General features: G+C 41.4%; 50 protein-coding genes, 3 tRNA genes and 1 riboswitch (1 of these 54 running past the window's edge). Of the genes, 34 read left to right on the top strand and 19 right to left on the bottom strand.

All coding sequences use genetic code 11. From position 1 onward, the window contains the following. Positions 1 to 392: 392 nt before the first annotated feature. A complete protein-coding gene (gene galE / locus J7338_RS02515; protein WP_210795324.1) occupies positions 393 to 1,406 on the bottom strand; it encodes a UDP-glucose 4-epimerase GalE in 1,014 nt (337 codons plus the stop codon). Positions 1,407 to 1,654: 248 nt separating this feature from the next. Between galE and J7338_RS02510 the strand changes: the two genes are divergently transcribed. Next, positions 1,655 to 2,152 (top strand): DUF3016 domain-containing protein, encoded by a 498-nt coding sequence (locus J7338_RS02510; RefSeq protein WP_210795322.1) that lies wholly within the window; start codon positions 1,655 to 1,657, stop codon positions 2,150 to 2,152. Between the two features lie 45 nt (positions 2,153 to 2,197). Here J7338_RS02510 and J7338_RS02505 read toward each other — a convergent pair whose 3' ends face one another. Continuing rightward, positions 2,198 to 2,488 (bottom strand): prephenate dehydrogenase, encoded by a 291-nt coding sequence (locus J7338_RS02505; protein ID WP_145234613.1) that lies wholly within the window; start codon positions 2,486 to 2,488, stop codon positions 2,198 to 2,200. Positions 2,489 to 2,559: 71 nt separating this feature from the next. On the opposite strand from J7338_RS02505, the gene J7338_RS02500 reads away from it, so the two are divergent. After that, positions 2,560 to 2,769 (top strand): hypothetical protein, encoded by a 210-nt coding sequence (locus J7338_RS02500; RefSeq protein WP_210795320.1) that lies wholly within the window; start codon positions 2,560 to 2,562, stop codon positions 2,767 to 2,769. Between the two features lie 9 nt (positions 2,770 to 2,778). Here J7338_RS02500 and epmB read toward each other — a convergent pair whose 3' ends face one another. After that, positions 2,779 to 3,792, bottom strand: a complete 1,014-nt coding sequence (gene epmB / locus J7338_RS02495) for an EF-P beta-lysylation protein EpmB (protein ID WP_210795318.1) — start codon at positions 3,790 to 3,792, stop codon at positions 2,779 to 2,781. A 40-nt stretch (positions 3,793 to 3,832) separates the two neighbouring features. Between epmB and efp the strand changes: the two genes are divergently transcribed. Next, entirely contained in the window at positions 3,833 to 4,399 is a 567-nt protein-coding gene (gene efp, locus J7338_RS02490) for an elongation factor P (RefSeq protein WP_145234620.1), read from the top strand. A 55-nt stretch (positions 4,400 to 4,454) separates the two neighbouring features. Further along, on the top strand, positions 4,455 to 5,429 hold the full coding sequence (gene epmA, locus J7338_RS02485; protein WP_210795317.1) for an elongation factor P--(R)-beta-lysine ligase: 975 nt from the start codon (positions 4,455 to 4,457) through the stop codon (positions 5,427 to 5,429). A 62-nt stretch (positions 5,430 to 5,491) separates the two neighbouring features. On the opposite strand, the gene J7338_RS02480 is transcribed toward epmA, so the two are convergent. After that, positions 5,492 to 7,600, bottom strand: a complete 2,109-nt coding sequence (locus J7338_RS02480) for a TonB-dependent receptor (RefSeq protein WP_210795315.1) — start codon at positions 7,598 to 7,600, stop codon at positions 5,492 to 5,494. Between the two features lie 120 nt (positions 7,601 to 7,720). On the opposite strand from J7338_RS02480, the gene J7338_RS02475 reads away from it, so the two are divergent. From J7338_RS02475 to J7338_RS02440, 8 genes are all read left to right on the top strand, one after another. After that, on the top strand, positions 7,721 to 8,116 hold the full coding sequence (locus J7338_RS02475) for an acyl-CoA thioesterase (RefSeq protein WP_210795312.1): 396 nt from the start codon (positions 7,721 to 7,723) through the stop codon (positions 8,114 to 8,116). 133 nt (positions 8,117 to 8,249) lie between these two features. Further along, positions 8,250 to 8,651 (top strand): META domain-containing protein, encoded by a 402-nt coding sequence (locus J7338_RS02470; RefSeq protein WP_228732899.1) that lies wholly within the window; start codon positions 8,250 to 8,252, stop codon positions 8,649 to 8,651. 55 nt (positions 8,652 to 8,706) lie between these two features. Further along, positions 8,707 to 8,818: riboswitch (TPP riboswitch) on the top strand. A 331-nt stretch (positions 8,819 to 9,149) separates the two neighbouring features. Beyond that, positions 9,150 to 11,102 (top strand): phosphomethylpyrimidine synthase ThiC, encoded by a 1,953-nt coding sequence (gene thiC / locus J7338_RS02465; RefSeq protein ID WP_215908986.1) that lies wholly within the window; start codon positions 9,150 to 9,152, stop codon positions 11,100 to 11,102. An 85-nt stretch (positions 11,103 to 11,187) separates the two neighbouring features. Beyond that, positions 11,188 to 12,189, top strand: coding sequence for an FAD-dependent oxidoreductase (locus tag J7338_RS02460; RefSeq protein WP_210795309.1), 1,002 nt, complete (start codon positions 11,188 to 11,190; stop codon positions 12,187 to 12,189). Positions 12,190 to 12,209: 20 nt separating this feature from the next. Next, entirely contained in the window at positions 12,210 to 12,407 is a 198-nt protein-coding gene (thiS, locus tag J7338_RS02455; protein ID WP_182732524.1) for a sulfur carrier protein ThiS, read from the top strand. 1 nt (position 12,408) lies between these two features. Next, the gene (locus J7338_RS02450; RefSeq protein ID WP_210795307.1) at positions 12,409 to 13,206 is read left to right on the top strand and encodes a thiazole synthase; all 798 of its coding nucleotides are present in this window, start codon (positions 12,409 to 12,411) and stop codon (positions 13,204 to 13,206) included. A 33-nt stretch (positions 13,207 to 13,239) separates the two neighbouring features. Further along, positions 13,240 to 14,769, top strand: a complete 1,530-nt coding sequence (thiE, locus tag J7338_RS02445; RefSeq protein ID WP_210795305.1) for a thiamine phosphate synthase — start codon at positions 13,240 to 13,242, stop codon at positions 14,767 to 14,769. Between the two features lie 3 nt (positions 14,770 to 14,772). Then, complete coding sequence (locus tag J7338_RS02440; protein WP_210795303.1) at positions 14,773 to 15,531, top strand: HesA/MoeB/ThiF family protein; 759 nt, start codon at positions 14,773 to 14,775, stop codon at positions 15,529 to 15,531. Between the two features lie 51 nt (positions 15,532 to 15,582). Here the strand turns inward: J7338_RS02440 and asd are convergent, their stop codons facing one another. Both asd and rsgA read right to left on the bottom strand, forming a co-directional pair. Next, positions 15,583 to 16,449 (bottom strand): archaetidylserine decarboxylase, encoded by an 867-nt coding sequence (gene asd, locus J7338_RS02435; RefSeq protein WP_210795301.1) that lies wholly within the window; start codon positions 16,447 to 16,449, stop codon positions 15,583 to 15,585. 15 nt (positions 16,450 to 16,464) lie between these two features. After that, complete coding sequence (rsgA, locus tag J7338_RS02430; protein ID WP_210795299.1) at positions 16,465 to 17,523, bottom strand: small ribosomal subunit biogenesis GTPase RsgA; 1,059 nt, start codon at positions 17,521 to 17,523, stop codon at positions 16,465 to 16,467. A gap of 122 nt (positions 17,524 to 17,645) precedes the next feature. Between rsgA and orn the strand changes: the two genes are divergently transcribed. From orn to J7338_RS02410, 4 genes are all read left to right on the top strand, one after another. Continuing rightward, positions 17,646 to 18,191 (top strand): oligoribonuclease, encoded by a 546-nt coding sequence (orn, locus tag J7338_RS02425; RefSeq protein WP_210795296.1) that lies wholly within the window; start codon positions 17,646 to 17,648, stop codon positions 18,189 to 18,191. Between the two features lie 171 nt (positions 18,192 to 18,362). Continuing rightward, positions 18,363 to 18,438, top strand: a tRNA-Gly gene (locus J7338_RS02420). Positions 18,439 to 18,485: 47 nt separating this feature from the next. Beyond that, positions 18,486 to 18,561: transfer RNA gene (locus J7338_RS02415), tRNA-Gly, on the top strand. Positions 18,562 to 18,608: 47 nt separating this feature from the next. Next, a tRNA-Gly gene (locus tag J7338_RS02410) sits at positions 18,609 to 18,684 on the top strand. Between the two features lie 263 nt (positions 18,685 to 18,947). Here J7338_RS02410 and J7338_RS02405 read toward each other — a convergent pair. From J7338_RS02405 to J7338_RS02395, 3 genes are all read right to left on the bottom strand, one after another. After that, the gene (locus J7338_RS02405; protein ID WP_210795294.1) at positions 18,948 to 19,373 is read right to left on the bottom strand and encodes a secondary thiamine-phosphate synthase enzyme YjbQ; all 426 of its coding nucleotides are present in this window, start codon (positions 19,371 to 19,373) and stop codon (positions 18,948 to 18,950) included. Continuing rightward, the gene (locus J7338_RS02400; protein ID WP_210795292.1) at positions 19,370 to 19,837 is read right to left on the bottom strand and encodes a chemotaxis protein CheX; all 468 of its coding nucleotides are present in this window, start codon (positions 19,835 to 19,837) and stop codon (positions 19,370 to 19,372) included. Before J7338_RS02400 ends, J7338_RS02405 begins: the two co-directional genes overlap by 4 nt. An 80-nt stretch (positions 19,838 to 19,917) precedes the next feature. Continuing rightward, a complete protein-coding gene (locus J7338_RS02395; RefSeq protein WP_145234655.1) occupies positions 19,918 to 20,352 on the bottom strand; it encodes a transcriptional repressor in 435 nt (144 codons plus the stop codon). Positions 20,353 to 20,445: 93 nt separating this feature from the next. Here J7338_RS02395 and J7338_RS02390 point away from each other — a divergent pair, with 93 nt between their 5' ends. Further along, positions 20,446 to 21,066 (top strand): MarC family protein, encoded by a 621-nt coding sequence (locus J7338_RS02390; protein WP_210795290.1) that lies wholly within the window; start codon positions 20,446 to 20,448, stop codon positions 21,064 to 21,066. 310 nt (positions 21,067 to 21,376) lie between these two features. After that, positions 21,377 to 22,300, top strand: coding sequence for a glutaminase B (gene glsB / locus J7338_RS02385; RefSeq protein ID WP_210795288.1), 924 nt, complete (start codon positions 21,377 to 21,379; stop codon positions 22,298 to 22,300). A gap of 20 nt (positions 22,301 to 22,320) precedes the next feature. Here the strand turns inward: glsB and J7338_RS02380 are convergent, their stop codons facing one another. Continuing rightward, complete coding sequence (locus J7338_RS02380; RefSeq protein WP_210795285.1) at positions 22,321 to 23,625, bottom strand: inosine/guanosine kinase; 1,305 nt, start codon at positions 23,623 to 23,625, stop codon at positions 22,321 to 22,323. Positions 23,626 to 23,804: 179 nt separating this feature from the next. Here J7338_RS02380 and tadA point away from each other — a divergent pair, with 179 nt between their 5' ends. Beyond that, a complete protein-coding gene (gene tadA, locus J7338_RS02375; protein ID WP_145235034.1) occupies positions 23,805 to 24,308 on the top strand; it encodes a tRNA adenosine(34) deaminase TadA in 504 nt (167 codons plus the stop codon). Here the strand turns inward: tadA and J7338_RS02370 are convergent. Together J7338_RS02370 and mltF are read right to left on the bottom strand one after the other, a co-directional pair. After that, on the bottom strand, positions 24,305 to 24,472 hold the full coding sequence (locus J7338_RS02370) for a hypothetical protein (RefSeq protein WP_169020230.1): 168 nt from the start codon (positions 24,470 to 24,472) through the stop codon (positions 24,305 to 24,307). The two genes, tadA and J7338_RS02370, sit on opposite strands and share 4 nt — an antisense overlap. 134 nt (positions 24,473 to 24,606) lie before the next feature. Continuing rightward, positions 24,607 to 26,127, bottom strand: coding sequence for a membrane-bound lytic murein transglycosylase MltF (gene mltF, locus J7338_RS02365; protein ID WP_228732898.1), 1,521 nt, complete (start codon positions 26,125 to 26,127; stop codon positions 24,607 to 24,609). A gap of 253 nt (positions 26,128 to 26,380) precedes the next feature. Here mltF and purL point away from each other — a divergent pair, with 253 nt between their 5' ends. The 4 genes from purL (at position 26,381) to J7338_RS02345 (ending at position 33,413) form a co-directional block, all read left to right on the top strand. Continuing rightward, positions 26,381 to 30,265, top strand: coding sequence for a phosphoribosylformylglycinamidine synthase (gene purL, locus J7338_RS02360; protein WP_210795284.1), 3,885 nt, complete (start codon positions 26,381 to 26,383; stop codon positions 30,263 to 30,265). A gap of 165 nt (positions 30,266 to 30,430) precedes the next feature. After that, positions 30,431 to 32,893, top strand: coding sequence for an intermembrane phospholipid transport YdbH family protein (locus J7338_RS02355; protein ID WP_210795282.1), 2,463 nt, complete (start codon positions 30,431 to 30,433; stop codon positions 32,891 to 32,893). Then, a complete protein-coding gene (locus J7338_RS02350) occupies positions 32,886 to 33,068 on the top strand; it encodes a YnbE family lipoprotein (protein WP_145235041.1) in 183 nt (60 codons plus the stop codon). Before J7338_RS02355 ends, J7338_RS02350 begins: the two co-directional genes overlap by 8 nt. 9 nt (positions 33,069 to 33,077) lie before the next feature. Then, entirely contained in the window at positions 33,078 to 33,413 is a 336-nt protein-coding gene (locus J7338_RS02345; RefSeq protein ID WP_210795280.1) for a YdbL family probable chaperone protein, read from the top strand. Positions 33,414 to 33,439: 26 nt separating this feature from the next. Here the strand turns inward: J7338_RS02345 and J7338_RS02340 are convergent, their stop codons facing one another. Next, a complete protein-coding gene (locus tag J7338_RS02340) occupies positions 33,440 to 34,003 on the bottom strand; it encodes a DUF1415 domain-containing protein (protein WP_149981406.1) in 564 nt (187 codons plus the stop codon). Then, positions 33,996 to 35,294: a lipid IV(A) 3-deoxy-D-manno-octulosonic acid transferase gene (gene waaA / locus J7338_RS02335; RefSeq protein WP_210795278.1), complete on the bottom strand. Its 1,299-nt coding sequence runs from the start codon at positions 35,292 to 35,294 to the stop codon at positions 33,996 to 33,998. The genes J7338_RS02340 and waaA overlap by 8 nt, the downstream gene beginning before the upstream one ends. A gap of 153 nt (positions 35,295 to 35,447) precedes the next feature. Here waaA and J7338_RS02330 point away from each other — a divergent pair, with 153 nt between their 5' ends. From J7338_RS02330 to hldE, 3 genes are read left to right on the top strand one after another with little or no spacing between them, the layout of a single operon-like run. After that, entirely contained in the window at positions 35,448 to 36,935 is a 1,488-nt protein-coding gene (locus J7338_RS02330) for a capsule assembly Wzi family protein (RefSeq protein ID WP_210795276.1), read from the top strand. Between the two features lie 33 nt (positions 36,936 to 36,968). After that, a complete protein-coding gene (locus J7338_RS02325; protein ID WP_210795274.1) occupies positions 36,969 to 37,559 on the top strand; it encodes a D-sedoheptulose-7-phosphate isomerase in 591 nt (196 codons plus the stop codon). After that, on the top strand, positions 37,559 to 38,998 hold the full coding sequence (gene hldE, locus J7338_RS02320; protein ID WP_210795272.1) for a bifunctional D-glycero-beta-D-manno-heptose-7-phosphate kinase/D-glycero-beta-D-manno-heptose 1-phosphate adenylyltransferase HldE: 1,440 nt from the start codon (positions 37,559 to 37,561) through the stop codon (positions 38,996 to 38,998). The genes J7338_RS02325 and hldE overlap by 1 nt, the downstream gene beginning before the upstream one ends. A gap of 3 nt (positions 38,999 to 39,001) precedes the next feature. On the opposite strand, the gene J7338_RS02315 is transcribed toward hldE, so the two are convergent. Then, on the bottom strand, positions 39,002 to 39,724 hold the full coding sequence (locus tag J7338_RS02315; RefSeq protein ID WP_210795269.1) for a 3-deoxy-D-manno-octulosonic acid kinase: 723 nt from the start codon (positions 39,722 to 39,724) through the stop codon (positions 39,002 to 39,004). Between the two features lie 129 nt (positions 39,725 to 39,853). Between J7338_RS02315 and J7338_RS02310 the strand changes: the two genes are divergently transcribed. From J7338_RS02310 to glpG, 6 genes are all read left to right on the top strand, one after another. Then, a complete protein-coding gene (locus tag J7338_RS02310; RefSeq protein ID WP_210795267.1) occupies positions 39,854 to 40,912 on the top strand; it encodes a glycosyltransferase family 9 protein in 1,059 nt (352 codons plus the stop codon). Next, positions 40,909 to 41,463 carry a D-glycero-beta-D-manno-heptose 1,7-bisphosphate 7-phosphatase gene (gene gmhB, locus J7338_RS02305; RefSeq protein ID WP_210795265.1) on the top strand — a complete coding sequence of 185 codons (555 nt, stop codon included), beginning with the start codon at positions 40,909 to 40,911 and terminating at the stop codon, positions 41,461 to 41,463. Before J7338_RS02310 ends, gmhB begins: the two co-directional genes overlap by 4 nt. 172 nt (positions 41,464 to 41,635) lie before the next feature. Beyond that, entirely contained in the window at positions 41,636 to 42,832 is a 1,197-nt protein-coding gene (locus J7338_RS02300) for a glycine C-acetyltransferase (RefSeq protein ID WP_210795263.1), read from the top strand. A gap of 54 nt (positions 42,833 to 42,886) precedes the next feature. After that, positions 42,887 to 43,912: an L-threonine 3-dehydrogenase gene (gene tdh, locus J7338_RS02295; RefSeq protein WP_210795261.1), complete on the top strand. Its 1,026-nt coding sequence runs from the start codon at positions 42,887 to 42,889 to the stop codon at positions 43,910 to 43,912. A 58-nt stretch (positions 43,913 to 43,970) separates the two neighbouring features. Further along, on the top strand, positions 43,971 to 44,288 hold the full coding sequence (gene glpE / locus J7338_RS02290; protein ID WP_210795259.1) for a thiosulfate sulfurtransferase GlpE: 318 nt from the start codon (positions 43,971 to 43,973) through the stop codon (positions 44,286 to 44,288). Continuing rightward, positions 44,285 to 45,106 carry a rhomboid family intramembrane serine protease GlpG gene (gene glpG, locus J7338_RS02285; protein WP_210795335.1) on the top strand — a complete coding sequence of 274 codons (822 nt, stop codon included), beginning with the start codon at positions 44,285 to 44,287 and terminating at the stop codon, positions 45,104 to 45,106. Before glpE ends, glpG begins: the two co-directional genes overlap by 4 nt. A 5-nt stretch (positions 45,107 to 45,111) precedes the next feature. On the opposite strand, the gene J7338_RS02280 is transcribed toward glpG, so the two are convergent. Next, positions 45,112 to 45,519, bottom strand: coding sequence for a flagellar basal body-associated protein FliL (locus tag J7338_RS02280; RefSeq protein WP_210795257.1), 408 nt, complete (start codon positions 45,517 to 45,519; stop codon positions 45,112 to 45,114). A gap of 154 nt (positions 45,520 to 45,673) precedes the next feature. Between J7338_RS02280 and J7338_RS02275 the strand changes: the two genes are divergently transcribed. Further along, positions 45,674 to 46,219 (top strand): chorismate--pyruvate lyase family protein, encoded by a 546-nt coding sequence (locus J7338_RS02275; protein ID WP_210795255.1) that lies wholly within the window; start codon positions 45,674 to 45,676, stop codon positions 46,217 to 46,219. After that, positions 46,216 to 47,094 (top strand): 4-hydroxybenzoate octaprenyltransferase, encoded by an 879-nt coding sequence (gene ubiA, locus J7338_RS02270; RefSeq protein ID WP_210795253.1) that lies wholly within the window; start codon positions 46,216 to 46,218, stop codon positions 47,092 to 47,094. Before J7338_RS02275 ends, ubiA begins: the two co-directional genes overlap by 4 nt. Positions 47,095 to 47,096: 2 nt before the next feature. Here the strand turns inward: ubiA and J7338_RS02265 are convergent, their stop codons facing one another. The 3 genes from J7338_RS02265 to J7338_RS02255 form a co-directional block, all read right to left on the bottom strand. Next, the gene (locus J7338_RS02265; protein WP_210795251.1) at positions 47,097 to 47,717 is read right to left on the bottom strand and encodes a 2OG-Fe(II) oxygenase; all 621 of its coding nucleotides are present in this window, start codon (positions 47,715 to 47,717) and stop codon (positions 47,097 to 47,099) included. Between the two features lie 120 nt (positions 47,718 to 47,837). Further along, positions 47,838 to 48,725: a LysR family transcriptional regulator gene (locus J7338_RS02260; protein ID WP_210795249.1), complete on the bottom strand. Its 888-nt coding sequence runs from the start codon at positions 48,723 to 48,725 to the stop codon at positions 47,838 to 47,840. Between the two features lie 120 nt (positions 48,726 to 48,845). Then, positions 48,846 to 49,040, bottom strand: partial view of a DUF3369 domain-containing protein gene (locus J7338_RS02255; RefSeq protein WP_210795247.1) — the final stretch only. The gene runs 1,329 nt beyond the window's last position; only the last 195 of its 1,524 coding nucleotides appear in the window; its start codon lies beyond the right edge, outside the window; its stop codon occupies positions 48,846 to 48,848.

Genomic DNA, 49,040 nt, shown 5'->3' with positions numbered 1-49,040 from the left:
GAGCAAGTAAGTAGAGCCTGGAATGCGTTTCGTTCAAATATTACTAACGTTAAGCATATGTGCTTTAGAGCATGGACAAATTTGATCACTTAATAAATAGTATTGGTATCACAACAAAACCCATCAATATCCCATTCGACCAATACAGCAGCATTTGCTATGTGGCTCTCTACCGCTGTGGGCACTACGCCATTGCCAGGCTCCAAATTGAGAAAGCCTGACTAGCAATAGTCGGGCTTTTTTACGTTTGCAGGAAAGCGATTAGCTTCGAGTCGTCAGCGTGAACAGTGATTTATTTTATCTCGATCAACTAGCCACTCGCATTTTTTCTAGGCATAAAAAACCAGTAATTGGAATGTCCAACTATTGGGGTCACTTCAGGTAGCGGTTTTTTATTTATACCCATTAGGGTTGTTACTTTGCCAACGCCATGTATCTTGCATCATCACATCGATACCACGCTCTGCTTGCCAATCAAGTTCACTAAGGGCTTTTTCAGGCGCTGCATAACAAGCTGCAATATCACCTGGACGACGAGGTGACACCTGATACGAAATATCTTTACCACAGGCTTTGCTAAATGCGTTGAGCATTTGTAGCACCGAATAACCATTACCGGTGCCAAGATTGTAAACATGGGCACCGATATCTTGGTTTATTTTATTAAGTGCCTTTAAATGACCAAGCGCTAAGTCAACAACATGGATGTAATCACGCACACCAGTACCATCAACCGTATCATAGTCATCGCCGAAGATACCCAGCTGCTTTAATTTACCCACTGCCACTTGCGCGATGTAAGGTAATAAGTTGTTTGGAATACCATTGGGATCTTCACCAATTAGGCCTGACTCGTGCGCACCTACGGGATTAAAGTAACGCAAAATTGCAAATGCAAAGCGCTCATCTGATTTAGCGATGTCTTGTAACATCATTTCAACCATCAGTTTTGATGTGCCGTATGGATTAGTAGTGCCACCTACCGGAAAATCTTCTTGAATTGGCAGGCTTGCTGGATCACCATATACTGTTGCCGATGAGCTAAATACAAGTTTAAACACACCTGCATCGCGCATAGCATCAACGAGAGTCAGCGTACCTTGCACGTTATTTTGGTAATACTCAATGGGTTTCACCATTGATTCACCGACAGCCTTTAAACCGGCAAAATGAATAACACTCTCAATCGTATGTTTTGCAAACACGCTGGCCAAAAATGTTTTATCAAGGATGTCACCTTGATAAAAGTTCACAGTTTTACCAGTGATTTTTTTTACACGCTCAAGTGATTCCACACTTGAATTGCTTAAATTATCAATGATAACAACATCATTATCTTGTTGTAATAATTCAACAACAGTGTGTGAGCCTATGTATCCCGCGCCACCTGTTACTAAAATTGTCATGAAATCTCCATATATAAGGTGAAGGTGTATAGTTGTAATTTCATCATAAATAGCACTTCAATACATGCTTTATCTGATCTTTTTGTTGTTCCATGATGTTACGGTATCAATTAATCATAGTTAACTGGTGTCTGGTTACATATTTTACATAAATGATAACAATGAGACTAAATAGTATTAAGCTATAGTTAAGTTGTTAATGCTATTATTTCAACTACATTAGCCCACGGGCATTTTGGAGATAGACAATGAATACATTTAAAAAAGTAGCGATGGCTATGTTAGTTATGCTGCCGGTATTTGCTCAAGCAGGGGAAGCTGTCGTTAAATGGCAAGACTTCAATGACTACCGTGATGTACGTCCTTCAAATGAACCTAAGGGCTCCTTCCATAAACATATAGCTAGCAGTTTTGAAAAGCACTTTAATAAACTGGCAGAAAAGTTGCCCGAAGGATATAAGTTTAATGTTGAAGTGACAGAGCTGGATTTAGCCGGTGATGTACGCTTTGGCGGTATGAATGATTTACGTATTGTAAAACCAATTTATTTTCCACGCATTGAGTTTCAATATTCGGTTACTGATAAAGACGGTAACGTGATTAGTCAAAGCGATAAAGTCGAATTAAAAGATATGGGCTTTATGGATAAAATTAAAATGGGCCGTGATGAACAGTTTTACTATGATAAACGTTTGATCACTGATTGGTTTGATAAAGAATTACTGCCAGTTGTCACCCCAAGCTAAATTAACAGTAAAAAGCGCTACAGTTTAATGTTAGCGCTTTTTTAGTTACTTGAACGTTGCGAGTAATTGCAGTAACTGTTGTAATTTAATAACAGTGGTTTTTAGTTTTTCTTCACTAAAACCTTCTGAACTTAAACTTTCTACATCTGCAGCTACATCTAACACATAAGGTTTGAAGCGCTTTGCTTCAAAGGTAAAACCAGCATCGGCAGGAAACAACGCTGTAAATTTACCTAAGCCTTGTTGTTGCAACTCATCTAATTTTTTATCTGCGTCAAGTGACTGACGATAAACAATTTTTAAGTTGGCATTGAGTTGTTCAATAATTGAATCCATTTTTTTCCTAAAGCTTTAGACCGCAATGCCGATATAATACGGGTTATAAGCTAAAAAGTCAGGTATGAGCTATGAATATATCAGGTGGAAATTTACCGGCCATGAGTGGCGCGGGTCAAAGTGGCGAAGTATACAGTGCAGTTTTGGCAAAAAAACAGCAAAAAGCGGATGGTGCAGCAGCACTGGCACTCATTGAAGGTGCCGCTAGTTCGAGCGCTGCACAAACGCCAGCAAAATCAGTTACAGCTTCGCTTGGTAATAACGTTAACGTATATGTTTAAGCCTTATATTTATAAAAGCTTGAGGTCAATCGGCGTTTTACTTTTTTGACCGCCGATTTCGCGCATCAGCTTTGGTACTAAAAATCCTGGCAATGCGATAAGCATTTCGGCCATGATTTTTCGTGCCTGTGATTCGTCGATATCAAAATGACTCGCTCCTTCAACTTTATCAAGTAAATATAAATAATAAGGTAGTACGTCGGCATCAAATAACGCTTCGCTTAATGCGACTTGCGCTTCACTGGTATCATTTACATCCTTTAATAGCACTGCTTGATTGAGCAACGTGACACCTACCTTTTTGAGTTTTTGCATTGCCACTTTAAAATCATCATCAATCTCGTTGCCATGGTTAATGTGATTAATAAACACAATTTTAAGTGGAGATTTTGCAAAACGTTCGCACAGTTGGTCAGTAACGCGAGATGGGATCACCACCGGTAGGCGGCTATGAATTCGCATTCGTTTAATTTGTGGTAATTGTTCAAGCTCATCCATAAACCAACTAATAGCATCGTCTTTGGCCATTAACGGATCACCACCACTTAAAATTACCTCGTTAATATTAGCATCCGATTTTATGTAATCTAGCGCTGCAATTAAGCTGCGTTTATTTAGCTGATTTTCTTGGTATGGAAAATGGCGACGAAAGCAATACCGACAATTAACGGCGCAACCAGTTTTAAACATCACTAAAACTCGGGATTTATATTTGTGTAATAATCCTGGTTGAGCGTTGTTTTGCTCTTTTAATGGATCTTTATCAAAACCTGTTTTAGCGATAAACTCTTGGTGGCGCGGCATGACTTGCAGCAGTAATGGGTCATTTATATCGCCATAACGCATTTTTTTGATAAAAGGCACAGGCACACGTACCGGGAAAAGAGCTCGTGCTTTGAGGTCTTTTTCGTCGGCCATGCTTGATAAACCTAGCATTTCTAGCAAGGTGCGTGGGCAAGTAACAACATTAGCTAATTCTTTTTGCCAGTTTATATGCAAATTTGCTTCATTTCTTTGTATCATTGGTAGGTAGATTACTCGAAATTATTAGATAGAGGAAACGATGGCGAATTATAGCACCAACGAGTTCAAGGGCGGCCTAAAAATTATGATGGACGGCGAGCCTTGTAGTATTTTAGAAAATGAAATGGTAAAACCGGGTAAAGGCCAAGCGTTTAACCGTGTTCGTATTCGTAAACTTATCTCTGGCAAAGTACTTGAAAAAACTTTTAAATCAGGTGAGTCAGTAGAGGGTGCTGATGTAATGGATACCGATCTTGCGTATCTTTATACTGATGGTGAGTTTTGGCATTTCATGAATAACGAAACATTTGAACAAATCGCAGCTGATGAAAAAGCGCTTGGCGATGCTGGTAAATGGTTAGTTGAAAATGACGTATGTACTATTACTTTGTGGAACGGCAATCCAATAGCTGTTGCACCACCTAACTTTGTAGAGCTTGAGATCACTGAAACAGATCCTGGTCTTAAAGGCGACACAGCAGGTACTGGTGGTAAGCCAGCAACGCTAAGTACTGGTGCTGTTGTGCGTGTACCATTATTCGTACAAATCGGTGAAGTAATTAAAGTCGACACCCGTAACGGTGAATATGTAAGCCGTGTTAAGTAACTTTAATATAGCTTAATAAATCCCAGCTTAAGCTGGGATTTTTTTTGGAGAAAATATGTCAGCAGATCTTTGGCAACCAAGCGCACAAGTAAATACTTTGGCACAACGAGCCGCAATTTTACGCACTATTCGGGAATTCTTCTACCAACGCCACGTTATGGAAGTTGATACGCCTAGTTTAAGTGCAGCGAGTGTTACTGATGTTCATTTAGCGAGTTTTAAAACGCAGTTTATTGGCCCCGGTTTCGCTAAAGGCTTACCGCTGTACTTACAAACATCACCAGAATTTTCCATGAAGCGATTATTGGCAGCAGGCAGTGGTGCTATTTACCAAATTTGTAAGGCGTTTCGTAACGAAGAGGCGGGCAGTCATCATAATCCTGAGTTTACCATGTTGGAATGGTATCGCCCTGGGTTTGATGAGTTTGCGCTGATGGATGAAATTGATGAATTAATGCAGCTTATCTTAAATGTTCCATCTGCAGAGCGTTTAACCTACCAAGATGCTTTTACCCAAGCGTTAGGACTTGATCCGCTCAGTGCCACTATTGAACAGTTACAAAAACTTGCCTGTGAACAGGGGTTTGCTGATATCGCTAAGCATGAAACTCACCGTGATACGTTACTACAATTATTATTTTGTATGAAAGTTGAGCCAACAATTGGCCAACAAAAACCTTGTTTTATTTATCATTTTCCTGCATCGCAAGCCGCACTGGCGAGTATTTGTGAGCATGATATTAGAGTCGCTGGGCGGTTTGAGCTTTATTATCAGAACATGGAGCTGGCGAATGGTTTTAATGAGCTCACCAATGCACAGGAGCAAGCTAAACGTTTTACTGAAGATAATGCATACCGCAAAGCGAATAACTTAACACAAGTGCCTATGGACACCCGTTTAATCGCCGCTCTTGAGCATGGTTTACCACAATGCGCAGGAGTAGCATTAGGGGTTGATAGGTTAGTGATGTTAGCAACGCAAAAAAACACGATAAAAGAAGTCATCGCGTTTGATGTAGGTAGGGCTTAATTGAGGTGCTAGGCAACTAGGAGCTAGGAGACCCTAGAACCTAGTTACCTAGAATCTATATATTATAACTCGTAGATAAATGTGACGCCGGCAACCATTGGTTCACCAAGCTGAGTGTATGTGTGAGTTGCATACCCTTCGCGTGGATCGTTACCAAATTCAAAACCACGTGTAGGTACTTCTTCATCAAACACGTTACGTGCCCAAGCGCGAATTGACCATTGCTCAGCCTCGTAACCAGCAGCTAAATTAACTAAATTAACGTTCGGTGCCTGCGAGTTGTGGCTATCTGAGAAGTAATAATTATCTTTACCTTCAATACCGATTGTAGCAAATAACTCATCAGTAAAGTTATAGCGAGCCGTGAATGCATACTGGTATTTAGGCGCTTGTGATTGCTCGCGACCATCTTGATCTAATGGGGGGGAGTGGAGGCTTGTTCTGGCAACATAATCGTTTATCTTAGTATCTAAGTAGCCAACACTACCGGTGAAAAACAAGTTATCAGTTAACTGATAACTGCCCTCAATTTCAAGGCCGTAGTTTTCACCTGAGCCAGCATTATCAAAGTAACTAGTGAAGTTTTGATCCTCTACTAACCATGACTTTAATTGCATATCTTCACGGTACATATAAAAAGCAGCTAAGCGTAGGATGAATTTTTCATCTAACGAGCTACCTTTAACGCCAAATTCACCATTCCATAAATACTCAGGTTCAAAGGTTGTGTGTTGTTTAAAAAAGTCGGCGCCAAGCTCGAATTCTTGTGCTTTTGCGAGCGCTTCTGAGTTAATTCCACCGGCTTTGTAACCACGAGTCAGGCTGGTATAAATCATGGTACGGTCAATGACTTGATACTCAAGGGCAAGTTTACCACCGACCATCACATCATCAGTGTCAACAATAAATCCATTGCTATCAGTGTAATCCCCTTGGTATTGCTCAACACGCAAGCCAGTGATTAAGGTGGTTTTCGAGTTGATTGGGGTTGCTAGTTGACCGTACATAGCGACATTGCTCACTTCAAAAGTTGAGTTAAAAGCTTCATGGTCAGAAAACTTTCGATGCTGGCGGTCAAGATCTACGTCTTTTCCTTGGTAATAAATTCCAGCCACCCAATCGCGAGACTTGCCATTGAATTGTAATTCAGCAGTTTTATCTTTGCGATCACGATAATAAGCGTCTTCGTAGCTATAACTCTTTGGGTGTAGTCCTGCACCACATAACTGCGGCTTATTAATATCGTTACATACCCAGTCTTCATCAAATCTATAAACTAAATCACTATCAATACCTGATAAGTTTAAACTGACATCAAACCAATCAAAGCCAGTGTAGATGTTGGCAAGACCTACCGCGATACTTTCTTGGTTATCTTGGCCTGGGCTATCGGCTACACTATTACGGCTATTATCAAGCGTAAATGCATCATAGCCGTTATTGATATCAATATAATGAACGCTTAATTCAGTGCGCAAGTGATCGGTAAGTTGGCTGTGTAGTTTAAAACGGCTAACCAGTTCATCTTGTTGTTGTGTTGACTCGTTTAAATATAGGTTATCAACATAACCATCAGACTCACGTTGATAAATACTAGCGCGCACTGCGGTGCTGTCTGTAATACCAATACCTGCGGCAACACCCGCTTCATAACTGTTGTAGTTACCTGCGCCTAGCTGCACTTTGAGGCTTGGATCAAAAGTTGGATCGGCTGATTCCATTTGGATCATACCAGCCATACCATCAGCACCAAAGCGAGTACCTTGCGGACCGCGATAAATCTCAACTTGGTTTACATCAAACAGTAATGAACTACCGCCTAAGCCTGAATAATTAATGCCATCAATCACTAAGCCAACAGAAGGGTTAATAGGGTCAACAAATTGTGAGCGTAAACCAACCCCACGAATTTGGATGTAACGGCCACGAGATGCACCAGCGGTAAAATTTACGTTGGCAGCACTGGCAAGCATTTCGTCTAGAAAACTAGCGCCCCGGTCATTAATTTCGCGTTCGCTAAATAAACTGGCACTGGCACTAAGGGTTTGAATGCTTTCTTTTTGAAAGTCTCCGGTGACGAGTATTTTTTCAAGATCAGTATCTTCAGCAAAAGCTGGGGCGCTTATCAAAGGTAAAAGCGCGGCAGTAATTAAAGACAGGCGTAGTTTCATTCTATTACTTAACTCCATTTTAAGGACTTACATGATAGCAACTATTCTCATTAAAGTCGTGATACCAGTTATATTTATGTGCTATAAACGCGCACAGTATACATAATAAGGAATGCAAATATGACCTTTAAAGTTGACTTTAAAGTACGCGATTATGAATGTGACCTGCAAGGTATTGTAAATAATAGCGTGTACTTTAACTACCTAGAGCACGCACGCCATGAATTTTTGCATGCCAACGGGGTTGATTTTGCTCAGCTTGCCCGCGATAAAATTAATTTAGTCGTAATGCGTAGCGAAATGGATTACAAGCAGTCACTGGTCCCGGGCGATGAGTTTTATGTCGCTGTAGAGCCTGAGCGCATAAGTCGCTTAAAGTTTGGCTTTCGACAAACCGTGGTACGAAAGCATGATGAAAAAGTGATGTTAAAGGCACTGGTGATTGGCACCGCAGTTAATGAGCGAGGTCGGCCATTTTTTCCCGAGCAAGTTGATCTACTATTTAAGTCTGATTAAGTCAGGTAGTTTTCCGGCGCCACCTTTTTTACTATCTTAGAACATTTTTTTACATTAAAAACATGCATTATTAACGGTATAAATGGTTATTTATTGTTATCATGTTGCAATTGAGTCTTAGGTTAGTAATTACATGAAATTAGCAGCAATACCGATGCTTATAATCGGTTTATGTATTGGCTGCTCATCGACAGGGACAGTCACCAGTGAGCAATTAAAATACACTAAGTGGCAACTATCACGGGTTGATGGTTTAGCGATCCCTGCATCATATTCAGCATCATTAAGTTTTATTGAAGCTCTGCAAGTCAATGGTTTTGCTGGTTGTAATAAATTTTTTGGTGAAGGTCAACTTGATGATAATCATTTAACGGTGAATAAATTAGGCATGACCCGTAAATCATGCGGAGATAAATTGGACGAGTTTGAACAGCAGTTTTTAAATGCGTTAAAGCAAGGCGTGCCCCTGCAAATTCAAGGTCAACAATTGGTTTTAAATGGCGAGCAAACATTTGCGTTTATTCCCGCAAGTTGATCTCTTGCAGGCTAGCAATATCTAACGTACACTCGTCAGCGAACAATATATAAAATTTTACTTGTCGGAGTGCCTTGAGTTTTTAACTTAAAGGCTGAGATCGCGAAAGCGGGATCCGTGAACCTGATCAGGCTAACACCTGCGTAGGGAACAAGCTGCCTAAAACGGGTGCTTGTGCGCCAGTTTGGCGTATAATACCAATCGACTTAAATATTTAGCCATTCTAGCGTGCTAAATAAAGCGTTAACTGCGTTATAAATTTCTTATGTAGAATAACTACATGTCAAAATTTATGCCTTGTTATCACTCTATTTATCTGTCGCTATAAATGACTAATAACTTAACACGATTGGCATAAGCACTGTGGCTGCCAAGGTTGGTAGTACTTTTTTGTAACACCAATCTACGATCCATGTAGCATTTGCTACTCTCTATTGCGTTGCTTTTTATCGCACAGCAGTATCTGACAAGACAACCCTTTTAGCAATGAGGTAAGTCATGTCAAACACATCAAATAAACCGTCTCGCCGCGAAACTCGTGCGGCTGCATCAGATTATATTTATAACCTTACTGGGCAACCATTTCCAAGCTCACACAAAGTTTATGTACAAGGTACGCAAGATAATGTGCGTGTTGGTATGCGTGAAATTACTTTGAGTGATACCTTTATCGGTGGCACCGATGAAAACCCGGTGTACGAATCAAATGCCCCACTGCGTGTTTATGATACGTCAGGCCCATACACAGATCCTGATTTTACTCTGGATGTTCGTAAAGGGTTGGATAAGTACCGCGAACAGTGGATTAAAAGCCGTGAAGATACTGAAGTTTTAAGCTCAGTTACCTCGCAGTTTTCTCAACAACGCATGGCCGATGAAGGCCTTGATCATATTCGTTTTGAGCATCTCCCAAAAATTCGCCGCGCTAAAGCCGGTAAAAATGTCACGCAAATGCATTATGCTCGCCAAGGTATTATTACACCGGAAATGGAATATGTCGCAATTCGTGAAAACATGGGCCGTGCGCAACTTCAAAAAGAGTTATTAGCACAGCAGCACCAAGGCGAGTCGTTTGGTGCGAGTATCCCTGAGTTTATTACTCCTGAATTTGTGCGTGATGAAATTGCCCGTGGTCGTGCGATTTTACCTAACAACATTAATCACCCAGAAACCGAGCCGATGATTGTAGGGCGCAATTTTTTAGTAAAAGTGAACGCTAATATTGGTAACTCATCAGTTAGCTCATCAATTGAAGAAGAAGTTGAAAAAATGGTCTGGTCAACCCGCTGGGGCGCTGACACAGTTATGGATTTATCAACGGGTCGTTATATTCATGAAACTCGTGAATGGGTAGTACGTAACTCACCAGTGCCAATTGGTACTGTGCCTATTTATCAAGCGCTTGAAAAAGTAAATGGGGTTGCTGAAGATCTAACGTGGGAAATTTTCCGCGATACTCTAATTGAACAAGCCGAGCAGGGCGTAGATTACTTTACTATTCACGCTGGGGTGTTATTACGCTACGTTCCAATGACGGCAAAACGTGTCACTGGGATTGTATCGCGCGGCGGTTCAATTATGGCGAAATGGTGTTTAGCGCATCATAAAGAAAACTTCCTTTATACTCATTTTGAAGATATTTGTGAGATTTTGAAACAGTACGATGTGTGTTTCTCATTAGGAGATGGCTTGCGTCCTGGTTCAATTGCAGATGCCAACGATGACGCGCAATTTAGTGAACTGCGTACGTTAGGTGAGCTGACTAAAATCGCGTGGAAACACGATGTACAAGTGTTTATTGAAGGTCCAGGGCATGTGCCAATGCATATGATCAAAGCCAATATGGAAGAGCAGCTTAAGCATTGCGACGAAGCACCTTTTTACACCCTTGGCCCGCTGACAACTGACATCGCCCCAGGCTATGACCATATCACCTCTGGTATTGGGGCGGCGCAAATTGCATGGTATGGCTGTGCAATGCTGTGTTATGTCACACCAAAAGAGCATTTAGGCTTACCAAATAAAGAAGACGTTAAAGAAGGGCTGATCACCTATAAAATTGCCGCTCATGCCGCCGATTTAGCTAAAGGTCACCCAGGTGCGCAAGAACGTGATAATGCGTTATCAAAAGCGCGTTTTGAGTTCCGCTGGCATGACCAATTTAATATTGGTTTAGATCCTGTTCGTGCTCGTGAATACCATGACGAAACACTGCCACAAGAATCTGGCAAAGTAGCACATTTTTGCTCTATGTGTGGGCCAAAATTCTGCTCAATGAAAATCACCCAAGAAGTACGAGAATACGCTAAAGATCTAGAAGCCAGAGGCATAGATCCTAACAACGTAGGTGATGCTATTGAGATCAAAATGGTCGATGTTGAAGCCGAGATGCAAGCTAAATCAGCCGAATTTAAACAAAGCGGCTCAGAGATTTATCATAAAGCGGTTTAAAAACTAGTTAGCGAGTTAGAGAGTTGGCGAGTGAAAAGCTCGCTAACTTTACTCTTGTAGCTAGAAAACTGAATTAAGGATTCTCATGTCTTACAATATTGCGGTGGTGGGGTTTGGTTTAACGGGCCGTTTAACGGCGCTTGAACTGAGCTTAAAGCATAATGTCACTGTTTATGAAGCGGGTGACGAACAAGCGCTTGATAGTGCAGGAAGAGTGGCAGCGGCGATGCTTGCGCCACTGGCTGAATCTGTATTCTGCGAGCAAGACTTGGCCTTGATGGGTCTGGATTCAATAAAGCGTTGGCCGAGAATTTTAGCGCAACTTGATGAAGCGGTGTTTTTCCAACAACAAGGTACACTTGTGGTTGCACACCAGCAAGATAAAGGTGACTTACAAAGTTTTATACAGCGTTTAAAGCCTTTGGCTGAGCATCAAGGGCATCAGTTAACAGGTTTGCAAATCAGCGAATTAGAGCCAGAGCTTACAGGGCGTTTTAACCAAGGTGTGTATTTACCTTGCGAAGGGCAAATTGATAATCAGGCTTTTTATCAAGCCAGTTTTAACACTCTAAAGCAGCGTAATGTGAGCTTTAAGTTTGCACAACAGGTTGATGTAGCATCGCTAAATCTACAGCAATCGTTTGATTATATTATTGATTGCCGTGGCCTTGGCGCTAAAAGCGTAGCATGTAAGCTACGCGGAGTACGTGGCGAAGTAGTGCGTTTGTACGCCCCTGAGGTTGATTTAACGCGGCCAGTGCGGTTAATGCACCCGCGTTATCCTATTTATATTGCTCCGAAGCCAAATCATCAATACGTAATTGGCGCGACAGAAATTGAATCACAAGATAAGGGGGCTGCCACTGTGCGTTCGACTCTTGAGCTGTTATCAGCAGCGTACACAGTACACAGTGGTTTTGCTGAGGCGCGAGTGTTGAATATTCAAACCGGCCTGCGTCCTGCATTTAGTGATAACCGCCCGCAGGTTTCCCAGCAGCAAAATGTGATCAGCATTAATGGCTTATATCGTCATGGTTATTTACTCGCACCGAGTTTAGTGGCCGATGCCATTGCACGGATAAAATAAGGCTTATTATGAAAGTAAGTATGAAAATAACAATTAATGGTCAACATTTTGAGTTAGCAGATAACGCCAATGTAGCCCAAGGTTTGACGCAGTTTGCAGCAAAAGAGCCTTTTGCAGTGGCGCTTAATGGTCAATTTATACCGCGTAGTCAATGTGATACTACCTTACTTAACGAAGGCGATAGCATTGAATTACTGTCACCGATCCAAGGTGGCTAATATGAGTAGCGTAATATCAGATAGTTTCAGTATTTATGGTGAGCAGATCACTAGTCGGTTATTAATTGGCTCAGCACTTTATCCATCACCTGCAGTTATGGCCGATTCGATAGTTGCCTCTGGCGCGCAGATTGTTACGGTGTCATTACGACGTCAACAAAGTGCCGCCGCAGGAGATGACTTTTGGCAATTGATCAAAGATACGGGCTTAAAAATTCTACCCAATACTGCAGGCTGTCACAGTGTCAATGAAGCAATTACACTGGCACAAATGTGCCGCGAAGTGTTTGCTACCGATTGGATAAAACTTGAGTTGATTGGTGATGACTATAACCTACAGCCAGATCCATTTGCATTACTGGAAGCGACACAGATTTTATTCGCCGAAGGCTTTAAAGTATTACCTTATTGTACTGACGACTTAGTGTTATGTCAGCGTTTAGCTGATGCAGGGTGTGAAGTACTGATGCCGTGGGGAGCACCGATTGGCACGGGCAAAGGCTTGTTAAATCCATATAATTTAAAAACCATTCGGGAGCGCCTACCCGATACCACATTGATTGTTGATGCTGGCCTTGGCTTACCATCACACGCCTGCCAAGCGCTTGAATTAGGTTATGATGCGGTGTTATTAAATTCGGCTATTGCAGGGGCGGGCTGCCCTGTTACTATGAGTCATGCATTTAAAGCAGCCGTTGATGCGGGTCGTTTTGCTTACCGAGCGAAGGCGATGCCAGAAAAAGACGTCGCTGCGCCATCTACGCCCACTATGGGTATGCCATTTTGGCATCAACAGTAATAAATGAAGTAAAAAATTAGGAAATACGTAACTATGAATCATGTTGTTTGGACAATTGCTGGCTCTGACTCTGGTGGTGGCGCAGGTATTCAGGCGGATATTAAAGCGATGCAAAGTTTTGGCGTCCATGGTTGTACAGCGATCACCGCATTGACTGCGCAAAACAGCCTAGGCGTTGAAGCACTTAACCCGATTTCAACCGATGTTATTGAGTCGCAATTACTCGCCCTTGAAAGCGACATGAAAGCCCGTGTTATTAAAATTGGTATGCTGGCCAATGTGCAGCAAATTCAATTGATCAGTGAGCATCTAAAACATTATAAAGCCACTTGGGCGGTTGCGCCTTTGGTTGTATATGATCCGGTGGCCATTGCTAGCAGTGGTGACTTACTCACAGAAGAAGATACCGTTAGCGCAATTAAAGAATGCTTATTGCCGCTGGTGGATGTGATCACCCCCAATACCCATGAAACGCAGTTGCTCACTGGGATATATTTAATTGGCCCCAGTGCTGTAAAAGAAGCGGCGGCTAAGCTGCAAAGCTGGGGCGCAAAAGCGGTGTTGATCAAAGGTGGTCATTGGGATTACCCAAGTGGTTATTGCATTGATTATTGTATAGATGGCTGCATCAATGAAGGGAACGAGTATTGGCTTGGTAACGAAAAAATTCAAACGCCACATAGCCACGGTACAGGGTGTAGTATGGCATCGGTGATTGCGGCATGTTTAGCGAAAGGTTATCCATTAAAAGATGCTTTTATCTTAGCAAAAGCGTATATCAATCAAGGCTTAAAAGCTGCGGTTCGTTATGGTGAAGGAATTGGCCCTGTGGTACAAACGAGCTTTCCAGAAAACCTTGTCGATTACCCACAAGTAATAGAGGCAGGCAGTTGGCTTGGTGACGAACTGGATTTTGAGCAAGTAAACGAATTTACTATGGCGGCAGGTTTTGCAGAGTGTGAAAACAAACAGCTTGGTTTATATGCGGTGGTTGATAGTCTCGATTGGTTAGAAAAGTGCTTAGCGCAAGGCGTTAAAACTGTACAACTTAGAATGAAAAACGCCAGCGAAGAAGAGCTTGAACACGCTATTGCTGCGGCGGTCACACTTGGTAAAAAGTACGATGGCAATGTGTATATCAACGATCATTGGCAGTTGGCGATCAAGCATGGCGCCTATGGTGTGCATTTAGGTCAAGAAGATTTACTTGAGGCTAATCTGGTGGCCATTAAAAAGTCGGGCATGCGTTTGGGGATTTCGACCCATGGTTTTTATGAAATGCTACGTGCTCATAATTACCGCCCGAGTTATATGGCGTTTGGCGCTATTTACCCAACCACGACCAAAGATATGACAGGACAAATTCAAGGGCTTGAAAAGCTAAAGCACTTTGTGCCGTTAATGCAAAATTACCCAACCGTTGCTATTGGTGGTATTGATTTAGTGCGAGCCAGTGAGGTGGCTGCAACTGGCGTTGGCAGTGTGGCAGTGGTCAGAGCCATCACAGAAAGTGATGATTACCAACAAGCCATCGTCGATTTACAAAGTGCTTTGGGCCATTAAATAATGGTTGAGTTATCAGATAAAGAACAGTTGCGTTATAGCCGTCATTTAATACTCAAAGAAGTGGGGTTTGAAGGGCAGTTAAAATTAAAAGCAGCCCATATAGTAGTAGTTGGCGCGGGTGGCTTAGGTAGCCCTGCTTTGTTGTATTTAGCTGCGGCTGGCATTGGCGAGCTAACCTTGTTAGATGATGACAAAGTTGAGCTTTCAAACTTACAGCGCCAAGTGCTCTATAAAGTGAATCACTTAGGGCAAGATAAGGTCAGCGCGGCGGGAAAAGTATTAGTCAGCTTAAATAATCAAATCAAGATCAATACAGTCAGCGCCAAACTAACCGCTGACAACGCTCAGCAAATGTTTTCAGGCGCTACTTTAGTGCTTGATTGCAGCGATAATTTTAGCACGCGCTATGTGGTGAATAGGCAATGTTTGGCATTGGGTATACCGCTGGTGTCGGGGGCGGCAATCGCGAGCGAAGGGCAGCTGATGTGTTTTGATTTTCGCCAGTCTCAAAGCCCTTGCTACGGCTGCTTGTTTGGTAAACAACCCCAACAGCAAACGCTTAATTGCAGTAATGCTGGCGTGCTAAGCCCGTTGCTAGGTGTGATAGGTTCTATGCAGGCATTATTGGCAGTGAACATAGTGCTTGGCCATCACTGCGGGGGTCAGTTTATTCGTTTTGATGGGCTAAGTTTAGCGCAGCAGCAGTTTCAATTAACTAAAGCGCCTGAGTGTTCGGAGTGTGCAGGGAAAAATAATTAAATAAAAAACGCGGCATGACTAGATCCGTCTGTCCGCGTTTTTACATGTTAATTAATCATCAATCTTAGCGAACGGTGTGCCCATACGGGTTACGGTGCCAGGTTTTTGATCATCAAGGATGTCTGCTTTATTTGCACCCCAAGCTAAAATAACGGTAGAGCCTAGTTTAAAGCGGCCCATCTCTTCACCCTTTTTCAAGGTAATTGCGTTTTCGCCTGAGGTGGGGTAGTTCCAGCTAAATACGTCTTTACCCGCTGGTGGTGTAACTGTACCAGCCCAAATAGTTTCAATGCTGGCTACAATCGTCGCACCGACTAATACCATGGCAAGTGGGCCAATTTCAGTGTCAAAAATTGTCACTACACGTTCATTACGAGCAAACAAGTTAGGCACATTTTGCGCGGTAAGTGGGTTTACTGAAAATAAATCACCGGGCACGTAAATCATTTTTTTCAAGGTGCCATCAATTGGCATATGAATACAATGATAATCGCTTGGGGCTAAGTAAATTGTTGCAAAGTCGCCACCTAAAAATGGCGCTGTATCTTGCTCTGAGCCGCCTAGTAATGCTTGTAAGCTATAGTTATGGCCTTTAGCTTGAATAAGCTGACCTTCAACAATGGGGCCTAATTGGCTAATTGCACCATCTACTGGGTGAGCAATGATGTCCTTGTCAGTGGTTAATGGGCGAGCGCTTTCTTTTAAAGGGCGAGTAAAAAAGTCATTGAAGGTTTTATAATGAGCGGGATCGCTGTATTTAGCTTCACTCATATTGACCTTGTATTGTTTAATAAATAGTTTGATCAACGTCGTGGTCAGTGCGCCAGCTTTAGCTGCGGCTAACTTGCCTACCATGCGAGATACAAAATGTTTTGGCATTGCGTACTGCATTGCGATTTTGAATTTGTTTAAATTCACTGATTTCTTCCTAATTTATACGCGCGGAGCACGAGCCCCTGCACGGCCATCGGCCATTGTTTCTAAAATTCTGTGGTAACTATCAAAACGTAGCTGCGAAATGTCACCCTCATCAATTGCTTGACGAACTATACAACCTGGATCGTTTAAATGCTTGCAGTCTCGAAAACGACAGCCGCCGATAAACTTACGAAACTCTTTAAAGCACCAAGTAACCCGTTCAACATCTAAGTGCCATAAACCAAACTCACGAATACCTGGCGAGTCAATTAAATTACCACCAGAGGGGAGGTGGTGCAATCGCGATACCGTGGTGGTATGTTGACCTAGACCGCTGTTTTCAGAAACTTCTTTAGTGAGTATTTCAGCATCAGGTAAAACGGTATTCACTAAGGTTGATTTACCCACACCACTTTGACCAACAAAAATACTGTTTTTATCAACTAAGGTTTCTTTAAGTGCATCAATGCCATAACCAGTTTTATTACTCACTAATAAAACCTGATAACCAAGATCACGGTAAATATCGAGCACTAGGTTAATGTCTGCTAAGCCTTGCTCGTCAATTAAATCTATTTTATTAAGCACTAAAATAGGCTCTATGCCCATGTCTTCGCAGGCAATTAAATAACGGTCGATAATACTTGGTGTAAACTCTGGTAATACTGCCGACACCATCAGAATTTGATCAATGTTAGCGGCAATGACTTTTACACCATCGTAAAAATCAGGACGTGTTAGTTGTGAGCGACGATCGTGCATCGCTTCGATTACACCGGCTAAATCACCTTCACTGACTTTGGCACGACGAAATTGTACTTCGTCGCCGCAGACAATGCCTTTAACTGTACGGCGAATATTACAACGCAATACATCGCCGTTATCGGTTTCGATGTCAGCATGTTGACCAAACCGACTGATAACTACGGCATTTTCCGCAGCGCCTAAATTGTCAGCTTGCCATTGCTCTGATGTACCTTTAGTTGAGGCATGATCAGCATTAGACAAGCGCTTTTGGTGATTGGCCTTGATCCGGCGGGATTGGCCTTTACTTAATTTCTTCTGTTTTGCCACTTTTGGCCCATAACTTAGTTAAATGTCGTGCTTTTTGAAAAAAAAGCTTTAGGTCGACTGATGATACTAATATGATATAACTAAATGCGTTGGATCTAAAGGAAAGTACCGCTTAGGTAATTATGTCTTTTCATAAATCAAATCTTATCTGGCTCGACCTTGAAATGACAGGTCTTGAACCAGCCACAGATAAAATACTCGAAATTGCGACTGTTGTCACCGATAGTGAGTTAAACATCTTGGCTGAAGGGCCAACTATTGCTATTCATCAAGCAGATGAGTTACTTGATGGTATGGATGAATGGTGTACCAATCAACATGGTCAGTCAGGCTTAACAGCTCGTTGTAAAGTAAGTACATTCACAGAGCAAGATGCAGTAGAGCAAACTCTAACATTTTTAAAGCAATGGGTTCCTGCGGGCGCTTCGCCTATGTGTGGTAATTCAATAGGTCAAGATAGACGCTTTATGAATAAATACATGCGTGAGCTTGAGGATTATTTCCATTATCGTAATTTAGATGTCAGCACAATTAAAGAACTTGCACGACGCTGGAAGCCAGAAGTGTTAGCGCAAGTGAACAAAAAAGGCTCACATCTTGCTTTGGACGATATTAAAGATTCCATCATGGAATTAAAAGTCTACCAAGAAAAATTCTTTAATTTGTAAAAAACACTTGCAAACACATCTAATTATTGTAGAATCCTGCCCCGCTTAAGACGATAACCCTTGCGGGGTTAGTGTGCTTGAGCAATTTTAAATGTGGCACTAGCTCAGTTGCCAGAACGTTTTGCCGCGACTTGTCGCGGAACAAATTAAAAATTACTGACTATTTTGAATGCGGCACTAGCTCAGTTGGTAGAGCGCGACCTTGCCAAGGTCGAGGTCACGAGTTCGAGCCTCGTGTGCCGCTCCAATTTCTAACCAAAGAAATTGGAGTAAGTCTAAAGTGAAAAATATTATGCGGCACTAGCTCAGTTGGTAGAGCGCGACCTTGCCAAGGTCGAGGTCACGAGTTCGAGCCTCGTGTGCCGCTCCAATTTCTAACCAAAGAAATTGGAGTAAGCCTAAAGTGAAAAATATTATGCGGTACTAGCTCAGTTGGTAGAGCGCGACCTTGCCAAGGTCGAGGTCACGAGTTCGAGCCTCGTGTACCGCTCCAATCTCTTTAAGTAATCTAAAAATATGCTAAGGTCGAACTAAGTCATAAGCAGTTCGAGCCTCGTGTACCGCTCCAATCTCTTTAAGTAATCTAAAAATATGCTAAGGTCGAACTAAGTCATAAGCAGTTCGAGCCTCGTGTACCGCTCCAATCTCTTCAAAGTAAACATCCAGTCTCTATTAATCCACTACCGTAAATTAAAGCAAATAATAGTTCTACTTACTCTGCTGTTGGAATAATGCTTTTTTATAGCTTATAGCTTTTTAAACTTGTCCTTGCAGCGTTGCGACAATACGCCTTACGCCACCATGATCACGATGCTCGCCCAAGTAAATACCTTGCCATGTACCTAGCTGTAGGCGACCTTGGATAATTGGAATGGTGAGTTCGCAACCTAAAATACTTGTTTTTATGTGAGCAGGCATATCATCATCGCCTTCATAATCATGACGATAATAAGGCTGACATTCTGGAACAAATTTGTTGAAGTGGCTTTCCATATCCATACGTACTGTCGGATCGGCATTTTCATTAATCGTTAAGCTGGCAGAGGTATGTTGTATAAAAAGATGTAATAAACCAATTTGGTAATGGGCTACTTCGGGGAGCTGGCTAATTATTTCATTATCTATAATATGAAAGCCTCTTGAACGAGGCTTTAATTGAATGATTTTTTGCAACCAACTCATAGTTTGTCGAAGCTAACTTCTATGTTGGCATTACCGGCATCGGAGGTAAATGGCATCAATATTTTAGCTCCTTCACTTTTATGGGTAATGGTATGGCCTTTGCCAGAAACAACAATTGGGGTTGCCATATCAAAGTCATAGCCTTTTTCACCAAGTAGATTTTTTGCCCCACCGGTAACCATATTGGTAATCTCACCAACCATATCGGTTACTTCTTCATTGATCGAATCTGGGCGTTCACCAAGCATTCTTTCCATAATAGTCAGTGCAAGGCTCTCATCAAATGTGATCGAAAATGAGCCTTTAGTTTGTGGTCCTACCATGCCAATTAATCCAGAAACGTCGCCACAAGCAACTTCATCTTTTTTAATTTTTGGTTTTCCAGGCTTTAGTTCGGTATGCGCCATTGTGCTGAGCACATTTAATAAAGATGATAAAAAAGGATTGATGAACTCTACATTCATTATTGTTTATCCCTCGAATTTAGCAGTTTATCTGCGGTTATACATTAAAGTGTAGTGAGTTATTCTAGCTCTGCACTTAATTATTCTTTACAATTTCCACATCTACCATGGGCTTCAATAGTTTGTCCAGATACAACGAAGCCACTCTCAGCAGCAAGACTATTAAGTTCATGCGAAATCACGCTAGAGTGGAGCTCTTTGACAAAACCACAACTATCGCATATCAACAGTTGTACAGGGTGGATATGATCGAAATGATGGCACAACATAAATGCGTTAGTACTTTCAATTTTGTGAATAAAACCTAATTCAGCTAAAAAGTCTAAGGCACGGTAAATCGTGGCTGGTTTTGCTCCTGATTCAGTGAGTTTGAGTTGCTCTAATAAATCATAAGCGCCAACTCCTCCCTGCGCACTTGCTAATAGGCGAAATACTTTTTCACGGATTGGAGTGAATCGCGCACCGCGATTGTCACACACTTGTTTGGCTTTACTAACGAGTGATTCTATTTTCATCTTCTCTTATCCTTACGCTACCGTGATATACTAACATACTGTATTGTAGTTGCAGCGTTTTTATTAGACAGTTTTATTATAGGAAGTCTAACAATGAATGAATTATTAGCGGTATTTATTTTCTTTTTTGCGGTTATTGATCCAATTGGTACTGTGCCTGTTTTTATTGCCGTTACCCGCGGACATGATGAAAAGTTTAAGCGTAAAGTCATTCTTAAAGCTGTGGCAGTTTCAGTGCTGGTGTTGTTATTTTTTGTCGTTGCGGGTGAGTTGTTACTTAATGCAATTAATATTCCATTGTCTGCGTTTCAGATTGCAGGAGGCATTGTTTTATTGTTATTTGCACTGTCGATGATTTTTGGCGAGAGTAAGCCTGAAAGTGAAATTAAAAGTTTACCAAATAGCACTGAAACGGCGATTTTTCCTCTAGCGATACCTTCTATCGCAAGCCCAGGTGCCATGCTAGGTGCGGTCTTAATGACACGCAATACAGAATACAGTTGGGTTGAGCAGTTAATTACATCCTCTATGATGATTGCTGTACTTGGTGTGGTATTAGTTTTATTACTATTAGCAGCTCAGGTGCATAAATTAATTGGTGATAGTGGGGCTAGCATTATTAGTCGGATCATGGGTTTGATCCTTTCATCGGTTGCCGTTACAAATATACTTAATGGCATAGCTCACTACTTTGGCTTGCAAGTATTTACATAAAGGTTTAGTGACGCTATTAAATAACTTAAATACCCTCAAAATCTTAGATGGGATACTGTTAACCGTGTTGCTATATGCCCGTTTTATAGACATTACTCTAATTGCGGTGATGAATAGGTGTCGTAAAAGTAAGTGACGGAGAATAGATGGATCTTCACGCGTAACTTCTGTTGCAATGCCTAGCAGTTTTGATGTTAGCGATCCTGATTTCATCTCTTATATAGAAGTAGATCTCAGTAATAAAATCAGCCTGCTTTTCTTCTAATATGGTAGAATTTTATTTCTGTTTTCAATGCCAATGAGGGTTACCTTGCCTACCTCTGATTATCAACAAGTCTTAAATGAAATTACTGCTGAAGTGCAACCACTGTTATCACAAGGTAAAGTGGCGGATTATATTCCAGCACTGGCTGAGGTTGATGCAAAGCAATTTTCTATTGCTATATATACGACTGATGGCCAGACATTTTGCGCAGGCGATTGCTCGCAACGCTTTACAATTCAATCGGTTTCTAAAGTGATGACGTTAACGTTAGCACTGCAACGCTATGGTAATGAATTATGGCAAAGGGTCGGTAAAGAGCCGTCAGGTACTGCGTTTAACTCTTTAACTCAGCTTGAGTTTGAAAAGGGTATACCGCGTAACCCTTTCATAAATGCTGGAGCTATTGTTACCTGTGATGCGTTATATAGCCGCTTGTCTGCACCTATGCATTCAATGTTGGAAACATTTAGGTTATTGTCTGGAAATAAGGGCATAGTGATTGATAAAAAGGTCGCTAATTCTGAGTATGAATTTCGTCATCGCAATGCTGCAATGGGGCATTTAATGAAGTCCTTTGGTAACTTTAAAAACGAAGTTGATGATGTGTTATGGGCATATTTTAATTTTTGTGCAATAGAACTCAATTGTGTCGAATTGGCTAGAGCATATAACTTTCTGGCCAATAAAGGGATAGATAATGTGTCTAATAGACGCGTACTTTCAAGTCTGCAAAACAAACAGCTCAACTCATTATTATTTACCAGCGGCCTTTATGATGCGGCGGGCGATTTTGGTTATAGGGTTGGTATGCCGGGGAAATCAGGAGTATCGGGTACTATATTAGCGGTGTTACCTAATAAGTTTACAGTGGCTGTGTGGTCGCCTGGATTAAATTCATTTGGCAACTCTGTGGCAGGAATAGCAGCCCTTGAGCTGCTATCTAAAAAACTTGATATCTCGATTTTTTAACTAATATGTATTGGGAGTTGTTACTGCTCCCAATAAACCTGTTCGAGGCAATCTTCACGCTCAGGTAAACCACGTGACAAGCGCGGTGAATGCTGTACTAAAACTTCAAAACTGGCACGGTTAGCATACTTACTAATTTGTGCTAATGATGAGTAGGTCATTGCTGGTTGCTGGTGCTTAGCTGAATTACCAACATTGAGCTTATGGTACACATTAGCCGATAAGTCATGTAGTACCGCTGCTAATGCACAATCTCCGGCACCATTGGTGTTCTTAATAGAGTCTGGACCACCCATAAATGGCGCCGTATGGCTGTATGCACGAATTGGCTGCTGACAGTCAATTTTGCGCATGGCGCGCGAGAACTCATAACGATTGAAATCTGGTATTGCGCCAGGCAGCAATGGGTATTCTGTTTCTCGTTTAAATTGCTCATCGATGTAGCCTGCCATAAACAAGCCTTTTTCACCTGCGGTACAGATCACTAAATCTACCCAATCTAGTGCTTTATCAGCAGCAAGTAGAGGGTCTTCAAAGCCAGTGATTGCCAGACCTTCTTCTTCATTCATTGCTAAAATATCAACATGTTTTTCGACAAAACTAGCCCACCAAGTAGGGTCTTGTTCGATTAAAAACTTAGTGCCTAGAGTGAGTACGACAGGGACGCTTGCATCATTGGCATATTTGACAGCTTGCATTGTTGCTTCTGTCATCGTCTCAGAGCCTTGCGTACGCATTAAGTAAGCACTGATCACTAATGCCGATGAGTTCTCTATTAACTCCTGATCGATTGATTCAGGTCGTAGGTGGTTCATCAGTCCTGCGCTGATGGCAAAAGTACGTTCACCAGTATCGTCAATGAGTGTAAAGCAGCGACCGATTGGACCATCTACTGGTTGTAAATAGTCGAGATCGACACGACTTGAGGTGTTACATAAAAAGCGATAAGCGTAGCTACCAATTTTTATGTTTTCACTCATCACACCCAGTAGTACAGAGCGGTCATCCGCTAATACTGAGTAGTTGTGCATAGTGTTGCCGATAGTACCGCCTGCAAACTCATAATCGATCATATCGTTGAGTTTTAAGCGGTCATACAATGCATTGGTTATATCACTATCAATAACTTGCGACATACCTCGGCGCAGTTGAAATTCGTCAAGGAAAGCTTGATCGACTTTAGCTTCTATATCAACTACGATTTGGTCTATCCCTGTGATGTAGCTGCGTTGCAACTTATCACTGGCGTTGAGTTGATTAGTAAGTGGATCTTTGGCTTCCACTGGAAAATAATGTTTATGCCTGCGGCGTCCAGGAAATTTCATTTGCTACCCGTGTGTTGTGAGCTAAATAAAAAAAGCGAGAGATTATATCGTAAATCGCACGGGGTGAGCCATGTTAAAGCTGTTTTAATTTGTTTTATTTTTATCACTAATCAGTATATTTAGCGTTTTAATGGCCTAAGTGAGTATAATTAAACAATAATTAGTTAAAGATTAAGTCAATGAGTGAACAATTGAACGATCAATATTGGATGGCGCAAGCTTTAGAGTATGCAAAAAAAGCGGAGCAGTTGAATGAAATTCCAGTCGGTGCTGTGCTGGTCAAAGATAATCAGTTGATTGCAGCTGGCTACAATCGTTCGATTACCGATAACGATCCTTCTGCTCATGCAGAGATGATTGCGATACGCGAAGGTGGCAAGGTCGTTAATAATTACCGCTTGATTGATTGTACTTTATACGTCACGTTGGAGCCATGCTCTATGTGCGCCGGTTTGCTAGTACACAGTCGTATCAAACGTTTAGTGTTTGGTGCTGCGGATGAAAAAACAGGATCAGCAGGCTCTATTATGAATCTATTACAAGATCCTAGGTTAAACCATCAGGTTGAAGTTGAGGCCGGAATACTAGGTGAGTTATGTGGGCAAACTATTTCTGATTTTTTTAAACGCCGCCGTCAAGAAATAAAAGCTGCAAAGAAAGCTTTGCGTGACCTAAAGGCTTAACCTGCAGGTGCTGCAATGCTTAACTCTGCCATTTGTTGCATTGCAAACATTCTGCGACGCCAAATTACTTTTCTATGTAAATTACGCAGCATTATTCTGCGACGGGTAGATGATGAATAAATAACATTTCGTTTGAACGAATGTGTACGCCGACGTTTCAGCATGGTTTCTCCTGAAAATGTGAGAGTGAGAAAAGATATAAGTTAATTATATACTTGATACTACACATTAGTGATCATTTGATGACAAGTAAATAAATATTTTAGTTTGCGCGTACCTATCGCATTTAAAGTTATTTTTATTGTTCGCTGTTATCTTTTTTTTGCGGTGCTTGCTCATCGATACTGTCATCTTTTGTTGGGGAGACCGTGGTTTGTATTGTGGCAGGCTTTGGATTGTTAATCTCAGCAGCTTGGGTAGTAGGTTGATCTATTTGCTCAGCCTCATCGGGTTCAGTAGCCGGTGTGCTGATCGCGTCATTTTCATCTAACCAAACTAGTGCATCGTAGTAACGACGAATATTATCCACATACTTGACTGCAACGTCACCGCGCGAATAGCCATACTTGGTTTTACGGTAGTAACGTTTTTTGATTAATAGCGGTAAGCGTTTTTTCACATCAGCCCATTTATCAGGGCTGGCACCTTGCTGCTCGGTAATAATACGAGCATCGTTCACATGACCCCAACCAATATTATAGGATGCTAAAGCCAGCCAAGTACGATCTGGCTGAGGAACGCGGTCGGGAATTCGTTTTTCTAGCTTCGTCAAATATTCTGCGCCGCCTTTGATATTTTGCTCAGGGGCAAGACGATTAGTTACGCCTACCTGCTTTGCTGTATCACGGGTGAGCATCATAATACCACGTACTCCTGTGGGAGATTTTGCTCGCGGATTCCACATTGATTCTTGATAACTTAAAGCGGCAAGTAATCGCCAATCTAGGCTACCTGCATATTGCTCAAACCAAGGTTGATATTTTGGCAGTGTTTCTTTAATTGCTTCAATATAGGCAAGGGTATTAACGTAGTTAAATTGGCGGACATGGCCAAAATATTTCTCTTCAAGTACATAAAGCTGATTACTTTGTTTTACTTCACCAAAAAACGGCACCATTAACGCATATAACGAATCGTCGCCATTTTTGCGCAGCAGCCAAGCAATGGGATCGTTACGAGTGACAGAAAAACCAATACTAAGATTAGGGTGATAGCGACGAAACAGCGATAGAGTATGCGAGTCGGCAAGAGTGTAATCAATTTCACCATCGATCACTGCTTGTAATAGCTCTTCCTCGTCGAGAGCTTCTGTTTCGCGCCAATTTAAATTGGGGTGCGTTTGTTTAATTTGTTGCAGGGCTAAAGAGTGGCTGCTTTTGGCAAGTACAGTTAAATTGCCTGTTAAATCATCAAAATCACGAGGGCGAACTCGGCCTTGTTTGTACACAAGTTTTTGACTAATGATGCGATAAGTTGGACCAAACCGGTAGCTTTGAGCGCGTACTTTATCGTAACTTAGCCCAGAAGCGATTAAGTCTAAATCGCCGCTATCTAAGCGTGAAAACATATCGGATAAGTTAAAAAAGGGCACCATCTCAAGTTCAACCCCAAGATGATCTGCAAACTCTTGGGCTAACTCATATTCAAATCCTTGCTCACCTTGCACTGCTTGATAATAATTACTTGCGCCAGCTAACGTACCTACTCTGATTTTGTTTTGAGTTTTTATTTGGCTAAGTTGAGATTGCTGCTGTTGCATATCGCAGGCACACAAAAGCATTACTAACGTAATGATTGTTATTAGCTTTTGTTTAAACATACTGTGCCCCTTGAATGCTATTACACTCTTATATCAAAACTTTGCGATGACGTCACTTGGCGATTTGTCACAGATGACTTTACTGTGTTTTATATTTCATCTACCACTAGGTATTATTAGTAATAAACGATGCTAACTTATAGCGCTCTTGCCGCAATTTTAATTCCCTGCTTAACCTGTATTTCCGAGTTACTTGAGTATATAATACCCGCCTAAAATATCGTTCAATCCCTAACCCCGGATGAAAATACCTATGTTGATCCTTCGTGGTGCACCAGCACTTTCCGATTTTAGAGTTCAGAAAATTTTAGCCCGTTGCCAACAGGCGCAACTTCCAGTCACTAATGTATACGCTGAGTATGCACACTTTGCAGATCTAACTACACAGCTGTCAAGTGATGAGCAAACTAAGCTTGAGAAGTTACTTACCTATGGTCCAACGATTGCCGAACATACACCTGCAGGTACTTTGGTGTTAGTCACGCCTCGTCCTGGCACAATCTCGCCATGGGCTTCAAAAGCGACGGATATTGCACATAATTGTGGTTTAACTCAAGTACATCGTGTTGAGCGTGGCATTGCTTACTATGTTGAAGGCGACTTAAATGCTGAGCAATTAAATCAAGTTGCAGCCTTATTACATGACCGCATGACCGAAGCAACGCACAGCGCAATGGACGACGCTGCGACGTTATTCCGTACAGATACACCGAATCAAATGTCATCAGTTGACATTTTAGCCGGCGGTCGTGAAGCGTTAGCAACTGCAAACGTTGAGCAAGGTTTTGCCCTTGCAGATGACGAAATTGATTACTTGGTAGAAAACTTCCAAAAGTTAGGGCGTAACCCGAACGACATCGAATTATTTATGTTTGCACAAGCAAACTCAGAGCATTGTCGTCATAAAATCTTTAATGCAGATTGGACCATCGATGGTGTAGTTCAGCCTAAATCGCTGTTCAAAATGATTAAAAATACCTACGAGCTAAACCCTGAAAACGTATTATCAGCTTATAAAGATAATGCCGCAGTAATGAAAGGCTCTAAAGCAGGTCGTTTCTTCCCAAATGCTGAAGGTGAATATGCATATCATCAAGAGAACATTGAAATCTTGATGAAAGTTGAAACCCATAACCACCCAACTGCGATTGCACCATTTTCTGGTGCTGCTACCGGTTCAGGTGGTGAAATTCGTGATGAAGGTGCAACAGGCCGTGGCTCTAAGCCAAAGGCAGGTTTAGTTGGCTTTACTGTATCAAACTTACGTATTCCTGGTTACGAGCAACCGTGGGAAACTGATTTTGGTAAGCCTGCTCGTATCGTTACAGCATTAGATATTATGACTGAGGGCCCATTGGGTGGCGCTGCGTTTAATAATGAGTTTGGTCGTCCAAACTTAGTCGGTTACTTCCGCACTTATGAAGAGCAAGTAACCAGTCATAATGGTCTTGAGGTGCGTGGTTACCACAAGCCAATTATGCTTGCAGGTGGTTTAGGTAATATTCGTACTGACCATGTACAAAAAGGCGAAATTCCTGTTGGCGCTAAGCTGATTGCGTTAGGTGGCCCTGCGATGAACATTGGTTTAGGTGGCGGCGCTGCATCATCAATGGCATCAGGTCAATCTAACGAAGATTTAGACTTTGCCTCAGTGCAACGTGAAAACCCAGAAATGGAGCGCCGTTGCCAAGAAGTCATCGATAAATGTTGGCAGTTAGGGGATGCCAATCCAATCGCCTTCATCCACGATGTGGGCGCAGGTGGTTTATCTAACGCCTTCCCTGAGCTTGTAAATGATGGTGGCCGTGGTGGTAAATTCCAACTACGCGATATTCCAAATGATGAGCCAGGCATGGCACCACACGAAATTTGGTGTAATGAATCACAAGAGCGTTATGTTCTTGCTGTCGCGGTTGAAGACTTTGACCGTTTTGAAGCGATTTGTAAGCGTGAACGTGCTGAGTATGCAGTAATCGGGGAAGCGACAGAAGAGCGTCATTTAACCGTTGCTGATAGTCACTTTGCTAACAACCCCGTTGATTTACCACTGGATGTGTTATTAGGCAAAGCACCTAAAATGCACCGTGAAGCGCAATCTCAACAAGTTATTGGTAAAGCGCTGGATAGTGCAAATATTGACGTAAGTGAAGCGGCAGCACGTTTATTACGTTTACCTGCGATTGCTGAAAAGACCTTCTTGATCACCATTGGTGACCGCTCAGTAACAGGGCTAGTTGCTCGAGACCAAATGGTGGGTCCTTGGCAGGTGCCAGTTGCTAACTGTGCCGTCACTGCAGCAACGTATGACACTTACCACGGTGAGGCAATGTCTCTTGGTGAGCGTACACCAGCAGCATTGCTTAATTACGGTGCATCAGCACGTTTGGCTGTAGCTGAATCATTAACCAATATTGCTTGTGCTAACATTGGACCGCTTGAAAACATTAAGTTGTCTGCTAACTGGATGGCAGCAGCTGGTCATCCTGGCGAAGATGCGGGTCTTTACGAAGCAGTTAAAGCGGTGGGTGAAGAGCTTTGCCCTGCGCTTGGTTTAACCATTCCTGTGGGTAAAGACTCTATGTCGATGAAAACCCAGTGGGATGAGAATGGCGAGCAGAAGTCAGTAACCGCACCATTATCCCTTATTATTACCGCGTTTGGTCGTGTTGACGATGTACGTAAAACGGTTACTCCGCAGCTACGCACAGATAAAGGTGAAACCTCACTTATCTTGGTTGACTTAGGTGCTGGTAAAAACCGACTAGGTGCATCAAGTTTAGCGCAAGTTTATAAGCAATTAGGTGATGTAACGCCAGATGTAGATAGCCCTGAATTACTAAAAGGCTTCTACAATGCAATGCAAGCGTTAGTCGCTGATAATAAGTTACTTGCTTATCATGACCGTTCAGACGGTGGTTTATTTACCACAGTGGCTGAAATGGCATTTGCGGGTCATACTGGTGTGACTGTTAATTTAGATGGTTTAACAGGTTCTGACATTGAAGCACTTTATAATGAAGAGCTCGGTGCGGTAATCCAAGTTGCTAATAGTGATTTAGAGGCTGTGAACGCAGTATTTGCTGAGCATGGCATTGCTGCAATCAGCCATGAAATTGGCACACTTAACAGTGACGACAGTGTGGTATTTAACCGCGCTGGTAACCCTATACTTAGTAACACGCGTACTGAATTACGTACTATTTGGGCAGAAACCACCTACCAAATGCAAGCACGTCGTGATAACCCTGATTGTGCTAAGCAAGAATTTGATGCCAAGTTTGATGTTAAAGACCCTGGTCTTAACGTTAAACTAAACTTCGATTTAAATGAAGATGTGGCAGCGCCGTATATTGCGACAGGCGCTAAGCCTAAAATGGCTATTTTACGAGAGCAAGGTGTTAACTCGCATTTAGAAATGGCAGCAGCTTTTAACCGTGCTGGTTTTGCGGCAGTTGATGTACACATGAGCGATATTCTTGAAGGGCGTTTAAGTCTGGAAGAGTTTAAAGGCTTAGTGGCATGTGGCGGCTTCTCTTACGGTGACGTGTTAGGTGCTGGTGAAGGTTGGGCTAAATCAATCTTATTTAATGATATGGCACGTGAGCAGTTCCAAAGCTTCTTTGAGCGCCAAGACTCATTTAGTTTAGGTGTGTGTAACGGTTGTCAGATGTTATCAACATTAAAAGAGTTGATCCCTGGCACTGAGCATTGGCCACGCTTTGTCACTAATAAATCTGAGCGTTTTGAAGCACGTTTTAGCTTAGTTGAAGTGCAAGAGAATCCTTCGGTATTCTTCAACGGTATGGCGGGCTCTCGTATGCCTATCGCTGTGTCTCACGGTGAAGGTCATGCTGAGTTTGCTAATGATGCAGCAGTGAAAGCAGCGCTTGAGTCAGGTACTGTAGCGGTTAAGTTTGTTGATAACTACGGTAATCCTACAACACAATACCCTGCTAACCCGAACGGCTCGCCAGAAGGTATCACAGGTATTACTTCAGCTGATGGCCGTGCTACAGTAATGATGCCACACCCTGAACGTGTATTCCGTGCGGTTGCTAACTCGTGGCACCCAGATGAGTGGCGCGAAGATAGCCCATGGATGCGCATGTTCCGCAATGCACGTAAAAATATAGGTTAAACTATATTTATACACATTAGATTCATTATCTAGTACTAGAATAAAAGGCTGCACTGTGCAGCCTTTTTTGTTTATGCTGGTCAAAGGTCAAAGGTCAAAGGTCAAAGGTCAAAGGTCAAAGGTCAAAGGTCAAAGGTCAAAGGTCAAAGGTATTTTAAGGATAATATGTTTAAGCGTGTAGGTTGGGGGGTATTAATTCTAGTGCTAAGTGTACTTTCACTTGGCTATATTTTTCGCATGCCGATCACCTTGCATTTTGTTGCTCCTTCACTGCATCAAGCTGGAGTTGAGCTGCATTGTTTGGATTGGTCGTTAACAACCAATCTGGATCTCCATGTACAGCGGGCATGTATTGGCTATCAGGGGCAGTTGCTTGAATTAGCTGATATTACGGCCAATACTCAAAACATCACGGTTAACCGTGCAAATTTAATACTGGTAACCCCCGATTCTTCGACTGAGCCTAGTGTGGCTAAAAAGCTTGCTTTGGCGTTACCGCAAAGTCGCCCGTTGTTACATCTAAAACGTTTAGTGATCACTCAGTCTCAATTAAAAAAGCCACTTATTATCAGCATAAATGAGCCGGTGTTAAATGAGTTTGTTGTTACTGGTGATGTAAAAGCTGAGGTTGACGTTAAAAATACCAAGTTGGCAGGAAATATTGAGCTTGATGAGCGACTGCTCTCTATAGTTAAGGCCGCGACTGTAAACTCGATTGCAGGACTTAATTTAACTAGCCAACATAGGTTCGCTTTTGATGGTATTGCACTCGATATAGACACTCAGCTAGGTGCTGATTTCACTTACGTCATAAATACCTGCTCGATGACAATTAAAAGTAGTGGCAAAGTCAGTAGTCACTATAACTTAAATTCAAAAACATTGACCCTAGATGCTCAGCAATTAATAACAACACTCAATGGCAAAAATGAGTGTTTACAAAGTTTAGCTGGTGTTATCGATGATGATGCGCAGCAGCAATTTGTTACTCGGCAAATACCGTTAAATTGGCGATTAGTTTTACCTAGTAAGATCATTGTGCAAGACACTCAATTGACATTAGATCAGCTTACATTTCAGGCAGGATCACAACTGCTAATGAATGTTAAACAGTTAGCGGTTGATATAAAGAATCCTTTAGAAACCCTATTGGCACAATTCGCGTTGTCGTTTTCGAGTGATGATATTGCATTATTAGATATAGCCGCAAGTGTTGTTAGCAGTGATATCGATGGTAACTATCAGTTAAAAGTGGCTACGCTGCCTGATTTTATCGATGTTGATGCGCAGCATATTAGTGCACAAGGGAATTTTTCAATAAATAGCATATTGGCAGCACAGCCTGCTCTCGAATTGTCAGCACAATTAGCGCTGGGGCAATTAAAAGTGAATGATATTGGTATTGATAATTACCAAGCAACTTTTAAGGCGAAGCTACAAAGTAATCAATACTTAACCGCTAGCTTATCGAGCCAGATTGATACTATTAATATGGGGAGTATTAAACTATCTCAGCTGACGAATCAGCTAACTGCTGCAGGAAGTTTGTCAGCAGGGGAATTGTTTTTTGATTTAACCAGTGAAACAAAGTTAGCTAGACTACAAACGGAAGAATTACGACTTAACGACATTCGCATAAGCTCAACAGGTTTACAAAGTCGTGCTCTGCAAGCATCTCATCATATATATGTAGAGGGGATAGAGCTTGTAGCAACGCATAATATAACAAGCACAGCTCATCCATTTGAGGTGATAATTTCAGAGCAGTTAGTTACTAAGCTTAACCCACTGCTTCATCAATTTGTGCCGCTTGCAACCTTAACAGATGGTAAAGTCAGTGGCCGTATTGCTGGGGATATTAATCTGCAACAGGCCGATCTCTCTTTACAGCTAGTCGGTGTAAGTGGTTTATATACAGATTACCTTGCTAAGCATTTTAATACTCAATTTACAGGTCGTTATGATTCAGGGCAGCTTAATGTTGTGCCTTCTACATTTGAACTAAATGAATTACGAGCTGGTGCTGTGGTGAAGCAGCTAACAGGGGTTTGGCAAGTACAGGCAAATGAACTTGCTGTTACGGAGCTTACAGGGAAGGTTATGGGAGGGCATTTCTTGCTGGATAAATATCGCCTTACAGAAGAGCCGCAACAAGCATTAGTTACATTTGACAATATAGATGCTAGCAAGGTCATTACCCTTGATGCTAAATCGGGTATTAGCTTAACTGGAAATGTAGCTGGACACTTGCCTGTTTATTTCACAAAAGCGGGTATTGAGGTTAAAGGTGGGCAGCTTGTTAATCAAGGTGCTGCTAAATTACTTATCATTGATAATGCAGCTTTTAATTCGATAAAGGCTCAACAACAAGAGTTAGGGCCTATACTTGGCTTGCTTGAAAATTTAGATATTCAGAGTATTAAAAGTAGTGTTAACTTAAAACCTGACGGCTGGATGACCTTAGGCGTTAATTTGCAAGGGTATAATCAACAGCAAGCACAGCAAGTTAATTTTAACTATAATCATGAAGAGAACGTGTTTACACTATTACGAGCACTGCGCTTAAGTGATGAAATTACGCAAAAAGTTGAACAAGAGTATTCAACCAAAGGAAGTAATAATGACTAAATGGTTAGTAATATTAACCGCATTGGGATTACTCAGTGCATGTACGCATCGTGTTGAGGTGGCCGCCAAGGAACCTATTACAATTAACTTAAATGTTAAGGTCGATCATGAAATCCGCGTAAAAGTTGATAAAGAACTCGACAGTTTATTTAGTGATGACAGCGAATTATTTTAAGGAGCAAGTATGAACATAGTAAAAAATAAAAAACTAAGCATTGTTACTTTATTAAGTGCGGTATGTTTGTCGTTTTCGGCTTGGGCCATTTCGTTAGATGATGCAAAAAATCAAGGGCTAGTAGGTGAAGATAGCTCGGGCTATTTAGGCCTTGTGGTGCAAAATGCAGAGGCAAAAGCGGTTGTTGATGAAATTAATGCAAAACGTAGAGCACAATATTTAAAGCTCGCTAAAAAGAACAACTTGTCGCTTTCTCAAGTAGAAGCGCTGGCAGCTGCTAAAACGATTGAGAAAACCCAATCGGGTCACTTTGTTGAAGTAAACGGAGAATGGGTTAAAAAGTAACATTCTTTTTGCTAAAAGCTGAGTGATTAAGCGCTCGGCTTTTTGCATCCAGCAAGTAATTGTTGCCAAAAGTCGATGCCTTTTCGGCGAGCTAAATTGATGTTGTGATCTGGAATTGATTCAGGTTCATTATAATCATCAAGGGCAGCACTCATACTAGCCTCACGAATTAAATGTAAGGTAGGAAAAGGCGCACGGTTAGTGTAATTTGCTGCATCATTGTCATCGCTATCGGCAAACACATAGTCAGGATGAAAGTTGGCTATTTGATATTTACCTTCAAAGCCTTGGGCAACTAATAGCGCATTGGCTAAATCCACTAAATCTAAAAATTCCTCAAAGTCAGTAAAGCCTTGTTCAAACATCAATAACGTAGTCTCTCGAGCCGGTTGTTGATCAAGTTCAATACATTGTTCGATCATCTCCATCACAGCATCATCAATGCTGGTTGCTTGGCTGGTTTGATAATGAATGCAATTATTTTCAACTTCTTTGCGGGCAAAGGGGCAAAAGTTATATTTAACAATGACATTAGCTACCCATAAGCGGGTTTGTTGTTCTGGTAAAGTTAGTTTTGTTTGTTCAGTCATTGTGTGGCTCTAAAAATTTGTTAATGATGGCGATCGTTTTCGCGATGGCACCTTGGTTGTTAGCAACACATTGTGCTGCCTGTAGACCTAGCTGCTGGCAAAACGCTGGTTGTTGATGAAACTCGTATAGTTGCTCCGCTAACATTTTTGTATCGCTTACTTGTATACACCCACCTGATGCAATCAGTTCAGGGTAAACATGGTTAAAATTATAGGTATGCGGGCCTGTTAAAACACCGACAGAAAATGCCGCCGACTCGAGAGGGTTATGCCCGCCACGTGCAATTAAACTGCCGCCAATATAACTGATGTTGGCCATACCATATAAACATTGCAATTCACCTAAAGTATCAGCAAGGAGTACTTGTTCGCTTTGATAGTTATTTTTACTGCGGCAGCTAAAACTCAATGGCGAGTCTTCAAGCAATGTTGCGACTTTATCAAATTGTTCTGGGTGGCGCGGCGCAATAACTAGCAGTGCATTTGGCACCTGGTTTAGCAGCTGTTGATGAGCAGCTAATACCAGCTCATGCTCATTAGGGTGGGTGGAACCGGCAACCCAGATAAAGCGCTTATTGTTGTATTGGCTTTTTAGGGTATCTACTTTGTTTAACTGCTCACTAGTTGGCTTTATATCAAATTTAATCGACCCCGTAATGTGCACTTTTTGCTCATTGAGGCCAAGCTCAATAAAGCGTTTAGCGTCTTCATGATTATGACTAGCTAAAGCGGTAATTGATTGCATTATAACCTTAGTTAATGGCGCTACTTTTTGATAACCCTGTTGTGATTTTGCTGAAAGCCGCGCATTGAGTACTAGTACAGGAATATTCTGTTGTTTGCACTGCGCCATAAGATTAGGCCAAAGTTCGGTTTCTAAAATACACATTAACGTGGGTTTAACACGCTTTAAAAAGCGCGCCGTAGCACAAGGGTAATCAATAGGTAAATAGGCGCACTGTACCGAGTCTTTAAAATTATTATGTATTTGTTCACGGCCTGTAGGGGTATTACAGGTTATCATAAATGAGTTACTTGGCTGCTGGTATTGTAGCTCTTTGAGCAAAGGCGTTGCGGCAAGTACTTCACCCACTGAAGCGCAATGGATCACTATTAGCTCATCTTTTAATACGGTACTTTCTTGTGAGGTGTTTTTTACTGTAATGAAGCCAAATCGTTCAGCAAAGTGCGCGCGATAACCTGCGTTCTTTTTACCTCTAAGTATATATAAATAAAAGGTTATGAGAGGACTAAGCAAATAAAGAATCAGTGAATAAAAAAAGCGTGCCATTTTCCAGCCTCGAATTATAAACATTAATGATAACGCGGATACCCTTTAAGCAAAATGCGAAATTGTTAAAAATCGTTAGAACAGAGAGTTTTGGGTGTTTAGTTGCAGCTAATTTGGTAATATTTAACTACCTTTATGAAAAATACAGTCGTTATGAAATTCAAATTGATAAAAGCCGTGGTATTAACCAGTTTTATGAGTTGCGCATTGCCTTCACTTGCAACACCAACTGCTTACTTACCAATAGGCATGGATGCACAGCTTGATCATCAGCTCGATACGTTATTTGCCTTGACGTCAGGCACACCGATGACAAAGCCTTATCGCTTAACTGAAGTTGAAGCGGCGCTTACTAAATTGCAAAATGCACAGCCAAGTTTAGTCGCGGCAATACGTGCTAAAATTAAGCCTTATCAAGGCAGCGATGACATTACTCGAGTGGGTGTTAAGTTGCGTGCGGATGGCGACAATGCAACCAAACTTGCCAATCAACGTGGTGTGAGCTCTGATGAATGGGGGCAAGTCTTCTTCGAAGGTATTTGGCGTCCTAATGACTATACCTTGATGCAAGTAGGTGTCGATTATCGCGCTAAGCAAAATAAATTCGTTAATTATAATAGTTTTGTTAGTTTTGCTGGCAATGATTTACAGCTCAATATTGGTTATAAAGAACACTGGTTTTCACCATTTAAACAGTCAGCGCAGATTATTTCGACTAATGCGCGTACCTCACCATCGATTTCGCTAGGCATGGTGGCGCCGGCTCATAATTGGTGGAACTTTGATTTTGAGCTTTATTACTCCGAGCTTGAGCATGTTGAAAAAGGCATATTATATCAAGATGAATTGCATGATGGCACACCTCGCTTAGCCGGTACACATATTAGTTTAGAACCTATAGAGGGGTGGAAAATCGGCATTAATCGCATGATGCAATTTGGTGGCGGGCCACGCGACGTTGGCATTAGCGATGTAGTTAAAGCATTCTTTGACCCAGCAGGTAATGATAATGCAGGCATAGTTGAAGGTGGTCGAGATAATGAATTAGGTGATCAGTATGTCACGATTACCAGTAGTATTAATTTTGATTGGGGTATGCCCACCGAGTTTTATTTTGAATACGGTGGCGAGGATACTAAAAACCACAAAAATTACCAGTTTGGTAACACGGTTGCAAATGTAGGCTTATTTTTACCGCAATTAACAAAAGAATTGTCGTTAAGGTATGAATATACCAATATGCATAGCTTATGGTACGTAAATCAAGTTTACCCAGCGTATGGTAATACTAAGGACGGGTTTAGTACCGGTCACTTTGCAGCTGATCAGCGGTATTTAAACAAGCATGCCGAAGGGCCTTTAAACGTATATGCTGACGCGCCACCGACTCAAGTTCATTCTTTAGAATTAGCTTATAATAATTTCAGCTCACTTTGGCGTGCAAAAGTAACCACTATTGAAAATGAAAGTAACTATTTAAATGAGTGGGGTCAAACAACAGCAGATTACGAAAAAGCTATCGAGTTGCAAATTAGTAATAACCGCAAGTGGCGAGAATATAATATTGAAACCACGTTAACTTACGGCGAAGATGTATTTGGTGATAACTATACGTGGTTATCTGTGGCACTTTTTTGGTAGTAGCTAGTCAGACTAATTTTGAGAGGATTACTTATGTCTAATATTGATTCTGTAGCGAGCAGCTACCTTGAAAGTTTAACCCGTCACCAAGTGTTGTTTGAAACGATGGAGGCATACCATCCTCAAGTAATGCAATTGCTTGAGGTTTGCTACAGTACCTTGCAAGCGGGTGGAAAAGTAATTTGGTTTGGTAATGGTGGCAGCGCAGCCGATGCTCAGCATTTAGCGGCAGAGTTCGTTGTACGCTACAAATTAGAGCGTGGTCCATTAGCATCTATGGCGCTAACAACCGACACTTCCATCTTAACTGCGCATAGTAATGACTATCACTTTGACACAGTTTTTGAGCGTCAAGTGCTTGCATTATGTAAGCCTGAGGATTTAGTGATCGGTTTAACTACCTCTGGTACTAGCGCTAATATTAATTTAGCGCTAGCTGCTGCAAATGAAATAGGTGCTTATACAGTTGCATTTACAGGCCGCGATGGCGGTAAAGTAAAAGATATCGCTAAGCTATCCATAATTATTAAAAATGACGAAACTGCCCGTATTCAAGAAGCGCATATGTTTATTGGACATTGGCTATGTGAAGCCATCGATATGGTCGTAGCGGGGCAAAATTAATGGATCTAGGGTTGTTTAAAAATCTGTCAAAGGCAAGAATATTAGTGGTTGGAGATGTGATGCTTGACCGCTATTGGCATGGTGACTCTGGACGTATATCTCCTGAAGCACCTGTGCCTATTGTCAAAGTCAGTAAATTTGAAGATAAAGCGGGTGGCGCTGCCAACGTGGCAAAAAATATTGCTCGGCTAGATGGTAAAGTAGGCTTACTAGGCCTTATTGGTGAAGATGAAAGCGGGCAAATTTTAGAGAATATTCTGGCCGATGAGCGCATTGACTCACAATTGGTGAGCGTATGCGACTTACCGACGATTTCAAAAATGCGGGTGATTAGCCGCCATCAACAAGTTGTCCGCCTTGATTTAGAAGAGACGTTTACTGAGCAACACAGTCAACTACTTTTAAACCGTCTGGAATTAGTATTAGATGAGTACGACTTTGTCTTGTTCTCAGATTATAATAAAGGCTCATTAAGCTTGATCCAGCAAATGATAAAACTTGCTAAAGGTGCTGGAAAAACAGTTCTAATTGATCCTAAATCCTCAGACTTAAACTTATATCGCGGTGCTGATTTTATTACTCCTAACTTAAATGAATTTAAGCTTGCTGGTGGTAAAACGAATTCAGAACAAAGCTTAACTGATAGCGCGCGGGCATTAATTAAAGATGCTGGTGTTGCAGCAATGCTTTTAACACGTTCAGAACAAGGTATGTCACTTATTAGTGCCGACGAAAAACACGATTTTGCAGCGCAACAGCTTGAAGTCAGTGATGTCACCGGTGCTGGTGATACGGTTATTGCAACTCTGGCGGTGATGTTAGGTGCAGGAATGCAACCTAAAGATGCGGTGGAAATTGCTAACCTTGCGGCTGGAATTGCAGTAAGTAAATTAGGGGCTGCTACAGTATCCCCTGAAGAGTTAAGTCGTAAGCTAGGTCAATACTTACAAAAAACCGGTGAGCACTACCAAATCCCATTTGATGATGTGCTTCAGCATATTGAGTTTGCAAAACAAAATGGTGAAACAATTGTGTTCACCAATGGTTGTTTTGACATTCTACATGCGGGTCATGTGCGTTACTTAGCACAAGCCAAAGCACGTGGAGATCGTCTCGTCGTCGGTTTAAATAATGATGAATCAATTACGCGTTTAAAAGGTCCTGAGCGCCCTATTAACCCGCTTGATGAGCGTGCCATGGTGCTGAGCGCTTTGGCATCAGTTGATTGGGTAATTCCATTTGGTGCAGTTGAAGAAAACGATACACCCGCTAAATTAATTGAGCTGATCAGCCCTGATATCTTAGTAAAGGGTGGAGATTACACTGTCGAACAAATTGCAGGCGCTGATCATGTACTTCGCCATGGCGGAAAAGTTGAAGTGCTTGAGTTTTTAAATGGCTGCTCTACGTCAAAAGTGATCAGTAAAATAAAGGCTTAACAACTATATTTTAAGAGTGGACTGGTATGCTGTGTGTAACTGCTGCCAGTCTGTGGTTTGCCAATGCATTACTTGATTTCGGCCTTGCTCTTTATGAAACGAACGAGCAAGGCGGGTCATATTAGCTTGTTGCCAATTACTGGCAGGGAGTTTTAGTTCACCGCGGTCAAAGTCAATAATATATACCTCGCCCGTTTCATCAAATAGAATGTTGTTAATATTCAAATCAGCGTGATACACCCCATGATTATGAAAATCCGCAATCGTGTGTGCTACTTTAATTAACTCTTGTGCGTTAAAGGGACGTTGTTTTAATATATCAAGCACACTTTGTGCGCCTGCAACCGCTTGAGTAATTATATCGCCACGGTAAATTAAGCCAGCTTGCGATATTTTAGCTGCAATCGGCTTTGGTACATTGAGGCCTAGCTCGCACAGTTTCATCATTAATGAAAACTCTTGGTAAACACGGGTTTTTTCCAGTCCAAAAAACACATATTGATCACTTAGCACTTTACCCACTAAACCGCCACGCCAATAATGCCGTAGCACTGCTGTTAGCCCGTTATGGCAGAAAAACCATGCAGTTGCGCGACCTTTTTTGGCGCCGACAATTTTTCCTTGCTGCTGCCAATATTCATTATCAAACCAATTTAAGCTAATTTCGGCACTATGTTCAGGATGGCTTAAAATAATATGTTCATTGATGGTTTGCTGGTTAAACATGGCGTACTTATTTTTATTGCAGGTGATACTACTATCTTAACCTGTTTTAAAGCCGAGCATAAGTGCTTGCAATAGTGAGTGGTTAATTTAAGATCATGATAATTATCCAGCATAAAGCAAAGGACACCTGTGACTGATTCAACCACCTATTCAGATATTTGTATTTTAAGACTCTCAGCAATTGGTGATGTTTGCCATGGTGTATCTGCAGTGCAGGCAATTCAAAAAGCGCACCCCAATGCAAAAGTTACCTGGGTGGTCGGCAAAATTGAAGCCATGTTACTAGCTGATTTACCCGGTGTTGAGCTGGTGGTGTTTGATAAAAAACAAGGGAAAGTAGCCTATCAGCAATTAAAACAACAATTTAAAGGGCGTAAGTTTGATGTTTTGCTGCATATGCAAGTGGCACTTCGAGCTAACTTAGTGGCGCGTTGTATTCCTGCAAAAGTTAAAATTGGTTTTGATTGGGCGCGCTCAAAAGAATTACATAGCTTATTTATTAATAAACGCATTGCACCACAGCAGCAGGCTCATGTGTTAGAGGGCTTTAAAGGCTTTGCGCAGGCGATAGGCATACCTGATTATCAACCAAGCTGGCAAATGCCAGTCAGCGAACATGATCAAAGTAATGCCGATGAATTACTTGGTACGGAGCGATTAGCTGGGCGAATTTTTGTGATTTCTCCTGCCGCCAGTAAAAAAGAACGCAATTGGCAGGCTGAACGCTATGCCAAGCTTGCGGATCATGCACATAGCCAAGGTTTTCATGTGGTGATCACGGGTGGCCCGACAGAGCTTGAAGTGACGCTCAGTGATGACATTATTGCAGCCACAACGACGCCAATACTTAACTTAGTGGGTAAAACCAAACTCAAAGAGTTGCTTTGCATACTTAAGCGAGCTGCATTGGTATTAGCACCTGATACTGGTCCTGCGCATATGGCGGTAACAGTGGGTACACCGGTGATTGGTTTATACGCGCATTCAAACCCTAAGCGAACGGGTCCTTATTTATATCAAAATTACGTGGTTGAGGTGTATCACCAAAACTTACTCAAGCAAACAGGTAAAACCGCTGAACAATTACCGTGGGGTACGCGGATTAAAGGCAGTGACTTAATGGAACAAATAAGTGTTGATGATGTAACTTTGATGTTTGACCTTGTAATTGAGAAAGAGCAGTTATGAACAATATTAATAAAGCCCTGTTTTTAGACCGTGACGGCGTGGTTAATATCGATCATGGCTATGTTTATGAGCCGGATAAATTTGAATTTGTGCCAGGCGTATTTACTGCATGTAAGGAGTTTGTTGATGCAGGCTATAAACTGATCATAGTAACTAATCAATCGGGTATTGGCCGTGGTTACTATTCAGAGGCGGATTTTCACGCTTTAACACAGTGGATGATAGCCCAATTTGCTGCGCATCAAATAAAGGTGACCGATGTTTACTTTTGCCCACACCACCCGAAAAAGGCATTACCCGAATACCTTAAAGAGTGTGATTGTCGTAAACCAGCTCCGGGTATGTTACTGCAAGGTATCGCTGATCATGATATTAATCCAGCTGGCAGCATTATGGTTGGAGACAAAATAAGCGATATGCAAGCGGCAAGTAAAGCGGTTATTGGCACTCGGGTGCTTGTGAGATCTGGGCAGGAGTTTGATGCGCTAGCAATCGACTCGGCAGATTATGTGTGTGATTCGTTAGCCGACTTACCTTCAATACTGCTATAGCTCAATATTCCTATAGAGTTCAATGTAAGCTGGCAGCATAAGTTGTCAGTTTCTTATTTATGCGATGAACTACAAACAGTGCATTTGTTTGACTAAACTTTTACAATAGTGGCAAAGATGAGCCGTGTTAATTCATGTTCGCTCGCCCCGTTCAATAAATTGGAGATTTCAGATGAGAGCATCTGCGTTTTTTAGCCAGCTTCAGCAGCAAATTGATGAAGTAAAAGCCGAGGGTTTGTACAAAAATGAGCGAGTGATCACTTCACAACAGCAAGCTCAAATTCAAGTGGCTTCTGGGGATAAAGTTATTAACTTTTGTGCTAATAATTATTTAGGCTTAGCAAATAGCTCTGAGCTTATTCAAGCTGCAAAAAATGGTTTAAATGACCATGGATTTGGTGTTGCGTCAGTTCGCTTTATTTGTGGTACACAAGACATTCATAAAGCCTTAGAGCAAAAAATTAGTGCGTTTTTAGAAACTGAAGACACGATTTTATATTCATCATGTTTTGATGCCAATACCGGTTTATTTGAAACAATTTTAGGCGCTGATGATGCGATTATCTCTGATTCGTTAAATCATGCATCTATCATTGATGGTGTACGTTTATGTAAAGCAAAGCGTTTCCGTTATGCTAATAACGATATGGCTGATCTTGAAAAGCAATTGATTGCTGCCGATGAAGCCGGTGTTAAAAACAAACTTATCGCAACCGATGGTGTGTTCTCAATGGATGGGGTTATTTGTAATCTTGAAGCGGTCTGTGATCTTGCGGATAAATATGATGCACTTGTTATGGTTGATGACTCTCATGCCGTTGGCTTTGTTGGTGAAAATGGCAAAGGCACACCTGAGTACTGCAACGTGCTAGACCGTGTTGATATTATCACCGGCACTTTAGGTAAGGCGCTTGGCGGTGCATCGGGTGGTTATACATCTGGTAAAAAAGAAATTGTTGAATGGTTACGCCAGCGCTCTCGCCCATATTTATTCTCAAACTCATTAGCGCCTTCAATCGTTACAGCATCAATCAGAGTATTAGAAATGCTCGAAAATGGCAGTGAATTGCGTGCTAAGTTATGGTCAAATGCTAAATACTTCCGTGAGCAAATGGAAGCGGCTGGATTTACCTGCGCGGGTAAAGATCACGCGATTATTCCAGTAATGTTAGGTGATGCTAAAGTCGCCTCTGCAATGGCTGATAAGTTATTAGCAGAAGGCATTTACGTCACGGGTTTTTCATTCCCAGTGGTGCCAAAAGGCCAAGCGCGTATTCGTACACAAATTTCTGCAGCGCACAGCATTGAGCAATTAGATATTGCAATTGACGCCTTTACCCGTATTGGTAAAGAAATGGGTGTTATTTAATTAATTTATTTTAAACCGTGGCTTTGGCTGCGGTTTTTTTATTGAGTGTGATTCATGAAAGCATTATCTAAATTAAAAGCAGAACCAGGTATTTGGATGACGGATGCACCAAAACCGGAAGTTGGGCATAACGATTTATTAATCAAAATTCGTAAAACCGCTATTTGTGGTACTGACGTACATATTTATAAGTGGGATGAGTGGGCGCAAAACACCATTCCTACGCCTATGGTAGTTGGTCATGAATATGTCGGTGAAGTGGTTGATATGGGTCAAGAAGTACGTGGTTTTAGCGTTGGTGACAGAGTCTCAGGCGAGGGTCATATTACTTGTGGCCATTGTCGTAACTGTCGCGCTGGGCGAGTTCATTTATGCCGAAATACAACCGGTGTGGGTGTAAACCGCGAAGGGGCATTTGCTGAGTATTTAGTGATCCCAGCATTTAATGCATTTAAAATTCCAGATAATATCAGCGATGAATTAGCCTCTATTTTTGACCCATTCGGTAATGCAGTACACACTGCGCTGTCATTCGATTTAGTGGGTGAAGATGTCTTGATCACAGGTGCAGGCCCAATTGGTATTATGGCTGCTGCAGTTGCAAAACACGTTGGCGCACGTCACGTTGTCATTACTGATGTGAATGAATACCGCCTAGATTTAGCCCGTAAAATGGGCGCGACTCGCGCAGTTAATGTGGCTAATGAAAAACTTGAAGATGTGATTAAAGAGCTAGGCATGACCGAAGGTTTTGATATCGGTCTTGAAATGTCAGGCGTACCGATTGCATTTAATAGCATGTTAAATAACATGAATCACGGTGGTAAAATTGCCATGCTAGGTATTCCACCATCTGATATGGCGGTTGATTGGAACCAAGTGATTTTTAAAGGCTTAGTGATCAAAGGAATTTATGGCCGTGAAATGTTTGAGACGTGGTACAAAATGGCCAGTCTTATTCAGTCAGGACTTGATCTAAACCCAATCATCACTCATCAATATTCAATAGATGACTTCCAAGCTGGCTTTGATATGATGATTTCAGGCCAATCAGGAAAAGTTATTTTAAATTGGGGTTAGCTCAATTTAGATTTTAAAAAAGGGCGGCTTAGGTCGCCTTTTATATTTAGAGAGTATTATGGCATTTAAACATATTTCAATTACACAGACGCAAGCACTACTTAATCAAGATGATGTCGTGATTGCTGATATTCGCGATCCTAATTCGTATCAAGCAGGGCATATTCCGGGATCAGAGCATTTATCAAATGCCAATATTGGCGAATTTATGATGAACAAAGAATTTGATCAGCCAATTATTATTGTTTGTTATCATGGTATGAGCTCACAAGGCGCAGCCAACTACTTAGCTGAGCAAGGCTTTGAAGATGTATACAGTATGGATGGGGGTTTTACCCAGTGGGAAACCCAATTGCCGGAGCAAGTGGAACGATGATCGAACTGGGTAGTATAAATAATCCACGTGCAGCACAAGGCTTTATTGATTATATAAAAAGCCAAGGCTTACAAGGGGAGCTTCGATCGCAAGATGGAAAAACGGTGATTATTTGTGTTGTCCCAGAGCATTTCCATCAAGCCCAGCCATTATGGCAAGCATTTGTAGAAAACCCCAATCATGCCCGCTATCAAGAGGCATCTTGGCAAGTAGGAAGCACGCAGTCACCGTTGAGCTATCAAGGCCAAGAATTAAATTTGAAAGCACGTTTTAAAGCATTGAGCTGGTTAAACCAAACGGTCACTGTATTATGTGTGGGTATTTACATTGCCTTCTTACTCGGTGGCTTTGAGTCAATTTATAGCGTATTACAATTTAAACCCGATCAACCATTAACTTGGCTTACACCGGCAATTGTGCATTTTACTGCTGTGCACTTAGTGTTTAATATTATGTGGTGGATCATGCTAGGCGATGGTATTGAAAAGCTCAGTGGTAAAAGTACTTTAGTAGGTCTTTTTTTAGTGACTGCGCTATTTAGTAATTGGGTTGAGTTTATTATGGTTGGCCCTAACTTTGGCGGCTTAAGTGGCGTTGTTTATGGTTTACTTGGGTTTTGTTGGATCCATCGGGTATTGAACCCGCAACAACCGGCTTTAGTAACTAATGGTATTATTGGTTTTATGCTGATTTGGCTGGTATTAGGCTTTGCTGATATGTTGTTTGTTAGTATGGCTAACTGGGCGCACTTAGGTGGGTTATTAAGCGGTATGGCTTATGCATTTACCGCTCAATTGTTTATTAATAAAACAACTTAAAAGACTCAGTGATATAAATATTTAGTGAATAATATTTCGCGAATGATCTCTTGCCCTGTTTCTTGTTTTAACAGGGTTTTGAGTTTTTCGGCGCAGCGCTTTCTGATCTCTTCACGGCCGGTGAGTGATTTAATTTTTTCTTCGGGCTCTTTAGATAAAATCTCTACCAATGCATCTCTAAGTAACGGAGTGTGATGCTCAACAATTGCAATGTTTGACATATCACTGAGCATTAAATCTACAGTAATACGCACATAACCTAACTTTTTATTATTCTGACCAATGTAGTTGGTAATGATATCGGGTTCAAAACCAAAGTAGCCGACGGTTGATTCTGCACGGCTTATAAAGCTGCTAAATAAGCTAATAAACAAAGTACTAATTAATATACCAACGTAAAGCGTTTTTTTCATATTCAGAAGAGAGCCCTGTAATTAATTGTTATTAGTCTATACGTAATAATAGCTAAGATACAGGCTGATGCGGCTATTATATTCATTAATCATCACTTTTTCCCCGACGCAGGCAGTGGTATCATTTAAAGGGTTATTATTAAATAGAGTTATCGTGATCACATTTCCTGTTTCTGTAACTGCGGATTGGCAGTTAGGTACATCAATCAATTCTTTGTCGGGTAACGAGCAAGACTGGCTACTTGAGCCCAACTCATTGACGGCTAAATTAAAAACACAGTGTGTTGAATTCTCTGTAAAAGTGCTTAGTGAGAAAGAGTTCGTACTGAATACTTCACAACAACAATTATTGGATTGTTCACAGCGCATTGGCATTAATCGTGAAGTTTTGTTGCTTTGTGATGGCATTCCTATGGTATATGCACAAAGCTGGCTGCCTGCCACCGATGATATGCAACAACAACAGTTGCTGGCACTGGGTAATCGGCCTTTAGGCGATGTTATTTTTCAACATCCAGACTTAAAACGTACCGAAATTGAAATAGCACGTTTTGATTGTCAGCACCCTGTACAGCAGCTTGTTAGCCAATACTATGCAGTTGCAAAGCCCTTGTGGGGGCGACGGAGTATTTTTTCGTTGGCGCAAAGCCGTTTTTTAGTAGCTGAAATATTTTTACCAGAGGCTTACCTGTATTTATGAAACTCACCGCCTTACACGCTGCTCATATACCTTATTATAAGCAGTTAATGCGCACTGATAAGCCTATCGGTACTTTATTACTATTATGGCCTACATATTGGGCGTTGTGGCTTGCAAGTGATGGCATGCCAAGCCTGCTTAACTTTGTGGTATTTAGCTTTGGTGTATTTATTATGCGCAGCGCAGGCTGTGTTATTAATGATTACGCAGATCGTAAAATTGATGGCGCAGTAAAACGCACAGCACAAAGACCCTTAGCTTCTGGCTTGGTGAGTGGTGATGAAGCACTAAGCTTATTTTTATTGCTTATCATAATTGCTTTTATACTGGTGTTGTTACTCAGTTGGCAAACCATATTATTGTCAGTCGGGGCATTGCTATTGGCATTTAGCTACCCTTTTATGAAACGTTACACTAATTTGCCGCAAATAGTGTTAGGGGCAGCTTTTGGTTGGGCTATTCCGATGGCTTTTATGGCTGCAACAGGCACTATCCCACTGCTTGGCTGGTTGTTATTTGTCGCTAATATTGCGTGGACTACGGCCTACGATACCATGTATGCCATGGTAGACAGAGATGATGATTTGAAAATTGGCGTAAAGTCTACAGCGATATTGTTTGGTAGTGCCGATCGAATCATTATTTTTGCGCTAAATAGTGTATTTATAGGTTTATTGGCTTTAATTGGTAATATGAGCCAATTATCAATGCCGTATTGGCTTGGTCTATGTGTAGCATGTGGCTTTTTGGTTTACCAACAATTTCTAATTCATAGTTGTAATAGAGAGCATTGTTTTAACGCTTTTTTAAACAATCACTATGTCGGTATGGTCGTTTTTATTGGCTTAGTGACGTCCTTGCCATTTAATCTATAGTGTTAGCGGGGGGGATCAATAACGCCACTGATTGAAGTGTTTTTCCTAAACCAGCCGGCAACTGAATAGCGATTATCCATTGTTGGCAGCACTTCATGCATAAAGCGTTCGCTTTCAAACATCACGAACGCGCCAGCTTTGGGCTGAATAGTGATTTCAACGTCTTTACTTTTAGGTTTGTAAATCACTAACTCACCACCAGATTGCACTGTATTTAAGTAAAATACAGTAGTAAATACACGGTTCGAACGCCCTTTAAATGCGTCGTAATGCTTTTTATAAAAGTCGCCATGTTGGTATTTCGCATAGTGACACTCATAATCAAATAAACCCAAAAAGAAATAACGATTCAAGTTTATTCTAATATCTTCTAGCGCATTTTGATAATCAATTTGAGCTTGGCTACTACCATCAAACCAAAAGGTCTTGTCGGTGCGTATGTTCTTGTCTATTTGTAAGTCCTGCTGACGGCCAATACCTGCTGATTTAAAATTGGGATTAATACGATAACAATCTTCTATCAACGCGTTAGTTAGTGTTTCATCAAACATACTTTCGATCATGGCGTAGCCACGAGTTTCTATGTCTGTTAAATAACGTCCAGGGATCAGGTTAAGGCTCATTAATTGTACTATATAGCAGGGAAGGCGGGTAGTTTAGCTTAAAATGATGTAAAGGTACTACTGAAGATTTAGAAACCAAGCCTGAGATCTGCTTTAGGCTCGGTTTTCATGCAGTGTTATTTAAGAGTTAATTGATAACGCTGTCTTTTCTATTAATGACAGGAGCTGGTTTATTGGATCGTCAGCGGAAACTTGTTGGCTGGTTTGTACAATCAATTGCTCATGGGTTAAGTCTTTATTGGTTTTTAACTGGAGCAGATTATTATTCTCTGCGACTGAACTTGCATGCTCAATACTGCTAATTGCAACATGGTTTGATTTACACAGTCCTTCCATCACTTGTTCAATGCTGCCAACTTTTATACTGCTGGTTTTGTTCAAACTATCAACAGCCTCATTCAACATAGTTTGAATTTGTTTTGATTGTGAAAAACAACTATACATAGGGTAATCGTTTAAATCTTGTTTGCAAAGATTACTCTTGTGCGCAAGAGGGTGGCTTTTTGCAACGAATAAAATAAGTTGATCAGGTAAGTGTATGTCATTACCAATACTATTAATTGCTTGCGAACAAACGCTAATATCAATTTCACCTAACTGCAATTTACGAACCAATTCACTTTGTTCTTGTAGCTGCATTTCAATTTTTACATGAGGGTACTGTGCTAAAAATTGGCCACATGAAATAGGCACTATGGCACTTGCATTATTGGTATAGCCAATTACCAACTTTTCATTGGTACAGCCATTAACTGATTGGAATAAACGTTTTTTAGTTTCTTCGAGCTTACTTAGAGTGTTTTGTGCATACTCTAAAAAAAACTCTCCTTCAGGTGTTAGTTTCACTGATCGAGTCGATCGTTTGACTAACTTGTAACCAACTTCATCCTCTAAGGTTTGAATACTGCGTGTTAATGCTGAGGTGCTAATTTTAGTTGTCTCAGCTGCTTGACGAAAATGACGTAGCTGACCTAAAGCCACAAATTGCTCTAATTGTTCAAATCTCACTTTTATAGTCCTTTGTATAAGTAAGTCGCACTACTGGCGAACATAATTGGTATTAGTTTAATGGATAGTAATCCATTGTACCCAATTTGAAAAGGGTATTTCACATAATTTTTACAACTATCAGTTAGGGTAACGTTCTTTTATCTCCAAAAAAAGTGCTAAATTGTTAATAAATATATCCACAAGTTTCGGTTCAAACTGTTTGCCACTCTGCTCCTTGAGCAAATTGAGAATCTCTTCAAGTGGCCAAGCTTTTTTGTAGCATCGATCACTGCCTAGGGCATCAAAAACATCCGCAAGAGCTGTAATACGACC

Origin of the sequence: Pseudoalteromonas ostreae (assembly GCF_018069805.1) — a bacterium.
GTDB lineage: Bacteria > Pseudomonadota > Gammaproteobacteria > Enterobacterales > Alteromonadaceae > Pseudoalteromonas > Pseudoalteromonas ostreae.
This window is presented reverse-complemented; position numbering and strand designations above follow the sequence as displayed.

Excerpts from the sequence above, each read along its gene's own strand:
- galE (WP_210795324.1), bottom strand. The coding sequence starts at position 1,406 with ATGACAATTTTAGTAACAGGTGGCGCGGGATACATAGGCTCACACACT.
- J7338_RS02510 (WP_210795322.1), top strand. The coding sequence starts at position 1,655 with ATGAATACATTTAAAAAAGTAGCGATGGCTATGTTAGTTATGCTGCCG.
- J7338_RS02505 (WP_145234613.1), bottom strand. The coding sequence starts at position 2,488 with ATGGATTCAATTATTGAACAACTCAATGCCAACTTAAAAATTGTTTAT.
- J7338_RS02500 (WP_210795320.1), top strand. The coding sequence starts at position 2,560 with ATGAATATATCAGGTGGAAATTTACCGGCCATGAGTGGCGCGGGTCAA.
- epmB (WP_210795318.1), bottom strand. The coding sequence starts at position 3,792 with ATGATACAAAGAAATGAAGCAAATTTGCATATAAACTGGCAAAAAGAA.
- efp (WP_145234620.1), top strand. The coding sequence starts at position 3,833 with ATGGCGAATTATAGCACCAACGAGTTCAAGGGCGGCCTAAAAATTATG.
- epmA (WP_210795317.1), top strand. The coding sequence starts at position 4,455 with ATGTCAGCAGATCTTTGGCAACCAAGCGCACAAGTAAATACTTTGGCA.
- J7338_RS02480 (WP_210795315.1), bottom strand. The coding sequence starts at position 7,600 with ATGAAACTACGCCTGTCTTTAATTACTGCCGCGCTTTTACCTTTGATA.
- J7338_RS02475 (WP_210795312.1), top strand. The coding sequence starts at position 7,721 with ATGACCTTTAAAGTTGACTTTAAAGTACGCGATTATGAATGTGACCTG.
- J7338_RS02470 (WP_228732899.1), top strand. The coding sequence starts at position 8,250 with ATGAAATTAGCAGCAATACCGATGCTTATAATCGGTTTATGTATTGGC.
- thiC (WP_215908986.1), top strand. The coding sequence starts at position 9,150 with ATGTCAAACACATCAAATAAACCGTCTCGCCGCGAAACTCGTGCGGCT.
- J7338_RS02460 (WP_210795309.1), top strand. The coding sequence starts at position 11,188 with ATGTCTTACAATATTGCGGTGGTGGGGTTTGGTTTAACGGGCCGTTTA.
- thiS (WP_182732524.1), top strand. The coding sequence starts at position 12,210 with ATGAAAATAACAATTAATGGTCAACATTTTGAGTTAGCAGATAACGCC.
- J7338_RS02450 (WP_210795307.1), top strand. The coding sequence starts at position 12,409 with ATGAGTAGCGTAATATCAGATAGTTTCAGTATTTATGGTGAGCAGATC.
- thiE (WP_210795305.1), top strand. The coding sequence starts at position 13,240 with ATGAATCATGTTGTTTGGACAATTGCTGGCTCTGACTCTGGTGGTGGC.
- J7338_RS02440 (WP_210795303.1), top strand. The coding sequence starts at position 14,773 with ATGGTTGAGTTATCAGATAAAGAACAGTTGCGTTATAGCCGTCATTTA.
- orn (WP_210795296.1), top strand. The coding sequence starts at position 17,646 with ATGTCTTTTCATAAATCAAATCTTATCTGGCTCGACCTTGAAATGACA.
- J7338_RS02405 (WP_210795294.1), bottom strand. The coding sequence starts at position 19,373 with ATGAGTTGGTTGCAAAAAATCATTCAATTAAAGCCTCGTTCAAGAGGC.
- J7338_RS02400 (WP_210795292.1), bottom strand. The coding sequence starts at position 19,837 with ATGAATGTAGAGTTCATCAATCCTTTTTTATCATCTTTATTAAATGTG.
- J7338_RS02395 (WP_145234655.1), bottom strand. The coding sequence starts at position 20,352 with ATGAAAATAGAATCACTCGTTAGTAAAGCCAAACAAGTGTGTGACAAT.
- J7338_RS02390 (WP_210795290.1), top strand. The coding sequence starts at position 20,446 with ATGAATGAATTATTAGCGGTATTTATTTTCTTTTTTGCGGTTATTGAT.
- J7338_RS02380 (WP_210795285.1), bottom strand. The coding sequence starts at position 23,625 with ATGAAATTTCCTGGACGCCGCAGGCATAAACATTATTTTCCAGTGGAA.
- tadA (WP_145235034.1), top strand. The coding sequence starts at position 23,805 with ATGAGTGAACAATTGAACGATCAATATTGGATGGCGCAAGCTTTAGAG.
- J7338_RS02370 (WP_169020230.1), bottom strand. The coding sequence starts at position 24,472 with ATGCTGAAACGTCGGCGTACACATTCGTTCAAACGAAATGTTATTTAT.
- mltF (WP_228732898.1), bottom strand. The coding sequence starts at position 26,127 with ATGTTTAAACAAAAGCTAATAACAATCATTACGTTAGTAATGCTTTTG.
- purL (WP_210795284.1), top strand. The coding sequence starts at position 26,381 with ATGTTGATCCTTCGTGGTGCACCAGCACTTTCCGATTTTAGAGTTCAG.
- J7338_RS02355 (WP_210795282.1), top strand. The coding sequence starts at position 30,431 with ATGTTTAAGCGTGTAGGTTGGGGGGTATTAATTCTAGTGCTAAGTGTA.
- J7338_RS02350 (WP_145235041.1), top strand. The coding sequence starts at position 32,886 with ATGACTAAATGGTTAGTAATATTAACCGCATTGGGATTACTCAGTGCA.
- J7338_RS02345 (WP_210795280.1), top strand. The coding sequence starts at position 33,078 with ATGAACATAGTAAAAAATAAAAAACTAAGCATTGTTACTTTATTAAGT.
- J7338_RS02340 (WP_149981406.1), bottom strand. The coding sequence starts at position 34,003 with ATGACTGAACAAACAAAACTAACTTTACCAGAACAACAAACCCGCTTA.
- waaA (WP_210795278.1), bottom strand. The coding sequence starts at position 35,294 with ATGGCACGCTTTTTTTATTCACTGATTCTTTATTTGCTTAGTCCTCTC.
- J7338_RS02330 (WP_210795276.1), top strand. The coding sequence starts at position 35,448 with ATGAAATTCAAATTGATAAAAGCCGTGGTATTAACCAGTTTTATGAGT.
- J7338_RS02325 (WP_210795274.1), top strand. The coding sequence starts at position 36,969 with ATGTCTAATATTGATTCTGTAGCGAGCAGCTACCTTGAAAGTTTAACC.
- hldE (WP_210795272.1), top strand. The coding sequence starts at position 37,559 with ATGGATCTAGGGTTGTTTAAAAATCTGTCAAAGGCAAGAATATTAGTG.
- J7338_RS02315 (WP_210795269.1), bottom strand. The coding sequence starts at position 39,724 with ATGTTTAACCAGCAAACCATCAATGAACATATTATTTTAAGCCATCCT.
- gmhB (WP_210795265.1), top strand. The coding sequence starts at position 40,909 with ATGAACAATATTAATAAAGCCCTGTTTTTAGACCGTGACGGCGTGGTT.
- J7338_RS02300 (WP_210795263.1), top strand. The coding sequence starts at position 41,636 with ATGAGAGCATCTGCGTTTTTTAGCCAGCTTCAGCAGCAAATTGATGAA.
- tdh (WP_210795261.1), top strand. The coding sequence starts at position 42,887 with ATGAAAGCATTATCTAAATTAAAAGCAGAACCAGGTATTTGGATGACG.
- glpE (WP_210795259.1), top strand. The coding sequence starts at position 43,971 with ATGGCATTTAAACATATTTCAATTACACAGACGCAAGCACTACTTAAT.
- glpG (WP_210795335.1), top strand. The coding sequence starts at position 44,285 with ATGATCGAACTGGGTAGTATAAATAATCCACGTGCAGCACAAGGCTTT.
- J7338_RS02280 (WP_210795257.1), bottom strand. The coding sequence starts at position 45,519 with ATGAAAAAAACGCTTTACGTTGGTATATTAATTAGTACTTTGTTTATT.
- ubiA (WP_210795253.1), top strand. The coding sequence starts at position 46,216 with ATGAAACTCACCGCCTTACACGCTGCTCATATACCTTATTATAAGCAG.
- J7338_RS02265 (WP_210795251.1), bottom strand. The coding sequence starts at position 47,717 with ATGAGCCTTAACCTGATCCCTGGACGTTATTTAACAGACATAGAAACT.